Annotated in this window: 47 protein-coding genes; 33 read left to right on the forward strand and 14 right to left on the reverse strand. The window is 61.9% G+C overall.

Features of this window, described 5'->3' with window-relative positions; translation table 11 throughout:
• The 15 genes from ACTHNR_RS15110 to ACTHNR_RS15180 all read left to right on the forward strand — a co-directional run.
• On the forward strand, positions 1–179 hold a 179-nt coding region (locus ACTHNR_RS15110), incomplete at its 5' end, for a zinc ribbon domain-containing protein (RefSeq protein WP_440548510.1).
• A gap of 377 nt (positions 180–556) precedes the next feature.
• Entirely contained in the window at positions 557–1435 is an 879-nt protein-coding gene (gene motA, locus ACTHNR_RS15115; RefSeq protein ID WP_440548466.1) for a flagellar motor stator protein MotA, read from the forward strand.
• Positions 1436–1467: 32 nt separating this feature from the next.
• Positions 1468–2460: a flagellar motor protein MotB gene (gene motB / locus ACTHNR_RS15120; protein ID WP_440548467.1), complete on the forward strand. Its 993-nt coding sequence runs from the start codon at positions 1468–1470 to the stop codon at positions 2458–2460.
• 155 nt (positions 2461–2615) lie between these two features.
• Positions 2616–3077, forward strand: coding sequence for a type II secretion system major pseudopilin GspG (gene gspG / locus ACTHNR_RS15125; RefSeq protein WP_440548468.1), 462 nt, complete (start codon positions 2616–2618; stop codon positions 3075–3077).
• A gap of 74 nt (positions 3078–3151) precedes the next feature.
• Positions 3152–4339 (forward strand): type II secretion system F family protein, encoded by a 1188-nt coding sequence (locus tag ACTHNR_RS15130; RefSeq protein ID WP_440548469.1) that lies wholly within the window; start codon positions 3152–3154, stop codon positions 4337–4339.
• Positions 4336–6027, forward strand: coding sequence for a GspE/PulE family protein (locus ACTHNR_RS15135; protein ID WP_440548470.1), 1692 nt, complete (start codon positions 4336–4338; stop codon positions 6025–6027). The genes ACTHNR_RS15130 and ACTHNR_RS15135 overlap by 4 nt, the downstream gene beginning before the upstream one ends.
• Positions 6020–6886, forward strand: a complete 867-nt coding sequence (locus tag ACTHNR_RS15140; RefSeq protein WP_440548471.1) for a hypothetical protein — start codon at positions 6020–6022, stop codon at positions 6884–6886. Before ACTHNR_RS15135 ends, ACTHNR_RS15140 begins: the two co-directional genes overlap by 8 nt.
• Entirely contained in the window at positions 6883–7434 is a 552-nt protein-coding gene (locus tag ACTHNR_RS15145) for a PilN domain-containing protein (RefSeq protein ID WP_440548472.1), read from the forward strand. Before ACTHNR_RS15140 ends, ACTHNR_RS15145 begins: the two co-directional genes overlap by 4 nt.
• 200 nt (positions 7435–7634) lie before the next feature.
• Complete coding sequence (locus tag ACTHNR_RS15150) at positions 7635–8030, forward strand: hypothetical protein (protein WP_440548473.1); 396 nt, start codon at positions 7635–7637, stop codon at positions 8028–8030.
• Positions 8027–8548, forward strand: coding sequence for a hypothetical protein (locus ACTHNR_RS15155; RefSeq protein WP_440548474.1), 522 nt, complete (start codon positions 8027–8029; stop codon positions 8546–8548). Before ACTHNR_RS15150 ends, ACTHNR_RS15155 begins: the two co-directional genes overlap by 4 nt.
• A 108-nt stretch (positions 8549–8656) precedes the next feature.
• Positions 8657–11071, forward strand: a complete 2415-nt coding sequence (locus tag ACTHNR_RS15160; protein ID WP_440548475.1) for a secretin N-terminal domain-containing protein — start codon at positions 8657–8659, stop codon at positions 11069–11071.
• Between the two features lie 2 nt (positions 11072–11073).
• Positions 11074–11583: a type II secretion system protein gene (locus ACTHNR_RS15165; protein ID WP_440548476.1), complete on the forward strand. Its 510-nt coding sequence runs from the start codon at positions 11074–11076 to the stop codon at positions 11581–11583.
• Positions 11583–11975, forward strand: coding sequence for a type II secretion system protein (locus ACTHNR_RS15170; RefSeq protein ID WP_440548477.1), 393 nt, complete (start codon positions 11583–11585; stop codon positions 11973–11975). Before ACTHNR_RS15165 ends, ACTHNR_RS15170 begins: the two co-directional genes overlap by 1 nt.
• Before the next feature lie 62 nt (positions 11976–12037).
• Complete coding sequence (locus ACTHNR_RS15175; RefSeq protein WP_440548478.1) at positions 12038–12475, forward strand: type II secretion system protein; 438 nt, start codon at positions 12038–12040, stop codon at positions 12473–12475.
• Positions 12476–12659: 184 nt separating this feature from the next.
• Positions 12660–13076, forward strand: a complete 417-nt coding sequence (locus ACTHNR_RS15180; RefSeq protein ID WP_440548479.1) for a hypothetical protein — start codon at positions 12660–12662, stop codon at positions 13074–13076.
• Between the two features lie 88 nt (positions 13077–13164).
• Here ACTHNR_RS15180 and ACTHNR_RS15185 read toward each other — a convergent pair whose 3' ends face one another.
• Positions 13165–13605 (reverse strand): hypothetical protein, encoded by a 441-nt coding sequence (locus ACTHNR_RS15185; RefSeq protein ID WP_440548480.1) that lies wholly within the window; start codon positions 13603–13605, stop codon positions 13165–13167.
• A gap of 533 nt (positions 13606–14138) precedes the next feature.
• Between ACTHNR_RS15185 and ACTHNR_RS15190 the strand changes: the two genes are divergently transcribed.
• Positions 14139–14933, forward strand: coding sequence for an FkbM family methyltransferase (locus ACTHNR_RS15190; protein ID WP_440548481.1), 795 nt, complete (start codon positions 14139–14141; stop codon positions 14931–14933).
• Positions 14934–14989: 56 nt separating this feature from the next.
• On the opposite strand, the gene ACTHNR_RS15195 is transcribed toward ACTHNR_RS15190, so the two are convergent.
• From ACTHNR_RS15195 to ACTHNR_RS15220, 6 genes are all read right to left on the reverse strand, one after another.
• Positions 14990–15631: a phytanoyl-CoA dioxygenase family protein gene (locus tag ACTHNR_RS15195; protein ID WP_440548482.1), complete on the reverse strand. Its 642-nt coding sequence runs from the start codon at positions 15629–15631 to the stop codon at positions 14990–14992.
• 84 nt (positions 15632–15715) lie between these two features.
• A complete protein-coding gene (locus tag ACTHNR_RS15200) occupies positions 15716–16555 on the reverse strand; it encodes a hypothetical protein (protein WP_440548483.1) in 840 nt (279 codons plus the stop codon).
• 125 nt (positions 16556–16680) lie between these two features.
• The gene (locus ACTHNR_RS15205) at positions 16681–17340 is read right to left on the reverse strand and encodes an acetyltransferase (RefSeq protein ID WP_440548484.1); all 660 of its coding nucleotides are present in this window, start codon (positions 17338–17340) and stop codon (positions 16681–16683) included.
• Positions 17340–17972 (reverse strand): class I SAM-dependent methyltransferase, encoded by a 633-nt coding sequence (locus ACTHNR_RS15210; RefSeq protein WP_440548485.1) that lies wholly within the window; start codon positions 17970–17972, stop codon positions 17340–17342. Before ACTHNR_RS15210 ends, ACTHNR_RS15205 begins: the two co-directional genes overlap by 1 nt.
• Positions 17969–18652: a WbqC family protein gene (locus ACTHNR_RS15215; RefSeq protein WP_440548486.1), complete on the reverse strand. Its 684-nt coding sequence runs from the start codon at positions 18650–18652 to the stop codon at positions 17969–17971. Before ACTHNR_RS15215 ends, ACTHNR_RS15210 begins: the two co-directional genes overlap by 4 nt.
• A 16-nt stretch (positions 18653–18668) precedes the next feature.
• Complete coding sequence (locus ACTHNR_RS15220; RefSeq protein ID WP_440548487.1) at positions 18669–19799, reverse strand: DegT/DnrJ/EryC1/StrS family aminotransferase; 1131 nt, start codon at positions 19797–19799, stop codon at positions 18669–18671.
• A 337-nt stretch (positions 19800–20136) separates the two neighbouring features.
• Between ACTHNR_RS15220 and ACTHNR_RS15225 the strand changes: the two genes are divergently transcribed.
• From ACTHNR_RS15225 to ACTHNR_RS15240, 4 genes are read left to right on the forward strand one after another with little or no spacing between them, the layout of a single operon-like run.
• The gene (locus tag ACTHNR_RS15225; protein WP_440548488.1) at positions 20137–22656 is read left to right on the forward strand and encodes a glycosyltransferase; all 2520 of its coding nucleotides are present in this window, start codon (positions 20137–20139) and stop codon (positions 22654–22656) included.
• The gene (locus tag ACTHNR_RS15230; RefSeq protein WP_440548489.1) at positions 22646–24658 is read left to right on the forward strand and encodes an O-linked N-acetylglucosamine transferase, SPINDLY family protein; all 2013 of its coding nucleotides are present in this window, start codon (positions 22646–22648) and stop codon (positions 24656–24658) included. The genes ACTHNR_RS15225 and ACTHNR_RS15230 overlap by 11 nt, the downstream gene beginning before the upstream one ends.
• Positions 24659–24713: 55 nt before the next feature.
• Positions 24714–27005, forward strand: coding sequence for a tetratricopeptide repeat protein (locus ACTHNR_RS15235; protein WP_440548490.1), 2292 nt, complete (start codon positions 24714–24716; stop codon positions 27003–27005).
• Entirely contained in the window at positions 27002–28978 is a 1977-nt protein-coding gene (locus tag ACTHNR_RS15240; protein ID WP_440548491.1) for an O-linked N-acetylglucosamine transferase, SPINDLY family protein, read from the forward strand. The genes ACTHNR_RS15235 and ACTHNR_RS15240 overlap by 4 nt, the downstream gene beginning before the upstream one ends.
• Positions 28979–29029: 51 nt before the next feature.
• On the opposite strand, the gene ACTHNR_RS15245 is transcribed toward ACTHNR_RS15240, so the two are convergent.
• The 4 genes from ACTHNR_RS15245 to ACTHNR_RS15260 form a co-directional block, all read right to left on the reverse strand.
• Positions 29030–29899: a hypothetical protein gene (locus ACTHNR_RS15245; protein WP_440548492.1), complete on the reverse strand. Its 870-nt coding sequence runs from the start codon at positions 29897–29899 to the stop codon at positions 29030–29032.
• A 290-nt stretch (positions 29900–30189) separates the two neighbouring features.
• Complete coding sequence (locus ACTHNR_RS15250; RefSeq protein WP_440548493.1) at positions 30190–30489, reverse strand: flagellar protein FliT; 300 nt, start codon at positions 30487–30489, stop codon at positions 30190–30192.
• Positions 30490–30519: 30 nt separating this feature from the next.
• Positions 30520–31923, reverse strand: a complete 1404-nt coding sequence (gene fliD / locus ACTHNR_RS15255; RefSeq protein ID WP_440548494.1) for a flagellar filament capping protein FliD — start codon at positions 31921–31923, stop codon at positions 30520–30522.
• 190 nt (positions 31924–32113) lie between these two features.
• Positions 32114–32932, reverse strand: a complete 819-nt coding sequence (locus ACTHNR_RS15260; RefSeq protein ID WP_440548495.1) for a flagellin domain-containing protein — start codon at positions 32930–32932, stop codon at positions 32114–32116.
• Between the two features lie 620 nt (positions 32933–33552).
• On the opposite strand from ACTHNR_RS15260, the gene rpsU reads away from it, so the two are divergent.
• Positions 33553–33765: a 30S ribosomal protein S21 gene (gene rpsU, locus ACTHNR_RS15265; protein WP_006401410.1), complete on the forward strand. Its 213-nt coding sequence runs from the start codon at positions 33553–33555 to the stop codon at positions 33763–33765.
• Positions 33766–33947: 182 nt separating this feature from the next.
• Here the strand turns inward: rpsU and ACTHNR_RS15270 are convergent, their stop codons facing one another.
• A complete protein-coding gene (locus ACTHNR_RS15270; RefSeq protein WP_440548496.1) occupies positions 33948–34376 on the reverse strand; it encodes a hypothetical protein in 429 nt (142 codons plus the stop codon).
• Between the two features lie 146 nt (positions 34377–34522).
• Positions 34523–35119 (reverse strand): DNA-3-methyladenine glycosylase I, encoded by a 597-nt coding sequence (locus ACTHNR_RS15275; RefSeq protein ID WP_440548497.1) that lies wholly within the window; start codon positions 35117–35119, stop codon positions 34523–34525.
• Between the two features lie 250 nt (positions 35120–35369).
• On the opposite strand from ACTHNR_RS15275, the gene ACTHNR_RS15280 reads away from it, so the two are divergent.
• The 3 genes from ACTHNR_RS15280 (at position 35370) to ACTHNR_RS15290 (ending at position 37873) form a co-directional block, all read left to right on the forward strand.
• Entirely contained in the window at positions 35370–36269 is a 900-nt protein-coding gene (locus ACTHNR_RS15280) for a BadF/BadG/BcrA/BcrD ATPase family protein (RefSeq protein ID WP_440548498.1), read from the forward strand.
• 61 nt (positions 36270–36330) lie between these two features.
• Positions 36331–37155 carry a Cof-type HAD-IIB family hydrolase gene (locus tag ACTHNR_RS15285; protein WP_440548499.1) on the forward strand — a complete coding sequence of 275 codons (825 nt, stop codon included), beginning with the start codon at positions 36331–36333 and terminating at the stop codon, positions 37153–37155.
• A 418-nt stretch (positions 37156–37573) separates the two neighbouring features.
• Positions 37574–37873 (forward strand): H-NS histone family protein, encoded by a 300-nt coding sequence (locus ACTHNR_RS15290; RefSeq protein ID WP_440548500.1) that lies wholly within the window; start codon positions 37574–37576, stop codon positions 37871–37873.
• Positions 37874–38101: 228 nt separating this feature from the next.
• On the opposite strand, the gene ACTHNR_RS15295 is transcribed toward ACTHNR_RS15290, so the two are convergent.
• The gene (locus ACTHNR_RS15295; protein WP_440548501.1) at positions 38102–39169 is read right to left on the reverse strand and encodes a glycosyltransferase family 4 protein; all 1068 of its coding nucleotides are present in this window, start codon (positions 39167–39169) and stop codon (positions 38102–38104) included.
• 559 nt (positions 39170–39728) lie between these two features.
• On the opposite strand from ACTHNR_RS15295, the gene flhD reads away from it, so the two are divergent.
• The 9 genes from flhD to ACTHNR_RS15340 all read left to right on the forward strand — a co-directional run.
• Positions 39729–40049, forward strand: a complete 321-nt coding sequence (gene flhD / locus ACTHNR_RS15300; protein WP_440548502.1) for a flagellar transcriptional regulator FlhD — start codon at positions 39729–39731, stop codon at positions 40047–40049.
• Between the two features lie 80 nt (positions 40050–40129).
• On the forward strand, positions 40130–40711 hold the full coding sequence (flhC, locus tag ACTHNR_RS15305; RefSeq protein WP_440548503.1) for a flagellar transcriptional regulator FlhC: 582 nt from the start codon (positions 40130–40132) through the stop codon (positions 40709–40711).
• A 204-nt stretch (positions 40712–40915) separates the two neighbouring features.
• Entirely contained in the window at positions 40916–41776 is an 861-nt protein-coding gene (gene motA, locus ACTHNR_RS15310; protein ID WP_440548504.1) for a flagellar motor stator protein MotA, read from the forward strand.
• 34 nt (positions 41777–41810) lie between these two features.
• Positions 41811–42830 (forward strand): flagellar motor protein MotB, encoded by a 1020-nt coding sequence (motB, locus tag ACTHNR_RS15315; RefSeq protein ID WP_440548505.1) that lies wholly within the window; start codon positions 41811–41813, stop codon positions 42828–42830.
• Positions 42831–42870: 40 nt separating this feature from the next.
• Positions 42871–43236 (forward strand): response regulator, encoded by a 366-nt coding sequence (locus ACTHNR_RS15320; protein WP_440548506.1) that lies wholly within the window; start codon positions 42871–42873, stop codon positions 43234–43236.
• A 174-nt stretch (positions 43237–43410) separates the two neighbouring features.
• Positions 43411–45606, forward strand: coding sequence for a chemotaxis protein CheA (gene cheA / locus ACTHNR_RS15325; protein ID WP_440548507.1), 2196 nt, complete (start codon positions 43411–43413; stop codon positions 45604–45606).
• A 23-nt stretch (positions 45607–45629) separates the two neighbouring features.
• The gene (locus tag ACTHNR_RS15330) at positions 45630–46157 is read left to right on the forward strand and encodes a chemotaxis protein CheW (protein ID WP_440548508.1); all 528 of its coding nucleotides are present in this window, start codon (positions 45630–45632) and stop codon (positions 46155–46157) included.
• Between the two features lie 36 nt (positions 46158–46193).
• Positions 46194–48110, forward strand: coding sequence for a methyl-accepting chemotaxis protein (locus tag ACTHNR_RS15335; protein ID WP_440548509.1), 1917 nt, complete (start codon positions 46194–46196; stop codon positions 48108–48110).
• 48 nt (positions 48111–48158) lie between these two features.
• Positions 48159–48636: CheR family methyltransferase (locus ACTHNR_RS15340; protein WP_440548511.1), on the forward strand; the 478-nt coding region annotated here is incomplete at its 3' end.

The raw sequence follows: 48636 nt of genomic DNA on the forward strand, positions 1-48636 counted from the left end.
TGAGCGCGGATAACCGGACCACACAGGCGAAGTTCGCCTGTGTCGAATGCGGTTACGAAGAGAACGCCGATGTTGTCGGCGCGCTCAACATTTTGGCGCGGGGACACCGCGTTGCAGCCTGTGGAGAGCCGGTGCAGTCGGACCGCTCCGTGAAGCAGGAACCTGCCGAGGCGATCTGAGGTAGGCATCATCATTTCAGACGCGGTAGGAATCCCCTGCCTTCAGGCAGGGGAGGATGTCAACGAAATCAAGCTCATTCGCGATCGGTCATCGATACCGATCGCGCGTCGCATATTGACTGCGGCCCCATAAATTCAGTGATTTCCCACCCTTTAGCTATCGCCTATTCGCGCCGTTAGCCAGGCATGAACGAATACAGGGCCGCGCCACAGCCTCGTCAAAAGCGGTAAAACGCGCCGGTTTCATCGAACCGCGTCCGTCTGTTCAACTGTTCCATCAGAACAATCGACAAGACGACGAACGATCTTCGTTCGTTGCGACGGCGCGCGCGTGGCGTGCCGGCTCATCGGCGCAGCCTGAAGCTTTTGGAGAAATTATGTTTGTCGCAATCGGATGGGTCGTGGTGCTCGGCGCCGTGATCGGAAGTTTCGTCGGCGAGGGCGGGCATTTGTTCGCGCTGCTTCAGCCGTTCGAACTCGTGTGTATTTTCGGCGCGGCCTTCGGTGCGTTCGTCGTGGCCAATCCCGTGCACACGCTCAAGAAGACGATCAAGAGCTTGCCTGCTTGCTTCAAGGGCCCGCGCTATGACAAGGCGAAGTACCTCGAGCTCATCGCGTTGCTTTACGAGCTGATGCAAAAGGCCCGCAAGGAAGGGATGATGGCGCTTGAAGCGGACGTCGATGCGCCCGATCAAAGCCCTCTGTTCCAGAAATATTCTGCGATCGCGGGCGATCATCATCTGCTCGATTTCATCACCGACTACCTGCGCATGATGTCGACGGGCAACATCAACGTGCTCGAAATGCAGGACTTGATGGACGAAGAACTCACGACGCATCACGCGGAAGAATCCGTCGTCGCCAACGCGCTGCAGAAGATGGCCGACGGCCTGCCGGCTTTCGGTATCGTCGCGGCCGTGATGGGTGTGGTGCATACGATGGCTTCCGTGGGCGAGCCGCCCGCGGTGCTCGGCAAGATGATCGCCGCCGCGCTCGTCGGCACGTTCCTCGGCATCTTGCTGTCGTACGGGTTCATCGGGCCCTTGGCCGATCTGCTCCATGCAAAGGGACGTGCGGCCGCGAAGCCGTTCCAATGCGTGAAGGCCGTGCTGCTTGCATCGCTGAGCGGCTATGCGCCCTCTGTGGCGGTCGAGTTCGGCCGCAAGGTGCTGTTCACCAATGACCGTCCGACCTTCCAAGAACTCGACGATACCGTTCGCGCGACCAAGGTCTCGAAAGCGGCGGCGTCGTCCTGAGATCGACCAGCTGGGTGATGAGCAATTGAATCATGGGTGACAGACTTTCCCGCGAGGCCGCCGAGAAGCGGCCGATGAGCATCGTCGTGAGGCGCGGCAAGAAGGGCGGCGACCACGAGGGGCACCATGGCGGCGCGTGGAAGATCGCCTACGCCGACTTCGTTACGGCGATGATGGCGTTCTTTCTGTTGATGTGGCTGCTCGGTTCGACCTCGAAGTACGACAAGGAAGGGATTTCGCAGTACTTCAACACGCCGCTGTCGGCGCTGTTCTCCGGCGACCAAAGCTCGAATGCGACGCGCTCGAATGTAGTTCAAGGCGGCGGGCGCGATATTTCCGATACTAGGCCCGGCGAAGGCGCGATGGCGCAGCCCAATCCGCCCGCCGCGCAAGCGGCCACGCCTCAGCTCGCCTCGGACGACATGCAGAAGCTTCAGCAGCTGAAGCAAAAGCTGACTTCGCTGATCGAACACACGCCTGCGCTGAACGCGTACAAAGACCAAATTCGCATTTCGATCACGGCCGAGGGCCTGCGCATCGAGATCGTCGATTCGCAAAAGCGGCCGATGTTCGCGTTGGGCAGCACGAGGCTGCAGCCGTATGCGGTCACGATTCTTTCGCAGATCGGCGGAACGCTCAACGACGTGGAAAACCATATTTCGATCGCCGGTCATACCGATGATGTGCCGTATGGCGGCGGTGAGGATGGGTACACGAACTGGGAGTTGTCGTCGGAGCGGGCCAATGCGGCGCGGCGCGCGCTGGTGACGGGCGGGATGCATATCGAAAAGGTGCTGCAGGTGCGGGGGCTGGCGGATGTGCAGCCGCTGCAAGGCAATGATGCCAATGCGCCGACGAACCGCCGCATCAGTATCCTCGTCATGAACAAGGCGGCGGAACAGGCGTTCTTCCGCGATGGCGGGCGGGCCACGACGATCGACGATGCAGCGCCCGCCGCGCCGGCGTTGCAGGAGGCCGTGAAGCCGGTGGCGATGCGGCGGGTGGGGGTGGGGAAGGGGGCTTAACGAGGCCCGCTCACGCAAGCCAATCGCGCCGCCGCACACGCAGACCAAATTGCTTTACCATTACGCCGGTTTAGAGCCGAACGGGGTGAAGCAATACACGGCTCAGCGGAAAAATCCGGCCCGTATAAGGGCAATAATTCTAAAAAGGAATCGGAATGCGGTTTGGCAAAAGCGGCTGGGCACGGGGCGAGCCCAGCGCGGGGCTTCGGGGCGTGCATCAGCGGGGATTTACCCTTCTCGAATTGCTGGTGGTGTTGGTCATCATCGGCATGCTGGCGGCACTGGTCGGGCCGCGATATTTTGCCCAGCTTGGCAAGTCCCAAGTAACGGTCGCGCGGGCGCAGATCGACGTCTTCACGAAGGCCATTGATAATTTCCGCCTCGATGTCGGGCGTTTCCCGACGGCCCAGGAGGGCCTCGCCGCATTGGTCGTCAAGCCTGCGGGCCTCGATAAATGGACTGGCCCCTACCTGAAGAAGGATGTGCCGCTCGATCCGTGGGGGCACGCCTACCTTTACCAAGTACCCGGCGCCAAAGGCGATTACGCCGTGATTTCGTATGGCCGCGACGGCCAGCCCGGCGGTACCGGCGAAGACGCCGACATTAGCAGCGAATGATTAGGCTGCGAACACAACGCCGCGAGGCAGCGCGCCACGCGGACGGGTTCGGCGCGAACGAGTAGGGCCAAGCGATGCGATACGAAGTACGAGGCCTCTCTCCCGAGAACCGAATCGTCTCGATTGTCGTCGATGCCGCCGATGACGGCGATGCGCGTCTGCTGGCGAAGGCGCGCGGGCTGCATGTGATGCGTGTAGATCGGCTGCGCTCTCTGCGACAGCCCGCAGCCTCCCGTGCCGGCTTCTCTTTGGTGTTGTTCAGTCAGGAGCTTTTGGCGCTGCTGACGGCCGGACTGACCATTGTGGAGGGCCTCGAGGCCCTGGCAGAGCGGGCGGGCGGTGCGCGACTGAGCAATGTTCTTGAGCGCCTACTCGCGGGGCTGCGCGACGGCAAGCGCTTCTCGAGCCTACTCGCGGAGCAATCTGACGTGTTCCCGCCGCTTTATGTCGGCATCGTGCGCGCAGCGGAAGGGACAAGCGACTTACCCCGCTCGCTGCAACGCTATGTCGACTATCAATCGCGCATCGACACCGTCAGGAACAAGCTTGTGAGTGCGGCCATTTACCCGAGCATCCTGCTCGTTGTCGGCGGCGGCGTTGCCGCGTTCCTGATTGCTTACGTCGTGCCGCGGTTTGCGACCATCTATGAAGGCACTGGCCGAGCCCTGCCTTGGATGTCCCAACTGCTGCTCGATTGGGGGAGATTCGCCGCAGCTCACGGACTTGCGCTCTTCGCCGGAACTACCGTATGTGCAGCAGCCGGATTCGTCGGGCTGAGAACGGTGATTGCCAAGATTGGCGTCATGAGCTTGCTGGCGCGCGTTCCGCTGATTGGCTCGCACTTGCGCATCTACGAACTTTCGCGCCTCTATTTGACGCTCGGCATGTTGTTGGAGGGGGGTGTCCCTATTGTTCCCGCCATGGAGACGGCAGCGGGCACGATCTCTCTTGCTTTGCGCCAGCGTCTCGGGCGCGCCCGAGCTTCCGTGCAGGCAGGCACGGCCCTGTCAAGTGCATTCGATGCACAAGGCCTCACGACGCCCATCTCGCTGCGTATGTTGCGGGTGGGTGAGCGCTCCGGCGAACTGGGCAATATGCTGACGCAATCCGCAGCCTTCTACGACGGCGAAATCAGTCGCTGGATCGATCGATTCACGCGTCTGTTCGAGCCTCTTCTCATGTCGGCCATCGGCCTTGTGGTCGGCACGATCGTGGTGTTGCTGTATCTGCCCATTTTCGATCTCGCGGCGGGCTTGTCATGACTGTCCAAGAGACGATGCAGCCCACGGCGATCGATACAGCGCTGCTTGAGCAAGCACGCGCCGCGTCGTCGGCATCGCAACGGCATGTATTGCTCGAATTGGAGGTTCTGACCGGTATCGAGCCTCGCGAACTTGTGCAGATGCTTGCGCGTCGGCTCGCCATGAGTGTTATCGAAACGCCGCAGATGCTGGAGATGGAAGCGGTATTCGACCGCGTGCCGCTTCCTCGAGGGATGCAGCGACGGTGCGCGTTGTTGCGCGAGCCGAGCGGTGCGTTGATCGCCGTGTTGACTGACCCCTTCGACTTGGATTTGCGCACGTGGCTCGCCGCTCAGGCAGGTGCAACAGTCGATGTGCGGCTCGCCTTGTCATCGGATTTGCAGGCCTATCACTCGCGCATGGAAGAATCCGCGCGTGCAGTCGACAACTTGGTTACTCCCATTGGCGAGCAGCAAGCCGGTGGCCGGGCCGCTCAAGAGCTGTCGTTCGCGACAGTCAACGAAGCGGCCAGTCCCGCCGTGAAACTCGTCAATTCGACCCTCTACGATGCACTGAAAGCTGGTGCGTCGGATATCCATTTGGAGAGCACGGCAAGCGGCCTGGCATTGAAGTACCGGGTCGACGGCGTGCTCGATGCGGCCGCCACGATCAACGGAATCGAGACTGCCGAGCAAGTGATATCGCGCCTCAAGGTATTGGCCGAACTCGATATCGCCGAGCGCCGGGTTCCTCAGGATGGGAGTTTCCGCGTATCGGCCGGCGGCCGCGACATCGATCTGCGGGTTTCGATCATGCCGAGCATTCATGGCGAGGACGCTGTTATCCGGATCTTGGACAAGCGGGCCATGATAGAGACGCACGGCGCGCTCACGCTCGAAGCGCTCGGGTATGACTACGAATCGTTGACCGTCCTGCGTCGCTTGGCGGAGGAACCGTACGGCATGCTGCTAGTCACCGGGCCCACCGGATCGGGCAAAACGACCACCTTGTATGCGGCCCTCACCGAAATCCACAACGGGCGGGACAAGATCATCACGATCGAAGACCCGGTGGAATACCAACTGCCCGGAATCTTGCAAATACCCGTCAACGAGAAGAAGGGGCTCACCTTTGCTCGCGGCCTGCGTTCCATCTTGCGGCACGACCCGGACAAGATCATGGTCGGGGAAATCCGGGATCGCGAGACCGCGGAGATCGCGGTGCAATCCGCGCTGACCGGCCACCTCGTGTTGACGACAGTGCACGCGAACAACGTGTTCGACGTTTTTGGCCGCTTCAATCATATGGGCATCGACCCGTACGCCTTCGTGTCCGCGCTCAACGGAATATGGGCGCAGCGATTGTTGCGAGTCAATTGCAAGCACTGCTCTATGCCATACGTCCCCTCGGACGCGGAACTCGGACGTCTCGGGCTTGCTCGCGCGGAAGTTGCCGATTTCGATTTTCAGCAGGGCGCGGGGTGCGGCGACTGTCGAGGCACGGGGTACCGAGGGCGCCGGGCCATCGCCGAAATTCTCATTCTCGACGATGAGATTCGTGACATGGTGGTGGAAAAGCAGCCGATCCGCCGCGTTAAGGAGGCTGCGCGGAATAACGGCACACGACAACTGCGTGAAGTCGCGCTTGCTTTAGTGAAGCGCGGCGAGACCACGCTGGCCGAAGTAAAACGGGTGACGCTCAATGCGTGAGCGGCTAATGCGTATGTTAAGGGGCGAACAATGTCGGCTGGACATGGGGCGCCACGCGGTCATTGCTAGACGGGAGTCGAGGGCGAAGAAGCAAAACGCTTCGATTGCACAGAGATCGATTGTCGACTGCTTCGACGCGGCATATGGCGATATCAGCGCAACGATTTCGGCGGTGCTCGCCGATGCTGGGTGCAGCGGACTACCGGTTCATGTGATGTTACGCGATGACCTCCTACGCTATTTCATGGTGACGCCTCCATCGAATGCGGCCAGCATGACGGATCTGCGCAGCGCCGCTGAAGTGCGCTTCGACGGACTGTACGGTGACTCGGTTGCGTCGTGGCACGTCATGGCGGACTGGCGCAGCAGCGACCCGTTTCTCGCCTGTGCGGCTCCGCGCCGGTTGCTCGACGCCTTGAGGTTTTCAGCCGACTCTCAAAAGAACGCGCTCGTTTCGGTTACCCCCTCGTTTGTGGCTGCGTGGAATCGTCGGCGTCGCGAGGTGTCGGGCGATGCCTGGCTTGCGACCTTGAGCGGCGCTACATCGACGCTGGGGATCGTTGTCGGGGATTCGCGACCACGCCTTGCCGCGGTGCGGACCCTTGTCTTCACGGACGACCGCCATTCGGCGGAGCGACTCTGTGAACAAGTGGCGTATGCCGCGTTGCTCGAGGGCGTGCCGCCGCCGGCATCGGTGCATGTCCACGGATTGCCGGGCGAGGAAATGCGATCGCAGTCCGCCCCGGACCGCGCGGCGATGGTCGTGCACTGGCATCGAGGTGACGACGATGTCTCCGACAGTACCGACAGCGACCCGGCCTCGACGGATAAGCTGGCTCAACGCGAGGCGGCGACATGAATCCCCTCCACATCGACTTTGCGCCGCCTAGCCTTCGGCGCGAACTGTATCGTACGCGCCTGATCGCGAGGGTATTTGCAGTGGCGGCGTTGACGTTGTCCATCGTTGCGGGTTTTCGCGTCCATGCGCTCCTGAACCGGATCGATACGCTCGATCGAGAAGCCGTATCGCTCCAAGCTCGGTCCGGCGCGGATATGCGACATGCGATGGCGCTGGCGCGGAAGCCGATCGACGCGAAGCAAGCCGAAGCGATTAATGCGGCCGTGGCGAGGCTCAATTTGCCGTGGGCCGACATCCTCGACGCGCTCGAGGCCGCGACGCCGGAGCAGGTCTCGGTGCTGTCGGTCCGCCCGGAGCCGCGCGGCGCGCAGATCAAGATTGAAGCGCAGAGCAGTAGGGCCGAGGACATGATCGGCTATCTGACAGCGTTGGAGCAACAACCTGCCATCGGTCATGTGTTCCTGACGAAACACGAGCGCGTGCGCGATGGCTTCGCGGAAGTGATTCGCTTCCAGATAGAAGTGCAATGGCGAGGGGCCGCATTGTGACGGCCGCTTCCTTTGAGCGAACCTTGCTCATATTGCGCCTGTCGCTCAGCCGTGCCCGAGCCGGCGCGCTCTGCGTTGCCGTGGGCGCTTTGGCTGCCGGCCTGATGTGGATGGTTTGGGTTCCTAGGCTAGCCGCGCGTGTCGATCAGGAGACGCGGGATATTGCTCGAGCGCGTGCGGCACCTGCGACAACGCGCATCGTGCCGCCCCGAGCGCTGGCTGCCGAGCGCGCGTCGGCCTTTTACTCGACGCTCGGCGATGCGGCGCACGGCGACCAAATCGTGACCAGCCTGTTTAGGGCCGCGTCGGACGCAGGCGTTGCCTTGGATAAGGGCGAATACAAACCGGACCACGACAGAGCGGGCCGATTCGATACTTATTCGATCGTTCTCCCTATAAAGGGCGACTACCGAAATATTCGAAGATTTTGCGAGCGCGTTCTGCTGACGACTCCGTTTGCCTCACTGGACGATATTCGCTTCGAGCGTGCTTCGGCGGGCGAGCCGGTCGTCAAAGCGAACGTGCGCTTCACGATGTTCATGCGCGCCGATGACTCGGCATTGGCGCGCAAGGCGACGGGCGAGGTACAGCGATGAAGCCTAGACACGTCGCCCTCGCTCTCACGTTCGTCTCATGCGCGGCGTCGCTTGTTTTCGCGAACCGCAAGTCGAGTGACGAGATCGTCGAGGCGGCGCCACGCACGCGCATGGGGCCGGCGGCGGCCAGTGAGGATAACGCGTCAGCGGTGGAGATCGGTATTACCGCGCTGCGTCCGCGCCGAACGCTGTTCGGCGCGGCGAGCGAAGGAGGCCACAACCTCTTCGAAGGGCAAACCATGGCGGCGCCTCTTCCGTCTGCAGCGCCCGCGCAGGCTGAAGTGCCGCCGTTGCCGCCGCCTGCGGCGCCGAGCCTGCCCTTCACATATATCGGCAAGAAATCCGCCGATGGCGTTTGGGAAGTCTATTTGGCGCGGGGGCAAGAAACATGGGTCGTGCGTGAACAGATGGTCATCGATTCCACGTACCGCGTCGAGTCCATCAAGCCACCGACACTATCGCTCGTCTACCTACCCCTGAAGCAGGTTCAAACGCTCGACATCGGCGGCGCCGAATGACCCCGATGCATAGGAAGGAAACCAACGTTGCGTAATTTATCTTCAGCTCGACGCGGAGTAGGGCTGCGCCGACAGGTATTTCATTGGCGACATCTTGCGGCGGCCTTGATGCTGCCTGTTCTCCTGGCGGGCTGCGCCGCGCAGCAGGCCTATCACGACGGGCAGAATTTGGTCGCGGCGGGCAAGGTCGATGAAGGTCTCGCGAAGTTATCGGAAGCGGTGACACGCGAGCCGCAGGACGCACGATATCGCTCGACATGGCTCGCTGAGCGAGAGCGGGCAACTGCAGGATATGACGAGGCGGGCGACCGATTCGCGGCTAGCGGCGCAGTGGCCGACGCAAAGAAGTCATATCAGCGAGCGCTTGCACTCAATCCTGCCAACGAGCGTGCTTTGGCTGGGTTGGTGGGCCTCGAGAATATCGCTCATCGCGACGCTTTGCTCGATCGAGCGGAGGCCGCTGCTCAAAAGAACGACCTTGCGGAAGCACGGCGTTTGGTGGACGAAGTGTTGAGCGAAGCTCCGGCGCAGCCGCGCGCGCTTGCGCTCAAACAGAAACTGCATGACGCACAGGGTGCGTCGACAGTCGAAGCTGCGCTTGCACGCGCTTATCAAAAGCCAATTCAGATCGACTTTGCGGACGCGACGCTCAAGCAGCTGTTCGATGTCATCTCTCGCACCGCCGGGCTCAACTTCCTCTTCGATAAGGACGTAAGAACGGATCAGCGAACGTCCATCTTTCTGCGCAACAGCACGATCGAGGCGGCGGTGCGCTACGTACTCGCGACGAACGAGCTGGAGCAACAAGTAGTCGATGAGAACACGGTGCTGATTTACCCGAACACCGCCGCCAAGCGGAAGGAATACCGGGAACTCGCCGTACGCACATTCTTCCTCTCGAACGCCGAGGCAAAAACGGTCGCCAATACGCTGAAGACCATTCTTCAGGTGAAGGATATCGTCTTCGATGAGAAGCTGAACATGGTGATCGTGCGCGACACGCCCGACGTCATCAAGATGGCAGAGAAACTCGTTGCACTGGAAGACGTTCCGGAGCCGGAAGTCATGCTTGAGGTCGAAGTCTTGGAGGTGCAGCGCAACAGTCTGCAGAACCTCGGTATCGCATGGCCAGGATCGGTGACGGTAACACCGTTGCCGCTTGGCAGTGCGGTGAGTTCCGCCGGCTCCGGCATCGGCAGCGCGCTATCGAACGCGACTTCGCCTGCGCTTTCGTTGAACGACCTGCTGCATCAGACTTCGCGGTCTCTAGGCGTGTCGCAGTTGCAGGCCACCGCCAATGCCAATTTGCAGGATTCGAACGCCAAGCTGCTGACAAACCCCCGCATTCGCGTGCGCAATCACGAGAAGGCGAAGATCTTGATCGGCGAGCGGGTGCCGAACATTACGTCCACGGCGACCTCCACGGGTTTTGTATCGCAGTCCATCAACTACCTCGACGTCGGCCTGACGCTCGAGGTCGAACCGACGATCCATTTGGACGATACCGTCGGCATCAAGGTTTCATTGGAGGTCAGCAGTCTGCTCAATCAGATTACGGAATCGTCGGGCACGACTGCCTATGAGATCGGCACGCGAACGGCCAGTACCGTGCTGCAATTGAAGAACGGCGAAACCGACGTTCTGGCAGGGTTGATCGACAGCCAGGAGCGGACTTCCGGCAACAAGGTACCAGGGTTCGGGCAAGTGCCTGTGCTGGGACGTCTGTTCGGAGCGACGACGGATGACGATAAGAATACCGAAATCGTTTTGTCGATCACGCCTCATTTGATCCGAAATATCAAGCGACCCGACGCCGCGCTCGCCTATTTCTCGTCGGGGACCGAAACAAATATGCAGAGCTTCATTCGATCGAACGGATTAGCCGGTGCTTCTCCACAGGTCGTGCCGACGGGGCCGGCTGCTCCGACAGGGGGAGGCGCGATCATACCCGCTGCGCAAGTTCCGATCGTGTCGACGCCATCTGTTACGACCAACGCAGCGCCGCCGGTCGAGCAAACGCATTCGAGCTCCGAAGACAGTGCAACGCGTCGGGCGGTGTCGCAGGTGGAGGCTCCCCACACGTCGAGCGACACTACGAGCGCTGGCGGGACTGCCGTCAAGGCGACGATAGACGGGCCGCAGCAGGTCAAGGTCGGGGAAACGGTGACCCTAACACTAGCCATGCAAACACACGAGCCAATCATGAGCCTGTCGACCGCTCTGAGCTACGACAGCAGCAAGCTGGCGTTCGTCGACGCGGTTGAGGGCGATTTCTTGCGGCATGGGGGGGCGCCGACGCGGTTTACGAGTGGCGTGGACCCTAATGGCAAAGTGATCCTGAGCGATGCAGTAACGGGTGGAGTCGGCTCATCGGCGAAGGGGGCGTTCGCAGTACTAAAATTTCGGGCGCTCGCGAGTGTCGCACAGACGGCGGTTCAGTTGCGCCCCGGCGAGGCGAAGGGTATCGGGGGGCGGCCCGTGACCGTTGCGCCGACATCAACGTACAGCGTCTCGGTTCGCTAGCGATGCACGGCAATTTTATCGAGCGGGTACGCTTGCGCCGAGCGACGCCAGGCGGCTTCACGTTGATCGAATTGCTCGTGACGCTGGCGATCCTTGGGGTGCTTGCCGCCGTCGTCATGCCGACCGCACAAGTGATACGGCAACGCGAGCGCGAGCAGGAATTGCAACAGGCCTTGCGTCAAATCCGTAGTGCCATCGATGCTTATCGAGATGCAAGTAAGGAAGGGCGGGTCGCCATGGCAGCGGGGGCGAGTGGCTATCCGCCGACGCTGGATGTCCTCGTTGACGGTGTGGTCGATCAACGAGACCTGAAGCACCGGAAGCTCTATTTCTTGCGCCGCATTCCGCGTGATCCGATGAACTCCGATGTCGAAGTCGATCCCTCGGCCAGCTGGGGTAAGCGCAGTTACGCCAGCGAGCCGGACAACCCTCAAGAAGGCGACGACGTGTACGACGTGTACTCAACATCAAGCGGTGTTGGTTTGAACGGTGTGCCCTATCGGCAATGGTAATGCGACATAAAAGCGGCGGACGCCCGCCGAGTGGCTTCACACTGATCGAGTTGTTGATTGTGTTGGCGGTCATCGCGCTGATGCTGACAATCGCATTGCCTCGATACTTTCATTCGATCGACGCATCGAAGGAAAAGGTCCTTGCGGAAAATCTGCACGTCACGCGCGATGCGATCGATAAATTCTACGGGGACCGGGGTAGATATCCGAAGTCGCTGCAGGAGCTGGTGGATAAACGCTATTTGCGCTCACTGCCGTTCGATCCGGTTGCAGGCAGTGTCGATAGCTGGCGCATCGTGCCCCCTGACGATCAATCGGTTGGAAACGTCTATGACATCAAGAGCGGCGCGCCGGGGACGGCTCGTGACGGCAAGCCTTATGGAGAGATGTAGGCATGCCAGGGAGTAACCCCAAGCGGGCGGCGGCGCAGCGTGGATATGCCTACCTCGCGCTTATGATCTCGATCGCGATCATTGGCATAGCCGCGGCCGGCGCAGCACAGTTCGGCGCGGTGTATCAACGGCGCATGGCCGAGAAGGAACTGCTGTTCGTCGGCGGGGAATTTCAGCATGCGTTGATCAGCTACGCTCAAGCGACGCCGCAGTTCCAGGTGCCAGCGCCTCGCACGCTCGACGATCTGTTGAGAGATCCACGTTACCCGAACGTGGTTCGGCATCTACGCAAGATCTATGCAGACCCAATGACCGGAAAAGCCGACTGGGTGCTAGACATGTCGCCCGATGGGCAAACGATCGTCGGCATCCATAGCGCGTCCAAGGGGCATCCGATTCAAATAGCTAACCTTCCGTGGCAGTTTCAAAGATTCGATGGGGCGCGGAGCTACGAGGATTGGGTGTTCACGGCAAATCTTCCGACTCCAGTGCGGCGGTGAGCCGCATCCCAGTTCGTAGGCGTATCTAGATTGCGGCCCACCTGGCTGGCCTCTAATTTGAAACTCCGGAATACGGGCAATCACGGCCGAGCTGCCCTGGCTCTTCGTCTACGCGCTAATGATTGCGCCCTAAATACATGCAATGGTAGGATGAATTCCCCAAACCAACGGATGCATCAGGTCCATGAAAAAAATCATACCAACGCTGCTAATGACGGTGTTTGCCACTCTCTACGGGGTTTCTACGACGGTAATGGCGGACCCTGTTCCGATGGGAAGCTTCAGCTATAACGCGTCGAACTTTACACCCAACACGCTTGTTCAAATCGTTTCACCAAGCACGAATGTCCACGGCGTGAATCTGCGTACGTGTGCTGTAACCGTGTTTGGTTCGACTGCAGGGGCCAATACGATCGTAGTGTCCGCACCTTCGGCACCGACCCCGTTCCAAAGTGGGAACATCATCCTGTTCTCGGTCCTCACGCCGCCTTGGTCGTTCAACGACATTAAATATCCAATTTATGTGCCGGCGGGGAATGGGATTTGGGCCTATACAAACCTAAATGGTTCTGTGTTCTGTAATTATGATGTGCTGAACTGATTCTTCGATCCTCCCCGAAGCAGGTCATGCGCCGAGGAGGGAATGGAATGCCGCACCCGACGGTGCGGCATTCCGCATGCTGACTTCGTCAGTTCATGAAATCGTAATTGCAGTAGATGGAACCACCGGTTCCGCTTGTATATCCCCACAGACCATTGCCTGCCGGAACATAGACCGGATGTGGGAGCGTCGCTGCTGTAATCGGCGGGGTTAGGACGGAGAAGAGGACAATATTTCCGGTCGACAGCGGGGTCGGCTGGGTGGGGGACGCGATGACGAGAGTATTTGGGCCCCAGCTGCTGCCCCAAACCGTCACATTACAACTTTGAATAATCGCACCGTGCGCGTTCGCGCTCGCAGGGAAAATATTGATCACCGTGTTGACGGGCATGCCGCCGGGTGTTTGACCTTGGCTATTGTAGGAATTGCTCCCCATCGGATAGACCTGGGCGGTCGCGGGCATGGACGTAGCCATTGCTGCCATAGCTGCCAGCGCTGCCCCGAGCGCTTTCAAAGCGTTTTTTTTCATGGAAGTTCTATTGGAAGGTTAAGAATCACATCCGCAGTACGGATGGCCCCGATTTTCTCAAAACAGCATGAGAATTCTTACGTTCAACAGAAGCATCTCGTTAATAGTGCCGCTATTCGGCGGACCAATTTTATAACCATCATTCTATCAGCGTGCGACAGTCAAACGCTACACATTTCCTTGTCGATGTCGACCGCCTTGGAGCGCGGCGACGCGTTTCCTCGGCGGGCCACACGTTAACGCATTGGTAGTAAATGGCTCACATAAGCATCAAACACTGGCTGTCTGTCGCTTCTCGTATCGACGCGGACCGTGCCCCTACACGGGCGCGGATGTGGATAGTTCTCAGGCAGCGGATACCCGTGTCCAACGTTTCGCCCGTCGAACATCCTCACTGAATTGCACCCTATCGCACGGTCTGTTCCGGCTTTAGGTCCCAGCCTTTCTCGCTAGAATGCAGGTTCCAGGGTCGAGCGACCACACGGGTTTTCTTTCGGTCACTCACCTCGTCGCCGCAACACATAAAGGCCAGCATGAATACGTGGAAATTCGTTCCTATCGAGACATTGGTCGATCGGCAGACGCTCGCGGACGCAGAGGCCTTCGATCTAAACAGCTACACCTACGAGAGTCAGGTCCGAGGGCTGGCGCTGCGCTGGCTTGCACCTAGCAAGAGGCTATTGTGGATGGCCGCAGGCCTCGAGCACATCGAGCCGGAACTGCTCGATTGGATCGACAGCATTCCTCGAGGGGCTAACTACTTCGATTTCGGCGCCAGCAACGGAATTTTTGCCCTCTACGCAGCCAAGCGTGGATTGAGCGTCACCGCAATCGAGCCGGATCCCTCCAACTACTTCTTGCTTTCATGGAACGCGTTCCTCAATCGGGCGAATGACGTAAATATCGCGGCGTTCAATGTCGCTGCCTCCGACCGTTTCGGCGTTGACAAACTCTACATTCGCAAGATGGAGCTAGGTGCGCATGAGAAGATCGTCGGATCAGCCACGGCCGTATCGGGCGACAGCTTCCATGCGCAGCACGAGCACGCTATTCAGCTCGTTCACTTCGACAAATGGCGCGCACAAATGGGCTTGCCTGAGCCGGAGTTCGTCAAGATTGACGTCGATGGTCACGAAGTGCCCGTGATTGCCGGTGCGAGAGAGTCGCTGTCGAAGTGCAAGGAAATATTCATCGAGATCGAAGACGCGAAGATGGACGAGCTGGCAGGAATGCTGCGAGTTCTTGGATTCGATCGGGCGCGACAATATCAAGTGCAAAACTACGCCGGCCTATGGAACTGCATTTTCACCCGGGACGGAGCCGCTTGATCAGAGCCGGCTCCAAAAAAGGCGGGTGCCCGTCGTGTCAGAAGCGCCCGCCTCGCTCATTCGGCTCCAGACAAATAAACACTTCGATCTACCGTCGTCCGATACGCACTGACGAAATTGCGGCGATCCCACGAGTCGCAGGCGAAATCATCGAATCGGCACGAAAGCGACAGCTTCCAACCGGGGTCTTCAGACGTTCTCGTTCTATGGACGAGAAACGGAGACATGAGCACGATCTGCCCGGCTTCGACTTCGATATCCAGCGCGTCGGCTATCTCCTGATCGTCGAGCACATAACCCGAGTCGGTTTGCGTGCCCGCCCACAATCCCCGCAACTGACTGCCCGGTACGATTCGCAAACCGGGACCCTTGCGGCCGATATCGCCGATCGAAGTCCAAGCGATAACGCCTCGGGCGGAGGTGCCCATGCTCGGCCAGTCCTGATGGTACGGCAGCCCGTAGTTATTGCCGGTTAGATCGCCTGCCGTGTAATGCGTAACGATTGGGCCGGTTTGGACGGGTTCAATTATCCCGACATGCGTCCTAAGGCAATCTACGAGCTCTTCGGAGCAGAAGAAGCGCTTCACGTCGATATCTTCAGCGAGCAACTTGATAATGTTGCGATTGCGCGATGCATCGGGCGTGAAGCGCACGCGGAAGTGCTGCTCGAATTTGGTTCGCACGGCGTGCATGCGCATTTGCAGCGAATCCGACGTCAGTACCACATAGCCCAGTTGCGCGAGATCGCCCGCGACGGTACGCATCGATAGCATCTTTGAATCCTAAGCCGAGTCGAGCGAGGCCTCGGCGTAGCCGAAGCCGCTCGCGCCGAAGCCGTTGCCGTTGTAAAAAAGGTAAAGTCGGCCGCCGATCTCCGTTACTTCCGGGTATGCCACCATGAAAGAATCCCAGCCGGCATCGGATACGTCCAGCCCAGCCTGTTCGTCAAGTCGCTGCCAAACGTGGCCGTCGGTCGATTCTGCATATCCCATACGATAGCTGCCGGCACGGTTTTCCCGATAGCCGATGTGACTCCGGCGGCTGTACCACATGCGATAGATTTTTCCATCGTAATGAACGGACGCTCTGACGAGACCGCCCTCGGTCTCATCCGCGTAATCTATTGCGACCACACCTTCGCGCGTCCAATGCACGCCGTCGCGCGATTCCGCATATTTGAGGTGGTAGCGGGGCTCGGCCTTCCCATCCACCTCTACCCACCCAGTGCATGACAAGTACCAATTGCGCCAAACCCCGTTCTCTATCCGCACGCATGTGGTGCCGCAAAAGTAGGGTTCTTCGGCCGTGCGGTCCATCACCGGCCCGTCGAACAACCGCCGGTATGTGCATCCGCCGTCTTCGCTGATCGCGAGTCCGACAGAGTTGTGATACGGAATGGTGTTGCGGACATTCCACCCGATGTAGTACAGATATCGAACGCCGTCGCGCTCCACAACGGACGACGGCATGGCGCCGCAATCGTCGAACGTGCCAAGCTTGCCAAGCTCCATAACCGGGGTGCGCTGAACGTTCAGCACGTTGGCTGGATTGTCGACTGCAACGTCGAGCGACGCGATAGCGCTTCGGTTACTGGCATCTCGGCTACTGAATAGAATCTGCACTGCCCCGTCTCGTGTACCCGCCACCGTGGGGATCTGCGCGTGCGTTTTCGCCCACGGTAGCCGTCTGTCTACGGTGTAAACGAGCCCGCGCTTGTTCCAGGAAATCCCTGCCATGCGCTTACCCGCTAGATCTTGAGATCGGTGCTCGACATGCCCAGCTTGGTGGCCGGGTTGCCTTTATACACGGACCACGGCTCGGTGCTTTTCGTAATCGCCGTGGACATGGCGATGAATGTACCTTCCCCGATTCGTATCCCGTCGCGCAATGTTGCGTTGACGCCCAGAAAACTGAATGCACCGATCGTGCAATGGCCGGACATGACGACGTGCGACGTGACGGTCACATGGTCTTCGACTCGGCCATGATGGCCAATGTGATTGCCGCTCCACAGCACGACGTTGTTGCCGATGGACGTAAATGGCTGCAACGTGTTGTCCTCGAGTATGAAGCAATTGTCGCCGATCGGATTGTCGAACCTCGTTGCCTTGGAGCTGACATAGCTGATCAACTCGTAGCCGCGCCGCTTAATTTCCAGGTACACACGTTCGCGGTCGCGGTTCATGTGCTTAGGGGACATCGGTGCGAAGAAACTGAAATCGGAGGGCGGATGCGATTCAGTCACGTCTTCGAACGCGACGACGGGTAGCCCCCGGAACGTACCGCCTTCCGGCAGGTAGTCGCGGTTGACACAAAAAGCCGCGACCTTGTGCGGCGAATCGTGTTCGAGATAATAGTGGGCGAGCTCGGCGTAGTCTTGAATGCCGAATAAAACGACGTTTGCCATCAGTTTGACTCCTTATAGACGTACGTCGTGTACTCGTAAAGTCCGTAGTCATGCCGCACGACGTAATGGCGCGAGAGCTCCCTGGCGAGGAAGTGCGTAAGTTCGGTGACCGGTACGTGAAAGAGATCGTCTCGCTCCCAGTCGACCTCCTTCGACATTACATTGAACGCGATCCCGCGCCGCGCCTTGCTGAAGACAAGACGCAGCACGCGTTGAAAGTAATCCCACATCGCGTCATATGACATCTCGCGCTTTTCGGTGAAAACGCCGTTCATGACGACATAGTCGAATTCAGCAAGCTGTTCGGGATGATCCAATACGTCAAGACATGTATATTGATTGTGCGGATATTTCGCCTGCGACAGTTCGCAGAAAGCCGGGGACGCATCGAGGCCGGCGTATCGGACGCCCGTGATGCCGCGATCGAGCATGTATTGGTAGAGATGCGAGGCTCCGCAACCGAAGTCGAGCAGCGTGCACCGCGCGTGCTCCGGCTTGATCACGTCGAGCATGACCCGATAACGCTTAGTGGCGTCATCTGCGTTTGGCCAGTCGACGCCGAGGTGGGTGTCGCCATGGCGGGCGAGGCAATCCTCGTAATGGCGGATGAGAGAACGGTAACCGGTGCTCATGACAAAGTGGCGCTGCTCAGCATGCGGTCCACGCACGCCGTATCGTTCCACATGAGCACGTCGATGATCGACAGCCCCGGGACATAGGCGAGACGGCCGCATGCATAGGGTTCGAGGGTAGGCTGGAGAAATTTCAAGTCGAGCCCGCGAGAGGCGAAGTCGGCGTGCGAATACAGTTGCATGCCGCCGATGGCGTTGACATAAACGCGCGCGCGCTCTTTCAGACCGATATCGATGATCCGTTCCTGCGCTTTGAGTTCGGCGTTCTGATACTGGCGCGAGGTTGCGACGATGTCGGTTGGCAGGCGCAAATGATCACGCAGCGCGGTCAAGCTATGGCGAAGATAGTCCGCGAGATTCGAAGCATCGTGCTGAACGATGCCTTCGATGAGTGGAAACACCCGCGGGAACTGCGGTGCCCGCACATAGCTTTGCTCAAGGGTCTTGAGCATCTTTTCTCGCCACTTGGCCGAGTCGTCCAGTTCGATGTCGCAAATCAGCCGGTTTTGGCTCGCTTGCTTCAGTGGAACGGTGATCGTGTGAGCGGCGCCACCGACATTGATTCTGTTCCGGTTGATCCAGCCTTTGTTGATGAAGTGAACGTCATCGAATAGAACAAATGCATCGACTTTCGCCATCAGCTGAAAGTAGCCGAGATAGGGAAAGAAGTAAGGCTGCATGATAGCCAGCCTGCGCTCAGCTTGCATACTGCGGGGCCCCGGCCACGGCTGTGACGATCTCGATGATGCGGTCCTGCTCCTCGGGAGCGAGCGCTGGGAAAATCGGCAAGCACAGCACTTGCTCAGCGATTTCCGACGCCACGGGGAGGTTTGAACGTCCGGCGGACGGCAGCCCGCGATAAGTCGGAAACTCGCTAATGAGCGGGTAGAAATAGCGCCGCGCCGCGATATTGTTCGCGCGCAACTCGTCATAAAGCGCGTCTCGGCTCATCGGAAAGCCGCGTGTGACGCGTATGGGGAAGTAGGAGTGGTTGCGCGTGCAGCCCGCGGGCGTAGTGGGCATCAGCAGCCCGTCGATACCGGTGAGCGCAGCGCGATAGCGCTCGTCGACTCGCGCACGTCCCGCTTGGATCTTTTCCATATGCTGTAACTGCAATAAGCCAAACGCAGCTTGCACTTCGTTCATCTTGCCGTTGATGCCTGGTGCTACCACCGTGACTTCGTCGACGAAGCCGAAGTTCTTCAGATGATCGATTCGGCGCTTCATTTTGGCGTCGCGGCTGATGATCGCGCCGCCTTCGAATGTGTTGAAGATTTTCGTGCCGTGAAAACTCAGCACCGACATGTCTCCGAACTCGAGCACCGATCGGCCGTTCTTGCGCACACCGAACGCATGCGCGGCATCGTAAAGCACACGCAAACCGTAGGTGTCCGCGATTCGCTCGAGTTCCTCCACATCGCATGGGGAACCGTAGACATGCACGGGTAGGATCGCGGTGGTTTGGGGCGTGATCGCGGCTTCGACCTTCTTTGGATCGAGATTCATCGTAACCGGGTCGATATCGACGAAAACAGGCCTAATGCCGTTCCAATGCAAAGCATGTGTGGTAGCGACGAAGCTGAAAGGCGTCGTAATCACGTCGCCCGTGATCTTCATCGCCTGCAAGGCCGTGATCAGAGCGAGTGTGCCGTTGGAGAAGAGCGATAGAAACTCGACGCCAAGGTATTCGCAAAGCTCCCGCTCCAGTTGCGCGTGGAACTTGCCGCCATTGGTGACCGTCTTGCTCTCCCAGATCGCTTCGAGGTAGGGAGCGAACTCTTCCAGCGGAGGCAAGTAGGGCTGGGTGACGGGGATCAATTTGTCCATGGGGTGTATACCTAGGCGCGTTCCGAGTTGGCGCAGGGCGCGGCTTGCGACCATTGCGTTCAAGTCTAGTCGGCCCGCGCCAGTTCCGATCTGCCGATCAGGGGGCGGAATGCGCGCCATTTCGGATAAATGGCCCTGCGAGACGTAGAAATTGGACCGGAAAATCGCCCCTGTTCAGCAAATCGAATTGCAAGCGCGCCCGTTAAGCTTGCGGCAATCAAAAATGCCCGTCGCGCATAGGGCTGGCGGCTGAACGCCGCCCCGTGGGCGCAGTTCGGGCGGCTGGCTTGCCGGGTGGTGAGCCGGACCGGTACAGATTAACGAAGGATTCGCATCGATGGCAATCGTCAGCATTCTCATCCCAGCCTACAAGCCCGACTTCCTCGGCAGGGCATTGCTGAGCGCACGGCAACAAACGTTCACGGACATTGAGATCCTGGTGGGCGATGACACGGTCGACGGTGCCCTCGCATCTGTCGTTGCGCAACAGAACGATCCGCGAATTCGCTACTTCCATCACGGTTTTCAGAACGGGCTTCGCAATTCGCAACGGCTATGGGAGCGTGCGAGCGGTACGTTCGTCAAGTGGCTCTACGACGACGATATCCTCATGCCGGCTTCCGTCGAGTCACTGGTTTCCGCGCTCGAGGCATACCCCCAGTCGGCCCTGGCATTTCATCAGCGGGTGATCATCGACGAGAACGACGCGGTCACCGAGGCGCCGGCTCCGTTGCTGAAAGTGGGCGAGCGTGCACTGATCGATCGCGGTTATCTCGTGCGGAACATGATCGGGCAACTCCACAACTTCGTTGGAGAGCCGACTAACGTGCTACTTCGTCGCGAGCATGTGGATGGGATGCGCGTGCTGGACTATCGTTCTCTAAAACTGGATTTTCTGAACGATGTCGCGATGTACCTGAACCTGGCGGAGCGAGCGCCACTTGTCGCGGTCGGAGGCTACTACAGCGGATTTCGCCGGCACAGTGGCCAGCAGTCGAATATCCGTAGCGCCAATTTCAGTGCGGGCATGTACGAGTGGGAAATGTTCGTGCGCGCCGAAGGGGAGGCTGGCAACCTTTCTACTGCGGAGCTCGCCGACGCGGCGCGACGTTTGGCTGTGCTCTACGGCGGTTACGGTAGCGACTCGAGCCATGCGGAACTGCCTGAAATCAAACAGTTCCTTGCGAACTTGCCCGAGCTCGTCGGGCCCTCCCCCAGAGGCCTGTTCAGTTCCGCGAACTACCAAGCCAACTTTCAGCAGGCGCGCAGTGCGGTCGCTGCTCGGATCGCGCAGCGCAGTACGGCCGCCGCGAGCGGGGCCGCCCGTTCACCCAATACAACTGGGGCCATGCCGGTAGCGAGCGCGGCCAACATCTGCGTGGTCTGCGAGCAGCCCGTCGATCGATGGCTGCCATTTCCGCATGCCGTCGATCTCGAGTTTCTCCAACAGATCGAATCGGTTGGATCGACGCTGGAGCGGCATTCCTGCCCCCATTGCTATTGCAATGATCGGGACCGGCACCTTTGGCTCTACATTGCGTTCTCCGGGGTGCTAGAACAAGTGGCGACGATGCGAGTCCTGCACATCGCGCCCGAGCCGCAAATCGAGCAGCGCATCCGCAAGCTTGGGCCCCTCGAGTATGTCGCCGGTGATCTTAGCCCCCGGTCCCCTGCACATCGCAAGCTCGATGTCGAGGCACTGGACTTTCCTGATGGCTACTTCGATCTGATCATCTGCAATCACGTGCTTGAACATGTGGGGCGACCCGACGCCGCGCTCTCGCAGTTTAATCGCTGCCTGAAGGCCGGCGGGCGCCTGATCGCGCAGACACCGTATTCGCCGGTGCTCAAATATACGTTCGAGTTGACGAAGGCGCCGAGCATTCAGTTTGCGACGCGGTATTTCGGTCAATCGGACCATGTTCGCTTCTTTGGGGCGAACATCGCCGAACATTTTCACGCTGCCGGATTCAGCGGCGACTTGCTTGAGCACTCGGCCGTGCTTGGCGACATGGACGCCGATGCTGTCGGCTGCAATGTGCGCGAACCGTTCTTCCTCTTTACGAAGAGCGGGGCGCCGCGTGCCGAACTCCCACCCGACGGTGCGGTAGGGCGCGTGAAAGCTGGCGCGGCTCCCTCCGTCTTGCTCAGCAAGTCCCCGGAACTCGCGTCGAGGCCCATTCGCTTGGTTTGCGCCACGCGATGCGCTCAAGACAACTTCCTGCGCGACACCGCGCTCGGCCGATCGCTTGCCGTACAACGTCACGCGCAACCGCCCGAATTGCTCTTGTTCGACAACAACACGACGGGCCTGCCCGCGCTCTATAACGCAGCCATCGAACAAGCAGCGGCCAACCCGGCTATTCTCGTGTTCGTGCACGACGACGTCTCGATCAACGATTTCTTCTGGACCGAACGCATTCACGAAGCGCTTCGGCAGTTCGATGTGATCGGCTTGGCCGGCAATCGTCGTCGTTCGCCGAAACAACCGGCATGGGCGTTCGCCACGCCGCAATTCACCTGGGACACGCCCGAATTCCTCAGCGGTTCGGTTGGACATGGAAAGGGCGTTGCCAGCGAAGGCGTGTCGTACTTCGGGCCGGTCGGCGTCGAATGCAAACTGCTCGACGGTCTGATGCTTGTCGCGGATAGCGCGCGCCTGATAGAAAGTGGTGTGCGATTCGACGAGCAGTTCGATTTCCATTTCTATGACATGGATTTTTGCCGTCAGGCCGAATTGAAGGGGCTGACGATGGGTACCTGCGCCATCAGCGTCGTTCACGAAAGCTCGGGTGCTTTCAACACGCCCCCATGGCGCGCAGCCTACGACCGTTATTTGCGTAAGTATGGCGAGTGAGCGCGGGCCTATACCCGGAAGGCTCTTTACTAATCCGGTGGGGCAGTTGAAGCCGTCCACTGACGCGTCGCCGTCGCTGGCGTCGGGGCCTGTCGTCTCGGCGCCAGGGCAAAGTCTCGGCAGCATCCGTTTCGTGCCGCCGCCCATCGTTGCAGCGCGCGGCGCTGCGCCGAGCGAGCGTCCGGCGTCTGCGCCGCGCACAGGTGAAGCCGGCCTGCCCCCGATCGAGACCGGCCTGGCCCATCAACAAGCCGGTCGCTTCGCCGATGCGGAAGCTGTTTATCGCCAGATCCTCGCCGTCCATCCCGAGCACGCCGATGCGCTTCACTTGCTCGGCCTCGTTGCGTACCACCGTGGAGACTATCCGCAGGCGAGCGAGCTCATCATGCGGGCTTTGTCCCACCACGAGAGCGAAATCTTCTACGGCAACCTAGGCAATGCGTTAGCCGCGCGCGGCATGCGTGCCGCGGCGATGGAGAGCTTTCGTCAAGCGATCGCGCTCAAGCCTGTATACGTACCGGCCCATAACAACCTCGGCAATCTACTGCGCGAGGAGGGGCGACTCACGCAGGCGGTCGAGTGCTTCAAGACAGTGATCGCGCTGCAGCCCGACTACGCCGAAGCCCACAACAACCTCGCTAACGCGTTGGTCGACCTGGGCGAGCTCGACGCCGCGATAGCCGCCTACCGCCGCGCCCTCGCACTGAAGCCCGGCTTGCTTGAAGCCCGCAGCAATCTGCTCTTCATCCTGAGCTACCGCGACGACCTGAGCCAAGCCGACTACCTATCCGAAGCCGTCGAATACGGTCGCCTAGCCACGGCCGGCGCGAAGCCGTGGCGCGATTGGCATGTATCGCTGAACGCCCATACCCGCTCGGGCCCGCTGCGAGTCGGCCTAGTCTCCGGCGATCTAAAGACCCACCCGACGGGCCATTTCCTCGAAAGCATCCTCGCGCACGTGGACCGAAGCCGTATCGACCTCGTCGCCTACCCGACGCGACGCGTCGAGGATGCGCTCACCGCCCGCATCAAACCGTACTTCTCGGCGTGGACTCCACTTGCCTCGATGAACGACGAGCAGGCGGCCGCTCGCATCCGCGACGATCGCATCGATCTGTTGCTCGATCTATCCGGCCATATGAATTTCAATCGCCTGCCGCTGTTCGCCTGGCGTCCGGCGCCGGTGCAGGCAAGCTGGCTCGGCTATTTCGCGAGCACGGGCTTGCCGGCGATGGACTACCTGCTCGGCGATTCTCACGTGCTGCCGCCCGACGCCCAGCCGTACTACACCGAGCGTCTGCGCCGTTTGCCCGACAGCTACCTCTGCTTCACGCCGCCCGCCGAGCGCGTCGACGTCGGTCCGCTGCCGCTCGCAATGAATGGCCATGTAACCTTCGGCTGCTTCAATCATCTGATGAAGATGAATGACGGCGTCGTCGATGTCTGGGCCCGCATTCTGCACGCCGTGCCGCACTCGCGGCTGTTCCTCAAGGCCAAGCAACTCGACGATGCCCCCACGCGCGAAACGACCCTTGCGCGCTTCGCCGCGCACGGTATCGACACCTCGCGCTTGATCCTCGAAGGCCGGTCGCCGCGCAGCGAATACTTCGCGGCCTACAACCGCATCGATATCGCGCTCAGCCCGTTCCCTTATCCGGGCGGTACGACAAGCGTGGAAGGCCTCTGGATGGGCGTGCCCGTACTGTGCCGGCGCGGCGACCGCTTTCTGTCGAATATCTGCACGAGCATGCTGCATTCGGCGGGGCTCGCCGATTGGATAGCGCAAGACAACGACGACTACGTGGCGAAGGCTGTCGCATTCGCGGCCGATGCGCCGCGCCTCACGGCGCTGCGTTCGAGCTTGCGCGCGACTGTACTGGCGTCGCCCCTATGCGATGCGGCGCGCTATGCACGCAATCTGGAAGCAGCGTTCGAAGCGATGTGGCGCGACGGGGTGACCACGCTGCAGTCGGGCCGGGCGCAGCCGGCCGCCACGGCCTGACGTCGGGCAGCCGCAGCCGCAGCCGCACCCGTCGCACTCAATGATCGGATCGAATATGCAAGACACGGCCCAGTTGCTCAACGCAGCCCTGGCTCATCATCAGGCGGGTCGCCTCGCCGATGCGAAGGCGCTGTACACGCGCATCCTGTCGCAGCAGCCGAAGCATGCGGACGCGCTGCATTTCACGGGGCTGCTTGCGTGCCAGATCGGTCAGGGCGAAGCCGGGGTCGCGCTGATGCGCGAGTCCATCGCGGTTCACCCGAGCCCGATCTACTACAACAATCTCGGCAATGCGCTGCGCGAGATGCGCGCGCTCGACGAGGCAGTCGCGGCGTACCGCCGTGCCGTCGAACTCAAGCCTGACTATGCCGAAGCGCACAACAACCTGGGCAACGCGCTGCGCGAGACGGGCGACGCCGGCGCGGCGCTGACGAGCTGCGCGCGTGCGATCGAGTTGCGGCCCGGCTACGCCGAAGCCTTCAACAACCTCGGCAACGCACTGAAGGACTTGAACGAGCTCGATGCCGCCATTGCCGCCTACGGCAAAGCCATCGAAGCAAAGCCGACATTTGCCGAGGCGCACTTGAATCTCGGCGTCGCGCTGCAGATGAAAGGTCACGGCGACGCGGCGCTCGAATGTCTACGCGAGACGGTGAAACTCGCGCCGCAGTTGGCCGTTGCGCACGACAGACTCGCCGGCGTGCTTATGCATCGCGGCGACATCAACGGGGCGATCGACGCCTATCGGCGCGTCGCCGAGCTAACGCCGGAATCGGCGCAGGCGCACAACACGCTCGGCAACGCCCTGAACGGCGCGGCGCGCGTGCCGGAGGCCGTGCCCTGCTACGAGCGTGCGATAGCGCTCGACCCAACCTTCGCGGACGCATATCACAACCTAGCGAACGCGCTGCGGCGCCTCGGCGCGCCCGAGCGCGCGCTCGGCTATGCGCGCAGAGCCATCGAGCTGCGCGACGATACGCCGTCGTTCCACAACAACCTGGGCACGATCCTCGCCGATCTGGGCGAAGCCGATGCCGCGCTGGCTTGCTACCGCGATGCGCTCGCCTTGAATCCCGACTTCGGGGAATCGCATACGTGTGTGTTATTCGGGCAATCGTACGTGCCGAATTGGTCGGCGCAAACGCACCTTGCCGACGCCCGCTATTTCGGCGAGAAGATGCGCGCACGCGCAACGCCGTTTACGCAGTGGCCTGCGCTGACCGGTGGCGACCCAGACGTCCAAGCTGCGCGCCGCCCTTTGCGCGTGGGCTTCGTCTCCGCCGACTTGCGCAAGCACCCCGTAGGCTACTTCTTCGAATCCGTGCTCGCTCAGCTCGATCGCGCGCGAATCGAGCCGATCGCCTACTCGAACGCGCTGCACAGCGATGAACTGACGGCGCGCATCAAGCCGCGCTTCGCGCTCTGGCGGCATGTGGCCGAAATGGACGATGCCTCGCTTGCGCAACGCATTCGCGACGATCGCATCGATGTCCTCGTCGACCTGTCGGGGCACACGGGCCGCAATCGCCTGCCGATGTTCGCGTGGCGGCCCGCGCCGCTTCAGATCAGCTGGCTTGGCTATTTCGCGACGACGGGGCTGGCTGAAATCGACTATGTGCTGGCGGACCCGCACGTGGTGCCCCCCGGCGAGGAATCGCAATACACGGAGCGTATCTGGCGTCTGCCCGACAGCTACTTATGCTTCACGCTGCCGACGGAGCACGTCGACGTCGCGCCGCTGCCAGCGTTCGCGAACGGGTATTTCACGTTCGGCTGCCTGAACAACCATAAAAAGCTCAACGACGGCGTCGTCGCCGTGTGGTCGCAGATTTTGCATGCGACGCCGCATGCGCGATTGCTGCTCAAGAACCATCAACTCGGCGAGCCGTCGATCATGCGCGAGACGTTCGCGCGCTTTGCCGCGCACGGCGTCGACTCAACTCGCTTGCTGCTCGAAGGGCCGTCCGCGCGCGATCAGTATTTCTCGACCTATCATCGTGTCGACCTGGCGCTCGATCCGTTTCCTTACCCGGGTGGCACGACGAGCGTAGAAGGGCTGTGGATGGGCGTGCCTGTACTGACGCGGCGCGGCGATCGCTTTCTCTCGCATCTGGGCGAACTGGTGCTGAAGACGGTGGGCCTGCCGGAGTGGATCGCCGCCGATACGCAAGACTACGTCGCCCGGGCGGTGGCGGCGGCCTGCGATTTACCGGCGTTGGCGGCGCTGCGCGCTGGACTGCGCGAACGCGTCGAGCGCTCGCCGCTTGCCGATGCACCGCGTTTCGCGGCCCATTGGATGACGGCGATCGAACAAATGTGGCAAACGAAATTGAAGGAGATCGCATGATGTCGGCGATCGATCAGGGCGCCAATGCGCTCGTCGAGGACGGTCTCGTCCATCATCGGAACGGCCGCCTGCAAGAGGCGCGCACGCGCTACGAGGCGGCGTTGTCGCGCATGCCGCGTCATGCCGATGCTTGGCACTTGCTCGGCGTGGTCGCCATGCAGGAGCAGCGCCACGCCGATGCGCTCGATCTCATCAGCCGCGCGATCGAAATCAGCGCGCAGCCCTCGTACTTCGATAACCTCGGCTGCGCGTTGAGAAACTGGGGCAAACTCGCCGCGGCCGTGGAAAGCCACGAACAGGCGATCGCACTCGATCCGAATCATTTTCGGGCGCACAACAATCTCGGCTTGGCGCTGATGGATATGCGCCTGCCCGCGGCCGCGGCCGCGAGCTTTCGCAAATCGGTCGCCATCAATGCGAGCTACGCGGAAGCGCAAAGCAATCTCGGCAACGTGCTGCGTGAGCTCGGCGATTTCGATGGCGCGGTCGAGCACTGCCGCAAGGCGATGGCGCTGCAGCCCGGTTTCGGTCAGGCCTTCAACAATCTCGGCAATGCATTGAAGATGCAACGCAAGCTGGCCGAGGCAGCCGCTTGCTACGAACAAGCGCAACGGCTCTTGCCTCGGGAGCCCCAGGTTGCACTGAACCTCGGTATCGTGCGGCGCGAGACGGGCGAGCATGAAGCGGCGATCGAGGCGTTCCGCCGTGCCATTGCGTTGCGGCCGTCATGGGGCGAGGCGTGGAGCAATTTGCTGTTCACGCTGAGCTTCGCGCAGAATGTGCCGCCGGGCGAATACTTGACCGAAGCGCTGGCGTTTGGGCGGATGGCGAGCGCGCAAGCGCGGCCGTTCACCGATTGGCTCGTGGATCGAACGCACGGCGCGCCCCTGCGAGTCGGCTTCGTGTCCGGCGATTTCCGCACGCACCCGGTGGGGTTCTTTCTCGAAAGCGTGCTCGCGCATTTGAACCCGGCCCGCGTTCAACTCTTCGCCTACTCGACGCGCGACTACGAGGACGCGCTGACGCAACGCCTGAAGCCGCGCTTCGCGGCCTGGCGCTCTCTGGTCGGGCAGACCGATCAGGCGGCGGCCACGACGATCCGCAACGACGGCGTGCATATTCTCTTCGACATGGCGGGGCATACCGACGGCAACCGCTTGCCCGTCTTTGCTTGGAAGCCGGCGCCCGTGCAAGTGAGCTGGATCGGCTACTTCGCTTCGACGGGGCTTTCGGCCATCGACTACGTGCTCGGCGATGAATGGGTGCTGCCGCCCGAGGAAGCCGCGCACTTCGTCGAGCGTCCGTGGCGTTTGCCGCATGGGTACCTGTGCTTCACGCCGCCCGAGCCGGCCGTGCCGCTGGATTTCGAAGCGATCAACGATACGGGGCGGCCGTTGACGTTCGGCTGCTTCAGCGATCTCGTGAAAGTCAACGATCGCGTGGTGGCTGTCTGGTCGCGCATTCTGCAAGGGACGCCGGGGGCGCGTCTGCTTCTTAAGGCGCAGCAGCTTGCCGACGAATCGCAGCGCGCCGCGACCCTCGCGCGCTTTGCCAAGCACGGTATCGGCGCGGAACGGATCGAGATGGAAGGCCCCACGGCGCGGGCCGAATATCTGTCGGCGTACAACCGCGTCGACATTTCGCTGAGCCCGTTCCCGTACCCGGGCGGCACGACGACGGCCGAAAGTCTCTGGATGGGCGTGCCGGTGCTATGCCGTCACGGCGATCGATTTCTCGGGCACCTCTGCGAAAGCGTCGTTCACAGCGTCGATCTTAGCGATTGGATCGCAGCCGACGACGACGACTACGTCGCAAAAGCCTTTGCATTCGCGCGCGATCGCCAAGCGCTGGCGGCATTGCGCGGGGCTTTGCGGCCGAGCGTGCTGAACGCTACGTTGTGCAATCCCAATCGTTTTGCCCGCACGCTCGAGGACACATTCGAACGGATGTGGTGCACCCGTCAAAACGCCTGATCGTCGGGAGCGCCGGCGCCGCGGCGGCTGCGAGCCGGGGCGGCGCTCGTTTCAACCGGCGCTCCCCTGCATGCCGTTTGCGCGCCGGGCAGTATCGAGCAGCGTATTGCGCACCTGCTGGAACATCTTCAGATAGTTGTCGTGCCCGGTTTCGATCGCGGCGGTTTTCAGTGCATCGAGCACCAGCAAATCGGCGGGGTAGGGGCTGATGATCGACCCCGACATCGGCAGCTTCAACGGGTCGTAGTGCTTCGCACGCCAGTGCCGCTCGGCAAGCAGCAGCAGCGCGACGATGCGCTCTTGCACGAACACTTTCGCCGGCACGAAGCCGTTCGCATACGGCAGCGGTGCATTGAGCAACTGCGCGAGTGCGCTGGCGCCGGCCTCGGCGGCGGAGAACAACACTTCGTTCACCGCCAGCCAGCGGCGCCAAAACGCGGGCGTCGCGACGAAGTAGTTACAGAAGATGCTGTGGCGAGAATCCATCACGACGTTGCGGGCATCGATCCCCGGTGCGACGAAGGCGACGACCTGCTCGAACACCGGCCAGCTGTTGCCGTGATTCGTCGCTGCCTGCTCGAACACGTTCAGGTGAACCGCACCCTGATCGAAGAACGGGGAAAACCCGATGACGTCGATGTCGCGCGACATCGTGGCGAGGAAGGTATGAACGGCCGCCGAACTGAGCGTCGTCTTCTGCCCGAATTTGGGCGAAAAGAAGCCGTAAAGCGTGTTCTCGTCGAGCGTATGGTTTTGCAGATACGTGCGAATCGGCCAATACTCGCGCCAGTCCGGCCGCTGGCCGCAGTTGTCGAGCGGGATGAAGCCCGGGTCGAGCTGCTGACGAGTTTCCTCCGAGTAGAAGATCTGGCGAATCTCGACGCGGCGGTTGGCGGTGGACGGGCCCGACGGTACGTGCATGGATGAATCTCGATCGATTAAACGAAATGCCGTGAACGTCGCGCAAGTTCACGCGGGCGCACGACGGCGAGTAGACAGTGTGCCAGCGTGGCTGCCCAAGGCATTGTTCGAACACTGACCCAAATCTGCCTCAATTCAAGCAGGATTCGGCTTGCCGAGCGGCCGCCGGCCAATAAAAAAGCCGCGTTGCCGCGGCTTCAGAGTCAAGCTCCGCACGGGCTACATGCGGGTTCTTCTTGTTTATTCGTTGTAGTCGCGCGCCCGTCGTTAGAAAAGGCGCTGCTTAGGTCTCAACGCAACTGCCCCGTTGTCTGATACAAACCTGCTGCTGCGATGCGCTGCTTCGCGTCGCTGAATTCCGTCGACATGGCGGCGTGGGCGCTGCGCGCTTCGGTCATGACGCTCGCATCCATCTCTTGAATGGCGCGGATCGTCGCAAGCGAGTCGTCGCTTTGATCGGCCGTGAGGCCCATGATCAGCGGCGAGCGCTCTTCGACGAGATCCGATGCGAATTGCCAGTCTCCCGCTTGCACGGCGGTGACGAGCGTGCGCGTCAGTTCGAGGGCGCGGTTCAGCGATTCGGAAACCATATCTTGCCTTTCGTTTAGGATGCCGGCCGATTACGACTTGTTCAACGTGCCGGCGCTGCCGTTGCCGCCGAACAGCTGATTCAAATACGTCGTATTGCTCTGCATCTGCGACATCAAGTTGTTCAGCGCGGTGAACTGCGCGTTGTATTGATCGGTCAGCGTTTGCTGATACGCCGCCAACGTCGATTGCTGCTGCGACAGGCTCGTGAGATCCGAGTTGATCGATGCGGAGCGCTGGTCGATCTGACCGATCGAGGACTTCGTGTACGAGTCTATGAACGCGTTCAACTGCTGGCCGATGCCGTTCGTGCCGTTGAAGACGTTCTGCACCATCGTCGGGGACGACGCCATCGTGGACTGCAACGTGGACGAGTCGAACGTCACGGTGCCGTCGTTGTTCAGGTTCACGCCGATCTGAGCAAGGCTGTACGTCGTGCCGCCCACGGTGATGCCGCTCGCCATGATCGAGGCGATGCCGTTCACCGCGGTGTTCAACATGGCGTCGCCAAGCAGCGGGCCCGCCGTCGATGTGCTCGAGTCGTACGAGGACATCGACTTTTCGGTCGCGATCCACGAGTTGTATGCGGTGGCGAAACTTTGGACAGCGTTCGTGATGGCCGTCGTATCCGTCGCCACGCTAAGCGTTTGCGAGGTTCCGACCGACGCCGACGTGAGGCTCAGCGTGACGCCGCTCAGCGCGCCCGTCACGTTGTTGCTCGCGCTCGTGATTGCGTTGCCGCTGATCGTGAGCTTCGCGTCTTGGCCAGCCGTCACTTGTGCGAAGCTGGCGGTGTTCAGGCCGGTGTCGACGCCCGCGCCCGCGGAAATCGTCACGGTGTTGGCGGCGCCCGTCGCCGTGGAGGTCAGCACCAAGTGCTGGCCGTTCGCCGCGGTCACGACCGAGGCGGTTACGCCGGGGTTGCTCGTCGACGAATTGATCGCCGCAGCGAGGCCGGCCAGCGTGTTGTTGGTCGAATCGAGGTTGACCGTCATCGAGCCCGTGCCTACGCCGATCGTCACCGTGCCGGTGCCGAGCGTGGCGTTGCTGGCGTACGCGCCCGAGGAAATCTGATTGGCGGTGGCGATCTGCTGGACGCTGACCGAGTAGGACCCGGCCGCGGCGCCCGTCGAGGTCGTCGCCGTAATGCCCGTGCCGCTCATCGTGGCGCCGAGCTGGGTGAAGATGCTCCCGTCCGAAAGCCCCTTCAGCGAATTTTGCAGCGCCGTGAGGGAGGACTTCATTTGACCGATCGCCGAGAGCGTCGTGTTGTCGCTCGACTGCTGGTTGGCGATGGTCTGGGCCTGCGCCGCGGTTTTAGCCGACACGAGCGCGGAAACGAGCGAGCCGACATCGAGCGTCGACTTGGTCGCGCCGCTCAAGATGGATTGCGCTGCTTGTTGCAGCAGCGAGGACGTACTCGTCGTTGTGCTCATGCGAAGCTCCGTGCGTTCCCGTGAAATTCAGTGCACTGCAGTGTCGTTCAAGCGCCGCCTTTGACGCGCGGCCGGTCTTCAACGCGTAGCGGGAGGCATGCCTCCCGCTCGCGGATGTCCTACTGTCTTGCTTCTTTGAGCATGGCGGCCCGAACCGAGGCGCGCCATGCGCAACTCACGCTGCCCCGTATTACTGGAGGAGCTTGAGCACTTGTTGCGGCAGCGAGTTCGCTTGCGACAGAACCGAGATACCGGCTTGTTGCAGCACTTGCGCCTTCGACAGGTTGGCCGTTTCTTGCGCGAAGTCGGCGTCTTCGATCTGCGACTTGGCAGCCGACAGGTTCGTCGATTCCGTTTGCGTGTTCGTGATAGCGGCCGAGAACGTGTTTTGCGTTGCGCCCAGCGTTGCTTGGAAGTTGTTCACTTGCGACAGCGCTGCGTCGATCGCCGTGATCGCGTTTTGCGCGCCCGACGTCGTCGAGATGTCGACGCCCGACACGCCCAGACCCGTCGTCGTCCACGACGTCGTACCGAAGTTCGCCGTGATCGTTTGGTTGGCGTTCGCGCCGATTTGGAAGTTCACGCTGCCAAGGCCTGCGAGCACGCTTTGGCCGTTGAACGTCGTTTGCGATTCAACGCGGTTGATTTCCGTCAGACGCGTCGAAACTTCCGTTTGCAGGTTCGCTTGAGCGGCCGTGCCGAGCGAGCCGTCGCCCGATTCAACGGCGAGCTGGCGGATACGTTGCAAGTTGGCGACGGTAGCGGAAATCGCGCCCGAAGCCGTTTGCACCATCGAGATGCCGTTGTTGGCGTTCATCACGCCTTGGTTCAGCGCGTTGATCGACGCCGTTTGCGTCGTAGCGATCGCGAGACCGGCAGCGTCATCGGCCGCCGTGTTGATGCGCTTGCCCGACGACAGGCGGTTGATGGCTTGCGACAGGGCGCTTTGCGAACCCGACAGGTTCGACTGCGTGGTCAGCGACAGAATGTTGGTGTTGATGTTCAGCATTTTGCTTCCTCGTTTGGAAATACGGTCCAGGGACTAGGCTGGTTCGGGGTTCGGCGTCGCGCTTTCGCGATGTGGCGCTGCCCGCCTGTCCTGGTTGTCGGCGGGGCTAAGAAAAAACTTTAGGGACCGAACGACGAATTCGTGTGTTCTTAGCCCGAAAATGCCCGCAAAGCCGCACCGGATAAGGCGTGGAGAAAAACAAAACGTTTGCTAAGTTGTGTTGACTTGCTCTGTTTCGCGTGCTTGTCGGCCACGCATGGCAGACGAAAAGTGGCCCACGCGGCGTTTACCTGCTATCATCGCGGGTCGAATTGAGATCGCTGCCGTTTTCATCTGGGATCTGCCGCCCTTTCGTCGCATGGCCAACATCAAGAAGGCCGTACTGCGGCGGGCTCGCGGTGACTTCGCGAGCGGCACGGGCAGGTTCAGCTTCGGCAGCCAAACGCGGCGTCGGCAATGCATGCCGGCCGGCGTGCGCGGTGAACTCTCCGCTTTCTCTTTTCAGGCCAGTCCGGCCTCGCCGGTGTCCACGTGCTCGAGCGTGCGGCACGATGGCTGCTCCAGTCGGACCGGCGCGTGCGCGAAAGCGCTACGCATTTGAACGTAACTTTGGGAAATCCATGACGACCATTCTTCTGAAGGAAAACGAGCCGTTCGAAGTGGCGATCCGCCGCTTTCGTCGTGCCATCGAAAAGAACGGCCTGATCGCCGAACTGCGTGAGCGCCAGTCCTATGAAAAGCCGACGGCCGTGCGCAAGCGCAAGAAGGCCGCTGCGGTCAAGCGCCTGCACAAGCGTCTGCGCAGCCAAATGCTGCCGAAGAAGCTGCACTAAGCGGCTTCGTTAGGCGGTGCGTTGCGTTGCCCTCACGGGCAGCGCGGCCGGATGGACGAACGGCGGTGTGCTTCGAAAGAAGCGACACCGCCGTTTGCTTTTGGGGAGCGGAATACGCGGGATTGCGCGCGAGCGCCGATGGGCCGCCCGTTTAGGCGGCGTCCGTCGTGCTTAGGCCGATCTCAAGCCGCGTGCTTTTCGAGCCGCACGGCCGATAGGCCGAACTGGCGTGAGATCGACGCCAGCCGCTCGTGCCATTCCCAAACTCCAAACACATCGTGCACGTTCTGCAGGCAGCTGAGCAGTTCCACTGTCGTCGGATCGTAGATGTTGACGCGCGCCCGCAAGAGCGCTTTTTTCAACGCGGCGACACCCGCGTCCATATAGGCCGGCACAGTCGTGGGCGGCTTGTCGACATAGCGAACGGGCACGCCCTCCATGGCCGTCATGTAATCGCGCGGATGAATGAGACGGCCGATCGGGCAGCCCCCGCGGTAGCCTTGGTAGGCGCCGCCGCCGCGCGGCAGCAAAGCGGCTTGCCGTTGGACGAAGAGATGGTCGACGGCGTGATCGAACAATTCCTGATGCGTCAGGAAGTGCAAGCTTTTCATGATGTTTCTCGGCCGCGGTGGGCAGCGCTGATGTGGTGGCTCGTTCCTGCTATAACGGCCGGGCCGGGCGAAATTGCAGGTTTTTTGGGATATTCCCTATGGCCGGGCCTGCAATCAAGCACTTTTTGCCGAGTGTTGCGTGCACGTCACCGCCTGCTTTTTCTGTTCCCTTTGGCGAGCGCGGCGCAACGCTCGCGTGCCTCGCAGTTCGTTTGATGATCGTTGACCATGCCGATCGCCTGCATGAATGCGTAGCAGATCGTCGAGCCGACGAACTTGCAGCCGTAGCCTTTCAATGCTTTGCTCAGCGCATCGGATTGCGGCGTGGAGGCTGGCGCGTGCTCCTTGTAGCGCGCCCAGTCGTTCTGGATGGGCTCGCCGTCGACGAAGGACCACACGAAATCGGCCAGCGACCCGTGCTCGGCACGGATGCGCAAGACGGCGCGCGCGTTGACGATCGCCGCTTCCACCTTGGCGCGGTTGCGCACGATCCCTGGGTCTTGCAGCAGTGTTTCGACTTTGGCCGGGGTAAAGCGCGCGACCTTTTCAGCGTCGAAATTGGCGAAGGCGCGACGATAGTTCTCGCGCTTGTTCAGAATCGTCGACCACGACAGCCCGGCTTGCGCGCCCTCGAGGACGAGCATTTCGAACAAATGCCGCTCATCGCGCGAAGGCACGCCCCATTCGGTGTCGTGGTAATGCTCGTCGGCCGGTGTTCTCACCCAATTGCAGCGCTCGGTCATGTGCTCTCTCGTTGCCCGGACTATATGCGCGGGCCGTGGTTGATCGCGGAAACGCCGTGCCCGGCATGCACCGCGTGGACTGCCGGCAAGGATAGCGGAACGGCGGCGAGCGACAACTCGGCCGTTCGGTAGATTGGCGGGGCCGTGTTAAGCCGATAATCTCTCGGTCGGTTCACGAGATTCAAGCGTTCGCGCGATTGCGCGTTCACCGTTGTTAAGCGATGCGGCTTCGCGCCGCGGGTGGCAAGGCATGCAAGCAAGGCAATTTTTGATTGGCGTCGACGGCGGCGGCACGGGCACGCGCGTCGTGTTGGCGGACGCGCACGGCGCCGAACTCGCGCAGGGCGCGGCTGGCGCCTCGGGCCTCGCGCTCGGCGTCGAGCGCGCGTGGCAGGCGATCGAGGCCGCGTGCGCGCAGGCCTTCGCATCGGCGGGGCTGGCTTTCGATTGGGCGCATTGCGCGCTCGGCTGCGGGCTGGCCGGCGTCAACAACCGCGACTGGCTCGCGGCGTTCGTGGCGAGCGCGCCGAAGCTCGCCGCGCTGGACGTGCAAAGCGATGCCTACACCACGCTCGTCGGCGCGCACGGCGGCGCACCCGGCGTCATCGTGGCGGTCGGTACCGGCAGTATCGCGGCCGTGCTCGACGCCGACGGCGCGTGCCGTGTCGCGGGCGGATATGGCTTTCCGTCGGGCGACGAAGCGAGCGGCGCCTGGCTCGGCCTGCGTGCCGTGGTCCATGCGCAACGCTCGCTCGATGGCCGCGCCCGTCCCGACGCATTCTCCGAAGCGTTGCTCGCGCACATCGGCGCGGCCGATCGCGACGCGCTCGTCGTATGGCTGTGCGAGGCAAATCAAACGGCCTATGCGGGTCTGGCGCCCGTGGTGCTCGCGCATCGGCAACACCCCGTGGCTTCGGCGCTGCTTGCACAAGCCGGAGCGGACATCGCCCAACTCGTCGATGCGCTGGATGCGAGCGGCGCGTTGCCTGTCGCGCTGTGCGGGGGGCTGGCGGCCAATCTGGCCGAGTCCGTGCCGCCGTCGCACCGAGCTCGGCTGCGCCCGCCGCTGGCCGATTCGGCGCATGGCGCACTCGAATTGGCGCGCCGCGCCCATGCGCTCGCGCGGGCGGCTACCGGTGAAGCGACTTAGAATAGCGCTCGACACGCCGCGCTTTCCCCCTGCGCTCACTCACTTCTTCTTGCCGTCCCCCATGTACAAGCTTGTCGCCACCGATCTCGACGGAACGCTGCTCAACAGCGATCATCAACTCGACCCGTTCACGGTGGCGACGGTGCGCAGGCTCGATCAAGCCGGCGTCCAATTCGTCATAGCCACCGGCCGGCATTATTGCGACGTGGCGGGCATTCGCGATGTGCTGGGCATCCGCCCGTATCTCGTCACGTCCAACGGCGCGCGCGTACACGCACCCGACGACACGATGGTCCATTCGCGCAATCTGTCGGCCGATATCGTGCGCCGGCTCGTGCAACCTGGCATCGTGGGCGCGCATGGCCGGGTCATCGTGAATCTATTCGCCGACGACGCTTGGCTCATCGATCGCGAGGCGCCCGAACTGCTGGCTTTTCATCGGGATTCGGGCTTTCGCTACGAAGTGATCGATATGCGCGCGCACGACGGGTCCGATATCGCCAAAGTGCTTTATATCGGCGAGCCTGCCGATTTGGCGCAAATCGCTGCGCGCCTGGAGGATGAATTCGGCAATGCGCTTTATGTCACGTATTCGCTTCCCGATTGCCTGGAAGTGATGACATCGAACGTGTCCAAGGGGCGTGCGCTGCGATTCGTGCTAGATCGCCTAGGAGTGCATGCCTCTCATTGCGTCGCTTTCGGCGACAACATGAACGACATCGACCTGCTGGAAACGGCCGGCCATCCGTTCATGATGAACAACGCCAACCCGGATTTGCTGGCTCGGTTGCCTGCGGTGCCGCGGATCGGAAACAACTTCGAAGCCGGCGTTGCACATCATTTGCGCAAATTGTTTTCCATCACGGACGAGTTGACGCCCTCGTAAGCGAAGCGCGAGGCCTCGCCTCGCCATCGAAGATCGGCCTGCCCTGGCCTCCGGAGTTCGACGAGCGCGCGTTCGTGTGAGTCGATTTAGGAATACCCGTAGTCCGTATCGGCCCGCGTGCGGACGCGGCGACGGAAGCGGCGCCCGTGAAACGCGGGTAACCTCGCAAGCCGATTTCAGGTTAACGTTCGCAATTAAGCCGGCTTACCTGCTAGGCTGCATGGGTAGCATTCGTCCCATTACGGCGCCAAGCGTGTCGGTTATTGAGACTGTTATGCGGTATTACGTACGGTCGTCGCACTTTTAAGAATTATCATACGATTTCATTACACTCGATCTCGGGTAAAGTCGCCATTGCCAGTCGCTTAACTTCCGACTAACCTCCGAGCAAACCTATTTTCAATGAAGGGAGACCACGATGTCCCAATACGCAGAACTGAAGGCCCAGATCGCAAAGCTGCAGGAGCAAGCGGACGATGCGCGCCGCAAGGAAGTCTCCACCGTGATCGCGGAAATCAAACAAAAGATCGTCGAATTCGGGCTGAGCGCTCATGACCTCGGCTTCGCCGAGGCTGCCCGTCGGGGCCGTCCGCCCAAGAAGGCGCCGCTGCCGCCGAAGTATCAAGATCCGAAGTCGGGCAACACCTGGAGCGGCCGCGGCAAGCCGCCGAAGTGGATCGTCGGCAAGAACCGCGATCGCTTCCTCATCGCGCAGTAAAGCCGGACAATCGCGGAACGACGCGCGCCGGCTCGGCGCGCTTTAGTCTCCCGCGGTTCATCGTCTTAGGCCCGACCGCATCTGCGCACCGGGCGCGATAAAAAGCCAGCGCACGTGCGCCGGCGATGAGATTGGCATTTTTTACGAATTATTTCCGCTGCCGCTCCAAGCTCGCATTACGCCCCATTCAGCCCTTCGGCCGCAGCGGCGGCTATGCCTTTATTCGGGTTATCCCGCGGCGACACTACGCAGCTTCGGTCGTCCGGCACGCTGTGCGAGTAGGGCTTCATAGCATTTCAGGTAGTTGCGCGCCATTGTCTTCGCCGTAAAGCGGCGTTCGAATTGCGCGCGAATTTCCTCGCGAGACAATTCGTTCAGGCGCTCCAGCGCGGCCACCGCCCCTTGGATGTCCTCGACGATGTAACCGGTCACCGCGTGGTCGATCACCTCGGGCACCGAGCCTCGATTGAACGCGATGACGGGCGTGCCGCACGCCATCGCTTCGATCATGACGAGGCCGAACGGCTCGCACCAGTCGATCGGGAACAGCAACGCCTTCGCGCGCGATAGGAATTCGGGCTTGCGCGCTTCATCGATCTCGCCCACGAACTCCACATGCGCCTGCGAGAGCAGCGGCTCGATTTCCTGTTTGAAGTAGTCGCGGTCGACCTTATCGATCTTCGCCGCGATCTTGAGCGGCATGCCGCTCATCGCGGCGATCTTGATGGCCGTGTCGACGCGCTTTTCCGGACAGATTCGTCCGAGAAACGCCAGATACTCGGGCTCGCAATGCGGCTGCGGCGTCAACAGGCGCTCGGGCAAGCCGTGATAGACCGTATCGAGCCAACCCGCCTGAGGCAAAGGCATACGCTGCGACTGCGAAATCGAAACGACATTCGCTTGAGAAAAGGTATCGAATACCGGTTGCAATTCGGGCAAATCCAGCCGGCCATGCAGCGTTGTCAAGGACGGCGCATCGGCATCGGCGAACAGCGAGAACGGCAGGTAATCGAGGTGGAAGTGCAGCACGTCGAATTCGCTGGCCAGGCGGCGCACTTTCTCGAGCAACAGCATGTGCGGCGCGAGCGGATCGCGAATGGTCGGGTCCAGGCGCAGCGCACGCGGCCAGGCCGCATCGAGGGTGGCCGACGTGATCGAATCTCCGCTTGCGAAAAGCGTGACGTCGTGTCCGAGCTCGACGAGCGCTTCGGTCAAATAAGACACGACGCGTTCGGTGCCTCCGTAAAACTTCGGCGGTACGGCTTCGTAAAGCGGCGCGATTTGAGCGATTCGCATGCATCAATCTCCTTTCGATAAGGCGGCCATCCGCAAGAGGCGTAGCTACGCCGGGCGGCACAAGGGTTCGCCGCCGGTGACTTTCACTTCAGGCTGCCATGCCATTATCAGGACCCAGGCGCATTGCCATGAGCGGGTTTTCAAACCCTTAATCCTTGTTACAGGGCGAAACAGCACGTGCTTACAACAGCGCCGAATTCCGGTAACGAAACGTAAGCCGTTGCCGCCATGGGCGTTTGTTGCGCCGTGATGACGGCGATTCCTATAATCCAAGCCATTCGCGCGGATACGACGGAGGGTCAGGTAGCAGTTTGCGTGCCGCGCCTCCCACGAACTTGCCCGGGCCGCTCGAACCCGCGCGGGTATTGGATGTCAGAAAAATTCCTACATGCTTTCTAGACATTTCCGGCATGGACCGGAGGTGCTCTTCCTATTTCCACCCTTTTTACAATTCGACACAATTTGCCCAAGACAAGGAACGGGGCGGTTTTGCGCTTTACGCTGCATGCCGCCGAGCAAACGTTTCCGAAGGACCGACCGACACCGACCCGGGGGTATCATGAGCGCCACAAGCGAAATGCTCAGCGAGATCAAGGAAGTGAATCTCTCGTACTTGTTGCTTGCGCAGCGCCTGTTGCGGGAGGACAAAGCGATGGGCATGTTCCGCATGGGCATCAGCGATCAGCTGGCCGATGTCCTCGCAAGCCTCTCATTCGCGCAAACCGTGAAGCTCGCCGCATCGAACCAGCTTCTGTGCCGTTTCCGCTTCGACGACCATGCGATCCTTTCCTCGCTGGCCGATAAGGGCAAGGCCGGCTCGTTGGCCCAGACGCACTCGGCCATCCTCATGGCCAGTCAACCCGTCGCGTCGATCAATTGACGCGCGCGATCGGCGCGCCGGCGCTAGCCGGTGAATGCAGCCGACCACTCAATATCAAGTAAGCGGGGCACACGGCCGATATGGCAACCAAGAGCGTCGTGCTCGAAGTCAGGGAAATCACGCTGGCGATCGAGCTGATCGAATTGGGCGCGCGCCTGCAATTGCTCGAAGCGGAAACGAGCTTGTCGCGCGACCGGCTCATCAAGCTATATAAGGAATTGAAAGGGGTTTCGCCGCCCAAGGGCATGCTGCCGTTCTCGACGGACTGGTTCATGACCTGGCAGCCGAACATTCATTCCTCCCTTTTTTACAACATTTACCGGTTCATGGCGGAGCACGGCGGCTGCGAAAACATCCAGTCGATCGTCAAAAGCTACCGTCTGTACCTGGAGCACACGACGCTGAACGGCGACGAACCGCTCCTGAGCCTCACGCGCGCTTGGACGTTAGTGCGCTTCTTCGAATCGGGGATGCTGCAGCTGACCGCTTGTACCCGGTGCCAGGGGCATTTCGTCGCGCATGCGCACGACCCCCAGCAAGGCTTCGTGTGCGGGCTGTGTCAGCCGCCGTCGCGGGCCGGCAAGACCAAGAAGTCCGCCGCGGCCAAGGCGGAGCGGGCCGCTGCCGGCCTGCAGCCCGGCCTCGCCGAACTCGCCGCGTAGCCGCGCGCCCGGGCATCCGGCCAGAGCGCCTCGCCCCAAAATGGGGCGGGTCGGTGGCCTGGGGGCGTCCGCACAGCCATCTCGCCTTCGGCCGTTCTGGTTAACACGGCGTCCCCGTCCCTCTTTTCCCCCCAAAGTTTTCGGCATGCCTGCCGTAAACCAGATTAACGACGGCCTCCCCGTCGATCTTGTGAGGACCCGGCAGTGCTGATTTTCGTTGGAACACTCGTAACCGTGTTGTCCGTCTTCGGCGGCTATGCGCTCGCGGGCGGCCATCTGGGCGCGCTCCTGCAGCCGGTTGAAGTGTTGATGATCGCCGGCGCGGGTGTCGGTGCATTCATCCTGGGCAACGGAATGAAGACGATTCGGGCGACCTTCCGCCTGCTGCCGACGCTGTTCAAGGGCTCGAAGTACACGAAGGACGTGTACATGGAGCTCATGGCGTTGCTTTACGTTTTGCTTGCAAAGGCGCGTAAGGAAGGCACGCTCACGCTCGAGGCCGACATCGACGACCCCGAGAAGAGCCCGATCTTCACGCAGTACCCGAAAATCCTCGCGGATCACCACATCGTCGAATTCTTGACCGACTACCTGCGTTTAATGGTGGGCGGCAACATGAACGCATTCGAAATCGAAAGCCTCATGGACGAGGAAATCGAGACCCATCACGCCGAAGGCGAGGGCCCCGCCCACGCGCTGAGCCGCGTGGGCGACGCGATGCCGGCGTTCGGCATCGTCGCGGCCGTGATGGGCGTCGTCCACACGATGGCATCGGCCGACAAGCCGCCGGCCGTGCTCGGCGCGATGATCGCGCAGGCGCTCGTCGGGACGTTCCTCGGCATTTTGCTTTCGTACGGCCTCATCGGGCCGCTCGCAAGTCTGGCCGAACAGCGCGTGGCCGAGTCGACCAAGATGTTTCAGTGCATCAAGGTCACGATTCTCGCGAGCTTGAACGGATACGCGCCCGCGATCGCCGTCGAATTCGGCCGCAAGGTGCTGTACTCGACCGAGCGCCCCTCGTTCGCCGAGCTCGAAGAGCACGTGCGTCGCGTCAAAGCGAAGTAAGCGGGACGACTCGGAGAGCGGGGAGCAGCGCCACATGACCAAGGGTAAGGATAGGGCGATCGTCGTCAAGCGCGTGGCGCCCGCGAAGAAAGGGCACCACGGCGGTGCGTGGAAGCTCGCCTACGCGGACTTCATGACCGCGATGATGGCGTTCTTCCTGCTGATGTGGCTGCTGAGCGCCGTGACGCCGGTTCAGCTCAAGGGCATCGCCGAGTACTTCAATCAACCGTTGAAGGCGGCGCTGCTCGGCGGCGGCGATCGCAGCGCGCAGGAGTCGAGCATCATCAAGGGCGGCGGACGCGACATTTCGACCGATACCGACGGCGTCACGCGCCGCTCGGACGGCACCTCGTCCCAGGCGAACCATACGGCCGCGCGCGCCGACGATCAGGCGTTGAACGCGCTGCAAGGCGCGCTCGAGCGGCGCGAACAAGCCCGGCTGCACGATCTGCAGGTCAAGCTGATGGCCGCGATCGAGGCGAACCCGGTGCTGCGCCAGTTCAAACAGCAGATCCGCATCGATTCGACGCTCACGGGCCTGCGCATCGAGATCGTCGACACGCAAAAGCGGCCGATGTTCGCGACCGCGAGCGACGACGTTCAGCCATACATGCGCGACATCTTGCGCGCGATCGGCCAGACGCTGAACGACGTGCCCAATCGCATCGTGGTGCAAGGCCATACCGACGCCGTGCCATACGCGGGCGGCGGCAAGGGCTACAGCAACTGGGAATTGTCGGCCGACCGCGCCAATGCATCGCGGCGTGAGCTGATCGCGGGCGGGATGGACGAGAACAAGGTCATGCGCGTGCTGGGGCTCGCCTCGACGCAAAACTTGAACAAGGCCGACCCGCTCGATCCGGAGAATAGACGCATAAGCATCATCGTTCTCAACAAAAAGTCCGAGGACGCATTGATGCATGATGACTCGACGGCGACGACGCTGTCGGACGATGCGGCCGGCGCCGCGCCGCTCGTCGGCAAGATTGCGCCGGCGCCGATGCCGGCGCCGGCGGTGAATGTGGGTGTAGGCGGACAAGCAGTCAATAAATGACGAGACGCGCGTGCAAGCGCGAAAGCGGTGTGAGGCATTCATGATCAAACACATTCTGGCGATCGACGATTCGGTCGCGATGCGTGAAATCCTCGCGGCGACGCTGCGCACGGCCGGCTACGACGTGACCGTGGCGGCCGATGGCGACGAGGGGCTCGCGAGCGCTTTGGCGCGCACGTTCGACCTCGTGCTGACGGATCAGTACATGCCCAAGCGCAGCGGGCTCGATGTGATCGCCGCGCTGCGGGCGCAACCGGCTTACGAGGCGACGCCGATTTTCGTGTTGACGACCGAAAACGGCGGTGCGTTCAAGGAAGCGGCGCGGGCGGCGGGCGCGACGGGATGGATCGAGAAGCCACTCGATCCCGACACGTTGACGGAGCTCGTCGACGCGCTCAACGCGTGAGCCAAGAGCGGCCGGCGGAAGAATCGAAGGCGCGACTTGCTGCATCGCCCCTGCGCGGGGCGAGCGGCGCACGATGGGAAGGACAGGGCATAGGCGGCGCAACGGGCGCGAAAGTTCGGTAAGACGAACCTCGCACGGCGAGCGAAGCAAACGACTCTTAGCGGTGACGGAAGCATGACACTCGACATTACTCAGTTTTATCAGACGTTCTTCGACGAGGCGGACGAGCTGCTTGCGCAGATGGAGCAGCTGCTCCTGAACCTCAACGTCGGTACGCCCGATCCCGAAGATCTCGCGGCGATCTTTCGCGCTGCTCACTCGATCAAGGGCGGTGCGGCGACGTTCGGATTCACGGCGCTGACCGAAACGACGCACATTCTCGAATCGCTGCTCGATCGCGCGCGCAACAACGAATTGACGTTGCGCAAGGACATGATCGACACGTTCCTCGAGACGAAGGACGTGCTGGCCGACCAGCTGGCCGCCTACCGCGCGAGCGCGGAACCCGACGCCGCGGCCGCATCGGCCATTTGCGCGAAGCTCGAGCGCCTGCATGCCGAGGCAAGCGGGGCGGCGGCGGAGCCGGCTGCTGCTGCGGCGGCGATCGAGCCCGCGCCCGTCGCGAGCGCGGCGCCGGCCGAGGGCGGCACGCCCGAGCACGTGGTCGAGCAGGCCGTCGAGGCTGCCCACGGCGCAGGCGCGGCCACGGCAGTCAGCGGCGGCGACACGAACAATGAAGGGCCTCACCTGAAAGTTACGCTACGGGGGGTGGGGGAGAAGGACCAGGATCTCCTGATCGAAGAATTGGGCAACCTGGGCAACATCGTCGGACAGGTGAAGAGCGGCGGCGACTTGATCGTCTACCTCGAGACCGACGTGCCGTCCGACGACATTACCGCCGTGTGCTGCTTCGTGATCGACGAAAGTCAGATCGCGATCGGCCGCGGCACGGCGCCGCCCACTGTGGCGCCCGGCGCCGAGGTGCCGGCCGCCAGCGTGCCGCCGGCGAGCGCGCCGCCGGCCCCGGCTGCGCCGGTTGCAAGCGCGGCGCCGGCGAGCGCGCCCGTACCGACGGCGGAGCCGGCCACGGCCGTGGCGGCGCCCGCGCCCGCGCCGGCTGCATCGTCGGCGCAGGCCGCGGACGACAAGAAAGCCCGGCCGGCGGCTGCCGCCGCATCGGCCGAAGGCAGCTCGATTCGGGTCGGCGTGGAGAAGGTCGATCAGCTGATCAACCTGGTGGGCGAGCTCGTCATCACGCAAGCCATGCTGGCGGAGACGACGAGCACGTTCGACCCGGCGCTGCACGATCGGCTGTTCAACGGCATGGCGCAGCTCGAGCGCAACGCGCGCGATCTGCAGGAAACGGTCATGTCCATCCGCATGATGCCGATGGACTACGTCTTCAGCCGCTTCCCGCGTCTCGTGCGCGATCTCGCGGCGAAGCTCGGCAAGGAAGTGGAGCTCGTCACCTTCGGTCAAGCGACCGAACTCGACAAGAGCCTGATCGAGCGCATCATCGATCCGCTGACGCACCTCGTGCGCAACAGCTTGGATCACGGCATCGAAACCGTCGAGGCGCGGCGCGCGGCGGGCAAGGACGGCGCGGGCCAGCTCGTGCTGTCGGCGGCTCACCACGGCGGCAACATCGTCATCGAAGTGTCCGACGACGGCGCGGGCCTGCGCCGCGACAAGATCCTCGCCAAGGCCATGAAGCAAGGCATGCAGGTGAGCGAATCGATGAGCGACGAGGAAGTCTGGAACCTCATCTTCATGCCGGGCTTCTCGACGGCGGAGCAGGTGACGGACGTCTCGGGCCGCGGCGTGGGCATGGACGTCGTCAAGCGCAATATCCAAGCGATGGGCGGCCACGTCGAGATCACCTCGCACGCGGGCAAGGGCACGACGACGCGCATCATCCTGCCGCTGACGCTGGCGATTCTCGACGGCATGTCGGTGAAGGTCGGCAACGAAATCTTCATCCTGCCGCTGAACTTCGTGATGGAGTCGCTGCAGCCGGTCGCCGAGGACATCTACACGGTGGCCAACGGCGAACGCGTGGTGCGCGTGCGCGGCGAATACCTGCCGCTCGTGCCGCTGCATGAAGTCTTCTCGGTGGACGGTGCGCGCACGGAGCCGACGCAGGGCATCGTGACGATCATGCAAACCGAGGGCCGCCGCTTCGCGATGCTCATCGACGAACTCGTCGGTCAGCAGCAAGTGGTCGTGAAGAACCTCGAAACGAACTACCGCAAGGTGCGCGGCATTTCGGCGGCGACGATCCTCGGCGACGGCAGCGTCGCCCTGATCGTGGACGTCGCGGCACTAAACCGTGAGAGCCGTGCGTCGCACGGCGCCATGAACTTTTCGTAATTCCCAACCGTTTGGGGGCTAACGTGGCAGAAGTCCAAACCAACAACGCGAACGCGCTCGTCGCAGGCGGGCGCCGCGACGCGCAGCAAGCCGACGCGACCGGTCAGGAATTCCTGATCTTCACGCTCGGCGCCGAAGAGTACGGCATCGACATCCTCAAAGTGCAGGAGATCCGCGGCTACGACAGCGTGACGCGCATCGCCAATGCGCCCGAGTTCATCAAGGGCGTCATCAATCTGCGCGGCATCATCGTGCCGATCGTCGACATGCGGATCAAGTTCCACTTGGGCCGCGTCGAGTACGACCACCAGACGGTCGTCATCATCTTGAACGTCGCGCACCGCGTGGTCGGCATGGTCGTCGACGGCGTGTCGGACGTGCTGACGCTCACGGCGGACCAGATCATGCCCGCGCCGGAATTCGGCGCGACGCTGACCGCCGAATATCTGACGGGCCTCGGCACCGTCGAAGGTCGCATGCTGATTCTCATGGACATCGAAAAATTGATGGTCAGCAAGGAAATGGCGCTCATCGAAACGTTCGCCCAATAAGGCTGACGCCCGAGCGCTCGCAAACGGAGATTCACGATGTTGCAAAACTGGTCGATCCGCACGACGCTGACGGCTATCGGCGCCGTGCTCGTTGCCCTGACCGTTGCGGTCGGCGTGCTTGGGGTCACCGCGCTCTCGGGCGCGAGCCGCTCGCTGGATTCGCTCGCGCACGGCGATTTGCCGACGATCCACGCTCTGGATGAAGCGTCCAGCAACTTGCTGCGCTCGCGCATTGCGCTCGATCGGTTCCGTGCCTTGTCCGAGGCCGGCAATGCCGACGAAGCCAAGAAGGTGCTCGCCCGCGCACAGGAGCTGCTCGAGATATCGAATCAAGCTTGGCAGACGTTCTCGAGCACGCCGCATGAAGGCATGGATCAAGCGCTCCTCGACGAACTCAATGCGCGTCGCGCCACGCTGCTGCACGACGGCGTGGAGCCCGAATTCGCAGCTGCGCAGGCGGGCGATCTGGCGGCTTATCACGCGATCGCCGATACGAAGATCAGCCCGATGTTCGTCGATTTCGACAAAGCGGCGACGCGCGTGCTCAAGGGGCGGCAGGATCACGCCGAATCGGAGCGTAACAAGGCTGAGGGCGTCACCGCACTCATGAGCTCGCTCATCATCGGGGTCACGGCGCTGGCAATCGTGCTGGTCGTATTCATTCGGTTCGCGCTGCGCGGACTCATCGTCCAGCCGATCAACGATGCGATCGAGCATTTCGAGCGCGTCGCGGACGGCGACCTGACGCGATCGGTGCGCACGGGCGGAACGAACGAAATCGGCCGTTTGTTTGCCGGCATCGCCCGCATGCAGGGCGCCATGACGACGATGGTCAAGGCCGGGCACGCCGGCGCCGAATCGATCGACGTGGGCGCGCGGGAGATCTCGATCGGCAACACCGATCTGTCGCCGCGCACCGAGGAACAGGCCGCGTCGCTGCAGCAAACGGCGACCAGCATGGGCCAACTGACCGGCACCGTGCGTCAAAACACCGAAAACGCGCGGCAGGCGAGCCAACTGGCCGTGAATGCGTCGGATATCGCCGTGCGCGGCGGGGACGTCGTGAACCAGGTCGTCACGACGATGCAAGACATCGCGACGAGTTCGAACAAGGTCGTCGACATCATCGGCGTGATCGAAGGCATTGCGTTCCAAACCAACATCCTTGCGCTGAACGCGGCCGTCGAAGCGGCGCGGGCCGGCGAGCAAGGTCGCGGCTTCGCCGTGGTGGCGGGCGAAGTGCGCAGCCTCGCACAGCGCAGCGCGGCGGCAGCCAAGGAAATCAAGGCGTTGATCGGCGATTCGGCCGACAAGGTGGCTAGCGGCTCCGCGCTCGTGGGACGTGCCGGCACGACGATGGACGAGATCGTGCAGGCCGTGCGGCGCGTGACCGACATCATGGGTGAAATCAGTGCCGCGTCGGAAGAGCAATCGACCGGTATCGAAGGCGGCAATCGCGCGCTGGCACAAATGCACGCGGTGACGCAGCAAAACGCGGCGCTCGTCGACGCGGCTGCGGCCGCGGCCGCATCGCTCGAAGAGCAGACGCGGCAACTGAAGACGGTGGTTGGGCGTTGGCAGGTTCAGGGCTCTCATGTGTCGGCTGCCCCGGCGAAGCCGACCGCCGTTGCGGCGAGCAAACCGGCCAGCGCGCCGGCCGCCCGCTCGATGGATCGATCGAGCGCGAAACCGGTCGCCAAGGCCCCCGCCGCGTCGGCTCCGAAGGCCGTTCGCGCTGCCGCGCCGGTGGCACATGAAGCTGCCGCGCCGAGCCGGATCGCCGCGACGGGCGAGAAGCGCGCCGCCGCACCGGCCGTTGCCACGGCGCCGAAGGCAAGCGTTGCACAAAAGGCAAGCGCGGCGCCGGCCGTCAAACCCGCGCCGCCCGCCAAGCCTGCGCCGGCCGTGACGGCTGCGCCGGGCAAGTCGGACGACGACTGGGAAACGTTCTAACACCGCCGCGCGGCAACGCGCGACGGGTAGTGCAGGTAACCGAGCAACATCATGACAGCGCGCGCACCCCAACGGCCCGAGCGGGCCGAGCCAGCCGGCACAGGTCCGGCCGAGCGTACCGCGTTCGCCGATCGCGATTTCGAATTCACGTCGGCGGATTTCGCACGCATTCGCGAGCTGATCCACCGGCGCGCGGGCATTTCGTTGTCCGATCACAAGCGCGACATGGCGTACAGCCGGCTCGCGCGGCGCTTGCGAGCCCGTAACCTCGAGACCTTTCGTCAATATCTCGAGTTGCTCGAGTCGGAAAACGATCCGGCCGAGTGGGAGGCGTTCACGAATGCGCTGACGACGAATCTGACGGCGTTTTTTCGTGAATCGCATCACTTCCCGATCCTGGCCGAGTTCGTGAAACGCCGGCAGCAACCGGTGTCGATCTGGTGTTCTGCCGCCTCGACGGGCGAGGAGCCGTACTCGATCGCCATGACGCTCGTCGAGGCACTCGGCGATGCGGCCGCGCGCCAGG

The organism is Trinickia sp., assembly GCF_051954495.1.
In the GTDB taxonomy this organism is placed as follows: domain Bacteria; phylum Pseudomonadota; class Gammaproteobacteria; order Burkholderiales; family Burkholderiaceae; genus Trinickia.

What these genes read in the sequence shown, in the direction of transcription:
- motA (WP_440548466.1), top strand. Translation starts at nt 557, where the DNA reads ATGTTTGTCGCAATCGGATGGGTCGTGGTGCTCGGCGCCGTGATCGGA.
- motB (WP_440548467.1), top strand. Translation starts at nt 1,468, where the DNA reads ATGGGTGACAGACTTTCCCGCGAGGCCGCCGAGAAGCGGCCGATGAGC.
- gspG (WP_440548468.1), top strand. Translation starts at nt 2,616, where the DNA reads ATGCGGTTTGGCAAAAGCGGCTGGGCACGGGGCGAGCCCAGCGCGGGG.
- ACTHNR_RS15130 (WP_440548469.1), top strand. Translation starts at nt 3,152, where the DNA reads ATGCGATACGAAGTACGAGGCCTCTCTCCCGAGAACCGAATCGTCTCG.
- ACTHNR_RS15135 (WP_440548470.1), top strand. Translation starts at nt 4,336, where the DNA reads ATGACTGTCCAAGAGACGATGCAGCCCACGGCGATCGATACAGCGCTG.
- ACTHNR_RS15140 (WP_440548471.1), top strand. Translation starts at nt 6,020, where the DNA reads ATGCGTGAGCGGCTAATGCGTATGTTAAGGGGCGAACAATGTCGGCTG.
- ACTHNR_RS15145 (WP_440548472.1), top strand. Translation starts at nt 6,883, where the DNA reads ATGAATCCCCTCCACATCGACTTTGCGCCGCCTAGCCTTCGGCGCGAA.
- ACTHNR_RS15155 (WP_440548474.1), top strand. Translation starts at nt 8,027, where the DNA reads ATGAAGCCTAGACACGTCGCCCTCGCTCTCACGTTCGTCTCATGCGCG.
- ACTHNR_RS15160 (WP_440548475.1), top strand. Translation starts at nt 8,657, where the DNA reads ATGCTGCCTGTTCTCCTGGCGGGCTGCGCCGCGCAGCAGGCCTATCAC.
- ACTHNR_RS15165 (WP_440548476.1), top strand. Translation starts at nt 11,074, where the DNA reads ATGCACGGCAATTTTATCGAGCGGGTACGCTTGCGCCGAGCGACGCCA.
- ACTHNR_RS15170 (WP_440548477.1), top strand. Translation starts at nt 11,583, where the DNA reads ATGCGACATAAAAGCGGCGGACGCCCGCCGAGTGGCTTCACACTGATC.
- ACTHNR_RS15175 (WP_440548478.1), top strand. Translation starts at nt 12,038, where the DNA reads ATGATCTCGATCGCGATCATTGGCATAGCCGCGGCCGGCGCAGCACAG.
- ACTHNR_RS15180 (WP_440548479.1), top strand. Translation starts at nt 12,660, where the DNA reads ATGAAAAAAATCATACCAACGCTGCTAATGACGGTGTTTGCCACTCTC.
- ACTHNR_RS15185 (WP_440548480.1), bottom strand. Translation starts at nt 13,605, where the DNA reads ATGAAAAAAAACGCTTTGAAAGCGCTCGGGGCAGCGCTGGCAGCTATG.
- ACTHNR_RS15190 (WP_440548481.1), top strand. Translation starts at nt 14,139, where the DNA reads ATGAATACGTGGAAATTCGTTCCTATCGAGACATTGGTCGATCGGCAG.
- ACTHNR_RS15195 (WP_440548482.1), bottom strand. Translation starts at nt 15,631, where the DNA reads ATGCGCATGCACGCCGTGCGAACCAAATTCGAGCAGCACTTCCGCGTG.
- ACTHNR_RS15205 (WP_440548484.1), bottom strand. Translation starts at nt 17,340, where the DNA reads ATGGCAAACGTCGTTTTATTCGGCATTCAAGACTACGCCGAGCTCGCC.
- ACTHNR_RS15210 (WP_440548485.1), bottom strand. Translation starts at nt 17,972, where the DNA reads ATGAGCACCGGTTACCGTTCTCTCATCCGCCATTACGAGGATTGCCTC.
- ACTHNR_RS15215 (WP_440548486.1), bottom strand. Translation starts at nt 18,652, where the DNA reads ATGCAGCCTTACTTCTTTCCCTATCTCGGCTACTTTCAGCTGATGGCG.
- ACTHNR_RS15220 (WP_440548487.1), bottom strand. Translation starts at nt 19,799, where the DNA reads ATGGACAAATTGATCCCCGTCACCCAGCCCTACTTGCCTCCGCTGGAA.
- ACTHNR_RS15225 (WP_440548488.1), top strand. Translation starts at nt 20,137, where the DNA reads ATGGCAATCGTCAGCATTCTCATCCCAGCCTACAAGCCCGACTTCCTC.
- ACTHNR_RS15230 (WP_440548489.1), top strand. Translation starts at nt 22,646, where the DNA reads ATGGCGAGTGAGCGCGGGCCTATACCCGGAAGGCTCTTTACTAATCCG.
- ACTHNR_RS15235 (WP_440548490.1), top strand. Translation starts at nt 24,714, where the DNA reads ATGCAAGACACGGCCCAGTTGCTCAACGCAGCCCTGGCTCATCATCAG.
- ACTHNR_RS15240 (WP_440548491.1), top strand. Translation starts at nt 27,002, where the DNA reads ATGATGTCGGCGATCGATCAGGGCGCCAATGCGCTCGTCGAGGACGGT.
- ACTHNR_RS15245 (WP_440548492.1), bottom strand. Translation starts at nt 29,899, where the DNA reads ATGCACGTACCGTCGGGCCCGTCCACCGCCAACCGCCGCGTCGAGATT.
- ACTHNR_RS15250 (WP_440548493.1), bottom strand. Translation starts at nt 30,489, where the DNA reads ATGGTTTCCGAATCGCTGAACCGCGCCCTCGAACTGACGCGCACGCTC.
- fliD (WP_440548494.1), bottom strand. Translation starts at nt 31,923, where the DNA reads ATGAGCACAACGACGAGTACGTCCTCGCTGCTGCAACAAGCAGCGCAA.
- ACTHNR_RS15260 (WP_440548495.1), bottom strand. Translation starts at nt 32,932, where the DNA reads ATGCTGAACATCAACACCAACATTCTGTCGCTGACCACGCAGTCGAAC.
- rpsU (WP_006401410.1), top strand. Translation starts at nt 33,553, where the DNA reads ATGACGACCATTCTTCTGAAGGAAAACGAGCCGTTCGAAGTGGCGATC.
- ACTHNR_RS15270 (WP_440548496.1), bottom strand. Translation starts at nt 34,376, where the DNA reads ATGAAAAGCTTGCACTTCCTGACGCATCAGGAATTGTTCGATCACGCC.
- ACTHNR_RS15275 (WP_440548497.1), bottom strand. Translation starts at nt 35,119, where the DNA reads ATGACCGAGCGCTGCAATTGGGTGAGAACACCGGCCGACGAGCATTAC.
- ACTHNR_RS15280 (WP_440548498.1), top strand. Translation starts at nt 35,370, where the DNA reads ATGCAAGCAAGGCAATTTTTGATTGGCGTCGACGGCGGCGGCACGGGC.
- ACTHNR_RS15285 (WP_440548499.1), top strand. Translation starts at nt 36,331, where the DNA reads ATGTACAAGCTTGTCGCCACCGATCTCGACGGAACGCTGCTCAACAGC.
- ACTHNR_RS15290 (WP_440548500.1), top strand. Translation starts at nt 37,574, where the DNA reads ATGTCCCAATACGCAGAACTGAAGGCCCAGATCGCAAAGCTGCAGGAG.
- ACTHNR_RS15295 (WP_440548501.1), bottom strand. Translation starts at nt 39,169, where the DNA reads ATGCGAATCGCTCAAATCGCGCCGCTTTACGAAGCCGTACCGCCGAAG.
- flhD (WP_440548502.1), top strand. Translation starts at nt 39,729, where the DNA reads ATGAGCGCCACAAGCGAAATGCTCAGCGAGATCAAGGAAGTGAATCTC.
- flhC (WP_440548503.1), top strand. Translation starts at nt 40,130, where the DNA reads ATGGCAACCAAGAGCGTCGTGCTCGAAGTCAGGGAAATCACGCTGGCG.
- motB (WP_440548505.1), top strand. Translation starts at nt 41,811, where the DNA reads ATGACCAAGGGTAAGGATAGGGCGATCGTCGTCAAGCGCGTGGCGCCC.
- ACTHNR_RS15320 (WP_440548506.1), top strand. Translation starts at nt 42,871, where the DNA reads ATGATCAAACACATTCTGGCGATCGACGATTCGGTCGCGATGCGTGAA.
- cheA (WP_440548507.1), top strand. Translation starts at nt 43,411, where the DNA reads ATGACACTCGACATTACTCAGTTTTATCAGACGTTCTTCGACGAGGCG.
- ACTHNR_RS15335 (WP_440548509.1), top strand. Translation starts at nt 46,194, where the DNA reads ATGTTGCAAAACTGGTCGATCCGCACGACGCTGACGGCTATCGGCGCC.